This window comes from Pseudomonas sp. OG7 (genome assembly GCF_014192825.1).
In the GTDB taxonomy this organism is placed as follows: domain Bacteria; phylum Pseudomonadota; class Gammaproteobacteria; order Pseudomonadales; family Pseudomonadaceae; genus Aquipseudomonas; species Aquipseudomonas monteilii.
In genome coordinates this window covers 399,039-454,835 of sequence record NZ_JACHYK010000003.1, presented here as the reverse complement: position 1 = coordinate 454,835, position 55,797 = coordinate 399,039, and the positions used below count along the sequence as shown (strand labels likewise).

Sequence of the window (55,797 nt, the reverse complement as noted above, 5' to 3'; positions counted from 1 at the left end):
GATGCAGGTGCAGCGCCAGGCGGACGCCTTGAGTGCGCAGCGCACCACCGATGTGGAAAAGCTCGACGATAAGCTGAAGGTGATTGGCCCGGTCCAGCCGGACGAGGCCGCCACCCTGACCCAGCAGCGCAAAGCCCTGGAGGCTGAAAAAAAGGCGCTGGTAGCCCAGCAGGATCAGGCCACCAAGCTGACTCAGTCAGCACGCGACCTGTCCACGCAAATCGTCAACCTGCGCCGCAGTCAGTTCAACTCGCAGATCACCAGCCGTGCGGCCTCGCCACTGAGCCCGGCATTCTGGCAGAGCATCATCCGCCCCACCCAGGACGACGTGGCACGCCTGCGTGATTTGCGCGGCGAGGCAGCTGATGCCATCAGCAGTGCCTTCAGCGCCGATAACCGCTGGCTGTTCATTACCAGTCTGGTCGCGGCGATCCTGGTCTGGACTCTGGTGCGGCGCGTGCTTGAGCGGTTGCTGGCCAGCGCCATGGTGGGCTGGTTGCCTGAGGGGCGCCTGCGTCGCAGTGCCTTGGCCCTGGGCGTCAGCCTGGCAACCCTGGGCACCATCGCCGGTTCTGTTTCGTTGCTGCGCTGGGGGCTGGAGAGCAGCGCCGAGCTGGGCAGCGATATCGCCAGCCTGACCAACCACATTCTCGCCCTGGTGGTGTTCAGTGCCTTCATCACTGGCCTGGGCCGCGCCATGCTAATGCTGCAGCGCCCGTCCTGGCGGCTGCCGCCGATCCACGACGAAGTGGCCAGTGCACTGGGTTGGTTCCCCAAGGTGCTGGCATTGGCACTGATGGTCATGATGACCATGGAACGCATGAACAGCGTGATTGGCGCCAGCCTGGCGCTGACGGTGGCCGTCAACGGGTTGACTGCGCTGGTAGTGGCGCTCATTTTTGCCGGCGCGTTGCTGCGTTACCGCCGCACCCTGCGCAAGCATGACCTGGAGCGCCCCACGGGCCTGGCCGGGCTGATCCCGTTCGTGATGGTCATCTGGTTGTCGTTGATCCTGCTGGCGCTGCTTGCCGGTTACCTGACGCTTGCCTACTTCCTCACCGCCAAGTTGCTGTGGGTCAGCCTGGTCGTCACCTGTGCCTACTTGCTGACCACGTTCTTTGGCGACCTGTGCGAAACCCTGTTGTCGCCGCGTCAGCCCGGTGGCCTGGCTCTGGCTTCTACCCTGGGCCTGGCGCCGCGCCATCAGGCACAGGCCAGCACCATCCTGGCCGGCATCGGCCGCACCATCGTGCTGTTCCTGGCGCTGTTGCTGGTATTGATGCCATCGGGCACCAGCCCCAGCGAACTGTTGCTGAGCCTGGGCGACTGGGACGGCACCGGCGGCAAGCTGCTCGGCAACCTGAACATCGTGCCGCAGGACATTCTGCTGGCCCTGGCGATTTTCTTCGGTGGCCTGTTCGCCATTCGCGTGGTCAAGCGCTGGCTGAGCGATCGCCTGCTGCCGGAAACCGACATGGACGCCGGCATGCGCGCCTCGCTGGTGACCCTGGTGGGTTACCTGGGCTTCCTGTTCCTGGCCATGCTGGTGATGTCGACCTTGCGCATCAACCTCACCAGCCTGACCTGGGTGGTCAGTGCCCTGTCGGTCGGTATCGGTTTCGGTTTGCAGCAAATCGTGCAGAACTTCATCTCCGGCCTGATCCTGCTGACCGAGCGCCCTGTGAAAGTGGGCGACTGGGTGAGCCTGGCAGGTGTCGAGGGTGATATCCGCCGCATCAACGTGCGCGCCACCGAGATCCAGATGTCGGACCGTTCGACGGTAATCGTGCCCAACTCGCAGTTCATTTCGCAGAACGTGCGCAACGTGACCATGGGCAATGCATTGGGTGTGGTCGGCATTACCCTGACGCTGCCACTGGAAACCGATGCCAACCGTGTGCGCGAGCTGCTGCTGGCGGCGTACCACGAGCATGAGGCGATTCTGGATGCGCCGGCCACTTCGGTGTCGTTCAAGGACCTGACCAGCAGCGGAATGGTGATTGGCGTGAGCGGTTATGTAGCCGGGCCGCGACAGGTATCGGGTACCCGCAGTGACCTGCTGTTCACCATTCTCGGGCGGTTGCGCGACGAAGGCATTCCCCTGTCATCGCCACAGAGCATGGTGCTGGTGCAAGAGGGCGCTCGCCCCGCTGACGAGTCGGTGTAAAGAGCGGGGGCGCCAAGCGCCCCCGACCTCAATGCTGCTTGGCCTGCCTGATCCGCAGCAAAATCACCAGCAACACCAACAACACTGGCGGCGCCATGGCCAATAACCCATCCCGCGCCGTCAGCCCCAACCCCAGCACATTCAGCCCGCCATACAGCAGCTTGAACAGATTCAGCAGGTAGTAGGTGATGGCGATGATCGACAGCCCCTCCACCGCCCGCTGGATCTTTACCTGGGCATCAGCCCGGGCATTGAGGCTGTGCAGAATGCCGGCGTTCTGTTCTTCCATCTCCACTTGCACCCGCGCCTGCAGCAAGTCGCCCAGGTTCGCCACGTTCTTCGCCATTTGTTCCAGCCGCTGCTCGGTGGCCGCGCAGTAGCGCACGGTCGGCTTGAAACGACGTTCGATGAACACCCCCAAACGCTGGCAGTCCCCCACATGGCTCTCCCGCAGTTCGCCCAGGCGTTCGAACACCAGTTGTGCATAGGCTTGGGTGGCGCCGAAGCGGTGGCGGGTTTTTACCGTGCGGCTTACAACCTGGCGTGACAGGTGGGCAATGGCTTCCAGCAGTCCTTTGGCGTCATGCCCTTCACCCCCGGCACTGCGCTCGGATAGGGTGACCAGGGTTTTGTCGAAGGCATCCAGCTCCTGGCTCAGGGCCTTGGCCGTGGTAAGGGTCAGCGAGGCCATCATGCGGTACGTCTCGATCTCCAGCAGGCGGCGGATCATGCGGCCCTGGCGGTAGGCATTGAGGCGGCGGTTGATGAACAGGAAGCGGTTGGTGCCGTCCTCGGTCAGGCGGAAGTCACTCCATACCACCGCATCGCCACCACCGACGCACGAGCCGCAGGGGTCTTTGAAACCGTATTGGGGCAGATCCAGGCCTTGCTCGTCGCGTACCAGCACCTGCACGGCGTTGATCACCTGTGCCGCCTGCGGGGCGATGGCCTCGGCCAGCACGGGTGGCAGGGCTTGCCAATCGGTGTCGGCAGCCGTGCAGGGCACTACCAGTGTCAGGGTGAAGAACTCGGTGTGCCGTTCCCACTTGAACGGGTGGCCGTCCAGGCGGGTGATGCCTTGGGCTGCCGTTGTGTCCAGGGCAGCCGGGCAGCAGCGTTGCAGCAGGGCCGCACAGGCAGCATCACCGCCGAGCAGGGCCAGGTGGAAGACATGCGCCGGGCCGTCGAAATACAGCGACGGGCGGGCGTGCAGTTCGTTGTGCAAGGCGGTGCGTTGAGGGTGCATGGGTGGTCCGGCCTGGTGTTGTGATTGTGGGGGTACCAGGAAGTGGGACTTTGCGGGGGGAGGGGAAAGTCACGCGGGGGAGGGTTCGTATCGCGAAAAGGGCCGCAACGCGGCCCCTTGCGATATCAGCCGAGGCACCGCGTCACATGCTTGACCGACTGGTAGGCCGACAACCCCCACGGCCCCAGCTCACGGCCGATCCCGCTACCTTTGGTGCCGCCCCACGAGGTTTCGACGAACACGGCCTGCACCGAGTTGATCCATACATGGCCAACTTCCAGCGCATCGGCCACGCGCTCGGCACGTTCCAGGTCCGCGGAGCAGACGGTGGCTACCAGCCCGAAGCGGCTGTCGTTGGCCTCGGCAATCGCCTGTTCCTCGCTGGCAAACCGCCGTGCACACAGCACCGGGCCAAAGATCTCCTCGCTCCACAGGCGGCTGTCTTTTGGCACATCGGCATACAGCGTCGGGCTGACGAACCAGCCGTCCCGGTCCAGCGCCTTGCCACCGGCCAGGCACTGCAAACCCTCCTCGCGTGCGGTGGCAAAGTAGCTGGCCACCTTCAGCCATTGTGCCTGGCTGGTCAGCGGGCCCATGTCGACTTCTTCGGTCAACGGGTTACCCACCCGCAAGTTTTCCAGTGTCGCTTGCAGGCGCGGCAGCAGCGCATCGGCGATACCGTCCTGCACCAGCAGGCGCGAAGTGGCCGAGCACATTTGCCCGGCGTTCCAGGTGATGCCGGCGACGATCCACTCCACTGCCTGGTCCACATCGCAATCATCGAACACCACGATCGCCGACTTGCCGCCCAGCTCCAGCGTGACTGGCCGGCACTGCGCCGAAGCGCTGCGCATCACCTGGCTGCCGACGCTGTTGCTGCCAGTGAACGACAGCTTGTCCAGGCCGTTGTGGTTGCTCAACGCAGCGCCAGTCTCGGCCTTGCCGTTGACGATGTTCAACACGCCAGCCGGCAGGCCCAGGGCATCGGCGATCTGGCCGTAGGCCTGCTCGATCAGCGGGGTGACTTCCGACGGTTTGAGCACAACGGTGCAGCCAGCGGCCAAGGCCGGGGCGAGCTTCCAGGCGCTGGTCACCAGCGGGAAGTTCCACGGCACGATCAGGCCGACTACACCCACCGGCTCCAGGCGGGTACGGGCAGTGAAGCCTGGCACGGCCAGCGGTACATCGCGGTTTTTCGAGGGCAGCTGCTCTGCCAGTTCGGCGTAGTAAGTGAAGGTGGCGATGGCGTCGTCCAGGTCGATTTCGGCCTCATGGCGCGGCTTGCCGTTGTTGCGCATCTGCAAGGTGATCAGCGCTTCGCGGCGCTGCCCGAGCTGTTCGGCAAAACCGCGCAGGAAGGCTGCACGCTCGTTGGCGCCGGTGCTTTTCCAGGCGGGCAGGGCGCTACGGGCGGCGGCCACGGCCTGGTCGACCTGGGCAACGCTGGCAGCCATGAATTCAGCGAACGGTTGCCCCAGCGCAGGGTCGTTGACGCTGATGCAGTCGCTGCCCTGGCCTTCGACCCAGCGGCCGGCGATATAGTGGGAAGTGGTCATGGTCGGTTTCCAGTCAGGCCATTTCGGCAGTGGTCACGGGCGTGTGCGTGGTGCTTTTGCAACGCACCCAACGCGGGCCTTGAGGGCCATACACGCCAGCAGGTTCAGGGAAAAGGTTGAGCAGCAGCAGGTACAGCACGCCAGCCAGCCCCAGGGTGACCGGCAGGCTCAGGTCGATGCCCCCGGCCAGGTCGCCCAGCGGGCCGACGAACTGCCCCGGCAGGTTGACGAAGCACAGGCCGACCGCTGCGCTGGGGATCCACGCCCCCATGCCGCGCCAGTTCCAGCCATGCAGGAACCAGTAGTGGCCACCGCGCTGGCCGCGGGTGAACACCTGCAGGTCATCGGCGTGGTAGAAGCCGCGGCGGGTAATCAGGCCGAGGATCATGATCACCATCCACGGGCTGGTGCAGGTGATGATGAGCACCGCAAAGGTCGACACGCTCTGCACCAGGTTGAAGGTGAAACGGCCGACGAAAATGAAGCCGATCGCCAGTACACCGATCAGCAACGTGGCGCCGGCGCGGCTGAGCAAGCGCGGGAACACGCTGGACATGTCCAGACCGGTGCCATACAGCGCCGTGGTGCCGGTGGACATGCCGCCGATCACCGCAATCAGGCATACCGGCAGGAAGAACCAGGTTGGGGCCACGGCCAGCAGGCCACCTACATAATTGTTGGCGGCGATGTAGTCCGGTGCCTGGGTTGCAACCAGGGTGGCCGTGCACAGGCCGAACAGGAACGGAATCAGTGTGGCGCCCTGGGCGGCAATCACGGCCAGCATGATGCGCGCCTTGGGCGTTTCACGCGGGATGTAGCGTGACCAGTCGCCCAGGAAGGCGCCGAACGACACCGGGTTGCTCATGGCCAGGATCGCTGCACCGACGAAGGCTGCCCAGAAGCCCGCCTGGCCCAGGTTGACGCTGCCGGCGTAACCGGCATCGAACGGCCCGGCAAAGGCGACGATACCCAGCAGGAACAGCAGGCTCGACGCCCACACGGCAATTTTGTTGACCCACAGCATGAAGCGGAAGCCGAAGATGCACACCACCAGCACCAGCACCGCGAACAGGCCGTAGGCCAGGCCCAGGGTAAGGTCGGTTTCCGGCAGGCCGGCCAGGCGCTTGGCCCCGCCGATCAAAGCATCGCCCGAGCTCCACACCGACAGCGAGAAGAACGCCACCGCCGTCAGCAGCGACAGGAACGAGCCGACGATACGCCCATGCACGCCAAAGTGTGCGCCTGAAGACACCGCGTTGTTGGTGCCGTTCAGTGCCCCGAACAGGCCCATGGGTGCAAGGATCAGCGCGCCCACGGTAACGCCGAGCAGAATCGCCCACACACCTGCCTGGAACGACAGCCCGAACAGCACCGGGAAGCTGCCCAGCACGGCGGTAGCGAAGGTATTGGCGCCGCCGAAGATCAGGCGGAACAGGTCCAGCGGGGAGGCGTCGCGTTGATCGTCGGGGATCTGTTCGACGCCGTTGGTCTCGATACCGGTCGAGTGGCTCATGGTGATGCTCCAGCGCGGTTGTTGTAGCCTGCGCAGTGCGCGGGCCTTCTTGTGGGTGCGATGGCAGGGCGGCAGGGCCGCGTAAAAGGTGATCAGGCCGGCGATACGACCGACAGGTGTTCGTGGCAGGCCAGCCACTGTTCGCCGTGGCGGCGGAACACGATGGTTTCGCGCTCGCTCAACTGGTGTTCTTCACCGGCGATGCGGATATGGGTGGCCACATCGTGCATGAAGATCGCCACATCACCTTGCACGCTCACCTGAGCATTGCCCGACTCGCAGGCGAGCACGGCAAAACCCTCGGCCTGCCACTGGGCCCAGAGGTCTTCGTAGGCACGGCGCGACAGCAGCGGTTGCGGCAAGGTGTGGAAGAGGAAGGTGGCGTCTTCGCTGAAGCAGGCGAAATAGCGGGCGGTGTCGTTGCTGGCAAACGCGGCGACGAGGTCGGCGGCCGCCTGCCGTACCTGGAGAGTCTGGTCCACGGGAGTGGCCTCACGGTTTTTGTGATTATGGTGAAGCGATTCTGGTGGCGGTTGGCGAGGGGAAAAATCGCTGGCGGCAAATAATCAGTTCAGGAATTTGTGAAGTGATGGCAGAGCTTCCTTTTGAAGCTGAAGGGAGCGGCCAGGCAAACCCGACCGACGGCCTCTGCAGCCCTGCATCCTTGCCTACGCTGATACTCCCAACCCGCTGAAGCAAGGAGATCCGCCATGGCCTTCGAATACAAGCGTCTGGACAAGAACAACGCTGCGGTGCTGCTGGTCGACCACCAGACCGGCCTGCTCTCGCTGGTAAGGGATATCGACCCCGACCGCTTCAAGAACAACGTGCTGGCTCTGTCCGACCTGGCCAAATACTTCAAGCTGCCGACCATCCTCACCACCAGCTTCGAGACTGGCCCCAACGGCCCGCTGGTGCCGGAACTGAAAGAGCAGTTCCCCGACGCCCCCTACATTGCACGCCCCGGCAACATCAACGCCTGGGACAACGAAGACTTCGTCAAGGCGGTAAAAGCCACTGGCAAGAAGCAGCTGCTGATTGCCGGTGTGGTCACCGAAGTGTGCGTGGCCTTCCCGGCACTGTCGGCACTGGAGGAGGGCTTCGAGGTGTTCGTCGTCACTGACGCCTCTGGCACCTTCAACGAACTCACCCGCGACTCCGCCTGGCGGCGCATGGAGGCTGCCGGTGCACAGTTGATGACCTGGTTCGGCGTGGCCTGTGAGCTGCACCGTGATTGGCGCAATGACATTGAAGGGCTGGGGACCCTGTTCTCCAACCATATTCCGGATTACCGCAACCTGATGACCAGCTACAACAAGTTGGCCAAGTAGGTTTTTTTGGGGGGGCTGCACCGCAGCCCCCTCTCAGCCGGCAAGCGAAGCGGCAAACCGTCATGAATCGACCATACTGACTCTTCATTCCCCTTAAGGAGAGTGTCATGTCGAAGCCGTCCAGGAAGAAACCCACCCAGGAAACGCCAGAAAAACTGGGCGGCAAGGCCTACGAAAAAGCGCTCAAACACCTGCATGTAGAGCTGGTGAAGCTACAGGAGTGGGTGGTCGCCAAGGGCCTGAAGGTGTGCATCGTCTTCGAAGGCCGTGACGGTGCCGGCAAGGGTGGCACCATCAAGGCCATCACCGAGCGCGTCAGCCCACGGGTGTTCCGCGTGGTGGCACTGCCCGCACCGACCGAGCGAGAGAAAACCCAGATGTACCTGCAGCGCTACCTGGGCCACCTGCCCGCTGCGGGCGAAGTGGTGATCTTCGACCGCAGCTGGTACAACCGCGCCGGGGTCGAGCGGGTCATGGGCTTCTGCTCTGACGAGCAAGTGGACAAGTTTCTGACCGGTGTGCCCGTGTTCGAAAAGGTCATGGTCGAGTCGGGGATCATCCTCATCAAGTACTGGCTTGAAGTCAGCGCCGAAGAGCAGACCCGGCGCCTGCAGGACCGCATCAATGACGGCCGCAAGCTGTGGAAGCTGTCGCCGATGGACCTCAAGTCGTACACCCGCTGGGATGATTACACCCAGGCGCGTGACGACATGTTCCAGGCGTCGGATACCGCCTGGGCACCGTGGTTCGTGGCCCATTCCAACGACAAGCGGCGCGCCCGGCTGAACATCATCAGCCATCTGCTTGGCCGCATTCCCTACAAGGACATCACCCGCGACCAGCTGGTGAAGTTGCCCAAACGCGGCAAGATCGGCAAGTACAAGGCTGTGGCCTATCCGTTCAAGGTCGTTGAAGAACGCTTCTGACCCCCTCCCTGCGGGGAGCTGCGAAGGTACGAGCTCATGCCACATGACGGCAGCCTGTTGCAGGCGACGGTGGTGTTCCTGTTGGCCGTGGTGCTTCTGGTTCCGCTGGCACAGCGCCTGAAAATGGGGGCGGTACCGGGTTACCTGCTGGCGGGTATCCTGATTGGTCCTTCGGTGTTCGGCCTGCTCGACAACCCGGACAACGTGGCGCGGCTGTCGGAAATGGGCGTGGTCATGCTGCTGTTCGTGATTGGCCTTGAGCTCTCACCCCGGCGTCTGTGGACCATGCGCCGGGCGCTGTTTGGCGTCGGCAGCTTGCAGGTAGGGCTGACTGCGGTGCTGCTTGGGCTGCTGGCGTACTGGCTGTTCGACCAATCGAAACCCGCTGCCATCGTGCTGGGCCTTGGCCTGGCGCTGTCGTCCACCGCCTTTGGCTTGCAGGTACTGGCCGAGCGCAAGGACCTGGGCAAGCCGCACGGTCGCCTGGCGGTGGCCATCCTGCTGTTTCAGGACATTGCCGCTATTCCCTTGATTGCCGTGGTGCCGCTGCTCGGGGGCGATGTCAGCACCGCCGACGAAGGGGCCTGGCCGCTGCTGGCAGTGGCTGTCGGCATAGGCGTGCTGATTGTCTTTGGTCGCTATCTGTTGACCCCGGTATTCAAGTGGACGGTGGGTTCGGGCTTGCCCGAGCTGTCGACGGCCACGGCCTTGCTGGTAGTGCTGGGCACCGCCTGGCTGATGGAGCACGTGGGCGTGTCGATGGCACTGGGTGCATTTCTGGCCGGCGTGCTGATGGCCGAGTCGCCATTTCGCCACGAACTGGAAACCCAGATCGAGCCGCTCAAAGGCCTGCTGCTGGGGCTGTTCTTCGTTGGCGTGGGCATGAGTGCCGACCTGCGCCTGCTGTTTGGCATGCCACTGATGGTGTTAGGCCTGACCGTGTTGCTGGTCGCCATCAAGCTGCCCTTGCTGTATGGCCTCGGGCGTACGGTTGGCGGGCTCAACAAGGCCCAGGCGTTGTGCCTGGGCGTGGTGCTGGCCTCGGGTGGCGAGTTTGCCTTCGTGGTGTTCAAGCTGGCGCTGGAGCATCAGGTGCTGACTCGGCAAGTGCATGACGTGCTGGTGCTGGCCATTACCTTGTCGATGGCGGTGGTACCGCTGGTGATGATGGCCTTGGCGCGGCAGTTACGAGACGCCAGCCCCGTACAGGCAACCCCGGAAACGAGTGACTGAACCGTGGCACATGACGAACTGAATGTTCGGAGGTGAAGCATGCAACCGGGTATCAAGCTGGACAGCGCCCTGTCGCGGGGTTTGCTCGATGTGCTGATCAAAGCCGGCCTGGTGGCTGCCTTGGTGATCTTTGCCTTTCAGGTGTTCCAGCCATTTCTGGAGCTGATGCTGTGGGCGGTTATCCTGGCGGTCACCCTGTACCCGTTGCATTGTCGCCTCCAGCGCCGTACCGGCCTCAAGCAGGGGTATGCGGCGACGCTGGTGGTGGTGCTGGTACTGGTGGTGCTGCTGGTGCCGATCTACCTGGTGGTGATGTCCATCGGCGAATCGGTGGACAGCCTGGTGACGTTGCTCAAAAGCGGAGCCTGGAGCGTGCCGACCCCACCTGACGCCGTGGCGGCCTGGCCACTGATCGGGCCGAAGGTGCATGCCCTTTGGTTGGCGGCCTCCGAAAACATGGCCAGTGTGCTGAACCAGTGGATGCCCCAGCTCAAGGGCGCCGGGCGCACGGTGCTGGGTGCTGCGGCCAGTGCCGGGGGGGCCTTTTTGCTGTTCATCGGTGCGATCATCATCTCCGGGGTGATCATGGCCTATGGTGACCGTGGTGAAATCGCGGCACAGCGTATCGCCATGCGGGTATCGGGTGAGGAGCGGGGCAAGCCATTGGCCAAGTTGTGCACCGCGACCATTCGTGCGGTGGCCCAGGGTGTGATCGGCATTGCGTTCATCCAGATGTTGCTGATCGGCGTCGGCTTCGTGGTCAAAGGGGTGCCAGGGGCCGGCATGCTGGCCATCGTCATCCTCATGCTGGGGATTGCCCAGGCGCCCGCTACCCTTGTCACGGTGCCGGTGATCATCTATGTGTTCAACGTCGAAGGCTTTACCGCCGCGACCATCGTGTTTGCCATCTACACCTTCGTTGCCGGGCTGGCCGACAACGTGCTCAAGCCGCTGCTGCTGGGGCGAGGGGTGGATGTGCCGATGCCGGTGGTGCTGATCGGGGCGCTGGGCGGCATGGTGGTCAAAGGGATCATCGGCTTGTTCATCGGCCCGGTGATCCTTGGCGTCACCTACGTGTTGTTCTGGCAATGGGTTGCACTGCAGGTGCCGGAGCAACCGGCACCACCTGCTGCCTGAGCCAGGGGCTGCCATGCCCACGTACGGCTATGGTCTGGGGCTGCTGCTAGTGCTGGCCGGCTGCACCCAGGTTGGCCCGGATTTCGAAAAGCCCCAGGCCCCTTGGCTGGCCGGCTGGAGCACGCCTTTGCTGGAGCAGGCAGGACGCAGCGCTGCGGCGCCCGACCTGCGCCGCTGGTGGACGGTGTTCGCCGACCCGATGCTGGACGCGCTGATTGCCGAGGCCGATGCCAACAACACCAACCTTCGCGTGGCGGGCCTGCGCATCGCCGAAGCCCGTGCCCAGCTGGCCATCGTGCAGACCGGGCGTTATCCACAGTTGCAACAGTTGAGCGCGCAGAGCCTGTACCTGAAACAAGACCAGTCCGGCGCTGCAGCAGCGCGCGACTCGGTGTTCTGGCAATCCAGCGTGGGCTTCGACATCGGTTGGGAGATTGACTTCTGGGGGCGCTTCAGCCGCGCCATCGAAAGCGCAGATGCGGCCTACTTCGTTTCCCAGGCCAATTACGCCGATGCCATGCTGCTGTTGCGTGCACAAGTGGCCGACACCTACTTCGCCCTGCGGACCGCCGAGGCACGGCTGGATATCGCGCGCGAGAACGCCGAGCGCCAGGCGCGTAGCCTGGAGATCACCGAGCGGTTGTTCCGCCACGGCGAAAATGACGAACTCGACTGGCAGCAGGCGCGCACCCAATACCTGGCGACCCTGGCCACCATCCCCGAGTTCGAAAACCAGCTCAACGCGCTGCGCAACGTGCTGTGCTCGCTGCTGGGCCGCCCGCCAGGACCGCTACCGCAGCTGGAGGCCGGCCATGGCCAGCTGCCATTGCCAGACCGCGCGGTGCTTCAGGACGTACCGGCCTACCTTTTGCAGCGCCGCCCGGACATCCGCGCCGCCGAGCAGGCGGTGGCGGCGCAGTCGGCGCTGGTTGGGGTTGCCGAGGCCGATCTTTATCCACAGCTGAGCCTGCTGGGCAGCATTGGCTGGACCTTTTTATCCGCCAGTCATCTGCCCGACACCTTCGACCTGGCTGCTGGCCCTAGCCTGATCTGGAACCCGTTCGACTATGGCCGGCGCAAGAATGCCGTGCGCGTAGAGGATGCCCGCTTGCAGCAACTGATCGAGCTGTACCAGCAAAACGTGCGCGAAGCGGCCCGCGAAGCCGACGATGCCGCCAGCGGGCTTGTCCGCTCGCTGCAGAGCGCAACCATTCGCGACCAGGCCTCGCAGGCTGCACAGCGTTCGCTGAACCTGGCCAGCTCGCAGTACCGCGAAGGCTTTGCCGACTTCCAGCGCGTGCTCGATGCCCAGCAATTGCTGTTGCAGCAACAGGACGGTTACCTGGTCAGCCGTGGCAATGCAGTCAGCAGCCTGGTGACCTTGTACAAGGCCTTGGGCGGTGGCTGGGATGCCCGCCGCGCACCGATCGACCCGGCCACCCGTCAGCACATGCAGCACCGCACCGACTGGGGCGAGCTGCTCGACGAGCCAGCCCCCACCGCACACGCACAAGGTGAAAACCAATGAGCGACAGCACGCCTACGCCCCCCCCGCCGGCCCCTGACCGCGGCATGCGCTGGGTGCTGCTGCTGATAGCCGTGAGCCTGCTCTGGTACTTGCTGGCCGACCGCTTCACGCCGTACACCCAGCAGGCCCGCCTGCAGGCGTACGTGGTTCCGGTGGCCGCCGAAGTGGCCGGGCAGATCAAGCGTGTCGCAGTCGGCAACAACCAGGAGGTGCGCCAGGGCGATGTGCTGTTCGAGCTCGATCAGGAACAGTACCGCATTGCCTTGGCCCGCGCCGAAGCCGACCTCGAAACCGTGCGCCGTCAGATCGGCGCCAGTACCGCCGGCATCGACTCGGCCCAGGCCGCGCTCGTGGCCGCCGAGGCCAACGCACGCAAGGCCCGGCAGGACGCCGAGCGCCTCAAGCGCCTGATTGATGAGGACCCCGGCACAGTATCGGTACGTCGCCTGGAAGGCGCCCAGGCTACCCGCGACCAGGCCATCAGCCAGGTGGCGGCGGCCCGTGCGGAGGTGGAGCGGGCCCGTGAGCAGCAGGGCGGGGCGCAGGAGGACAACGCCCAGCTGCGCAGTGCTGCGGCCAATGTCGAAAAGGCACGGCTTGACCTGGCGCGCACGGTGGTGCGCGCTGATGCGAATGGCCTGATCACCGACCTGCGCACTGACGTTGGGCATTATGTCGGGGCTGGCAGCCCGATGATGACGCTGATCAGTATCCACGACGTGTGGATAAGTGCCGACATGACCGAGAACAACCTCGGCCGCCTGCGCCCCGACACCCCGGTGCTGGTGGTGCTTGATGCGCTGCCCGGTACCGTGTTGAAGGGGCGTGTTCGCAGCATTGGCTACGGCGTGAGCGTGGGCCAGGGCACCCCGCCGGGTACTTTGCCGACCGTTCAGAACAGCCGCGAGTGGCTGCGTTCGGCACAGCGCTTCCCGGTGATTGTCGAGCTTGAGCGCGACCAACTTCAGGACAAGACCGTGCTGCGGGTTGGTGGCCAGGCCGAGGTCATGGCCTTGCCCGGCGAAGGCAACCCGCTGAACCTGCTGGGCAGGTTGTTCATGTGGCTGATGAGCTGGCTGTCGTATGCCTATTGAATTGCGCCGCCTGCGGGCCCTGCGCCTGGCCTGGGGCGTGGCGCTGTGCCTGGTGGTCAGCTTCGGCATCGGCCTACCCGTGCCGATCCTGGCACCGGTGTTCGCCGTGCTGTTGCTGGCCATGCGTAGCCAGCCATTGCCGTTGCGCGCGGCACCCGCCTTGGCGGTACTGGTGCTGCTCGCGTGTGGCAGCGGGTTATTGCTGATTCCACTGTTGCGTCACGCCCCGGTCAGCGGAGTGTTGCTGGTGGGCGTGGGCGTTTTTCTCACGTTGCGCTATGCCTTGATGGGCGGCAACGGCCTGCTGGCCAACTTGCTGATAGTCGGCCTGACCATGATTGCTGCTGCGGGTACCAGCGACTTCACCTTGGCCCTCTCGGTGGTCGAAGCGCTGGCCAAAGGCATGTTGCTTGCGGTGCTGGGCACGGCCTTGGCCCATGTGCTGTTTCCCGAACCTGCCAATGCGCCGGCACAGCCGGTACCGCCGCTGCCGGGGCGCGCGCATGTCAGCTGGGTAGCGTTGCGCGCCACGTTGATTGTGATGCCGGCTTTCCTGCTGGCGCTGATTGCCCCGGACCAGTACATGCCGCTGATCATGAAGGCAGTGAGTGTGGGGCAACAGGCCGGCGAAACCCGCGCGCGGCACGCCAGCCGTGAGCTGGTTGGCTCAACGTTGCTCGCCGGGTTGCTGGCGATACTGATGTGGGGCGCGTTGAGCCTGTTCGTGCACCTGTGGATGTTTTTTTTGTGGGTGCTGCTGTTCGCGCTCTGGCAGGCGCGCCGGCTGTATCAGGTGGTGCAGAACCGGCAGAGCCCGGCGTACTGGGTGAGCTGCCTGACGACCCTGTTGATCCTGCTGGGGCAGTCGGTGCAGGACAGTGCTGGCGGGCAGGATGTGTACAAGGCGTTTGCGGTGCGCATGGCACTGTTTCTGGCGGTGTCGGTGTATGCCAGTGCCATGCTGATCTGGATTGATCGGCGCCGGGTTCGGGCTGCCTAGGGTTGCCAGTCAACTCCGCTCTCATCCAGATAGGCATCCACCGCCGCGCCCACCGTTGGATGAAAGGCATTCTCCCCCATATGGTGGAACAATCCGAACCGCCGCATCTTGTCCTTCACCGGATCCTTCATCTCGGCAAACTGCAACTCCACCCCCCGTGCTTCCAGTGCCCGGTCCAGCTCGGCCAGCATGTCGGCCGAAGTGATGTCGATACTGGTCACTGGCTCCGCCGCGATGATCAACCGCTGCACCGGTGTAGGCGACGCGTCCACTGCCGCCATCACTGTGCTCTGGAACTGCTCGGCGTTGGCGAAGAACAGCGGCGCGTCCCAGCGCAGCAGCACCAACCCTGGAATGCGTCGGGCCTTTGGATAACGCTGCACATCATGGTAGCCCCGCGTGCCATCCACCCGGCCCAGTACCGCATGGTGCGGCCGCCAACCGTCCCACAGAAACTCGATCACTGCGATGGCCACGGCGATGCAGATACCTGGAATAGCGCCAAATACGGCTACGCCGACAAAGCAGGTGAACGACAGCCAGAACTCCCACTGCTGCATGTGGAATATACGTTTGAGGTCGGTGAACTCGAACAGGCCCAGTGCGGCAGCAATCACCACGGCGGCCAAGGCACTGTTGGGCAGGTGCTGCATCAGATTGGGCGCCACCAGCAGCAACAGGGTTACCGCCAGCGCGCCGATAATACCGGTGAGTTGGGTTTGCGAGCCTGCCGCTTCGGCCACTGGCGTGCGCGATGAACTGCTGCTGATCGGAATACCCTGGAACAGCCCCGAAGCCAGGTTGGCTATACCCAGGCCGAACATTTCCTGGTTCGGGTTGACCGGCATTTTCAGGCGGGCGGCATAGGAGCGCGACAGCACACTGGTGTCGGCGAACGACACCAGCGCTACCGCGATGCCACCGAGCAGCACCTCCACCAGGTCGATGTCGCTGACCCAGGGGAAGACAAAACCGGGGAGCCCTTGGGGCAACTCGCCGAGCACCTTCACGCCTTGCTGGTCGAGCCCCAGCAGGCTCACCGCCAGCGTGGCCAGCACCATGGCAATGAGGATGCCCGGTACCCGCTTGAAGGGCTTGAGCAAAAGGATCAGCACCAGGCTGCCACCACCGACCATGAAGCTTGGCCAATGCCCTTGGCCGGCAAGCAAGGCCTGAATCAGGTTCCAGATATCTCGCAGCGGTCCTTGGCTGTCCACCGACAGGCCGAACAGCTTGGGCAGTTGGCTGATCAACACCGTGAGGGCGATTCCGTTCATGTACCCATAGCGGATCGGCTTGGACAGCAACTCGGTGATGAAGCCCAGGCGCAGCAGCCCGGCAATTACACAGAACGCCCCGGCGACCAGCGCCATCATGCTGGCGATGGCGATTGCCCGCTGCGGGTCACTGGCGGCGTACTGCACCACCACCGCCAGGATCGGCGCGGCCAGTGCCGAGTCCGGGCCCAGTACGAGGATGCGGCTGGGGCCGAACAGGGCATAGGCCAGCAAGGGGATAATGGTGGCATACAGGCCATAGATGCCGGGTACGCCGGACGCTTCGGCGTACGCAATGCCCACGGGTACCAGCATGGTGGTGAGCACCAGGCCGGCGGCGATGTCCTTGGCCAGCCAGGCTGGCTTGTAGTGGAGCAGGGTGACCAGGCCAGGTAACCAGCGTTGCCAGTCGAAGCGAGTGGGTTCGGGCATGATGCAGGCTCTGGGGGAGGAGGGGACTCAATCACAGCTTAGATGTTGGGATGGGGGGCTGCGCAGCAGCCCCTTCAATCTCAATCCATCTATGCAGTCGTCACCACTGGCGCGCATTCAACCGGGAAGTTCACCGAGTTGGCAATAAAACACTCATGGTGCGCATCCTCATGCAAACGCAAGGCAAGCTCCCGGTCCGAGTTTGCACTGATGGTCACGTGCGGGCGCAATAGCACTTGAGTGAAGCGACCCTTCGCCTGTGTATCGCCCTCCACCATGCGCCCCAGTGGTTTGTCGACGTACTCCAGCACATTTACACCATTCACCGCACACAGGTGCAGGTACCAGAGCTTGTGGCAGGCCGACAGCGATGCTACCAGCATGTCTTCCGGGTTCCAGCGCTGTGGGTCACCGCGAAAGGCGGGGTCTGCCGATCCGGCCAAGGCAGCCTTGCCGGGGGCCTCAACGTTGAAGTCGCGTGCATAGGCGGTATAGCTGGAAGTACCGTCACCCTTGTTGCCGGTCCAGGTCACTTGCACTTCGTACTGGTGTTCTTTCATCTGTCCTCCTTGAACCCATGAGCCCATCGCGGGCAACGCCGACTATAGCGCTTCCTGTACTGTCGATGGCGGGCAGGGCCTCCAGCACCTCAATGCCCGCCTGCACATGACCGAGGACCTGAGCCTGGTGCTGGGGGGGCCGGGCAAAACAAAACCCCTTGAAGCGTAAGCCTCAAGGGGTTTGTGGTTACAGCAGGCTACCGCTTAGACGTTGAAGCGGAAGTGCATCACGTCGCCGTCTTTGACGATGTAATCCTTGCCTTCCAAACGCCATTTACCGGCTTCCTTGGCACCGCTCTCACCCTTGAACTGGATGAAGTCGTCATAGGCCACCACTTCAGCGCGGATGAAGCCTTTTTCGAAGTCGGTGTGGATCACGCCAGCGGCTTGTGGTGCGGTGGCACCCACGCGTACGGTCCAGGCACGTACTTCCTGCACGCCGGCAGTGAAGTAGGTTTGCAGGTTCAGCAGCTCGTAACCGGCGCGGATCACACGGTTCAGGCCAGGCTCTTCCAGGCCCAAGGCCTCGAGGAACATGTCCTTCTCTTCACCGTCGTCCAGCTCGGCGATTTCCGCTTCGATCTTGTTGCACACCGGCACCACCACCGCGCCTTCTTCCTCGGCAATGGCCTTGACCACGTCCAGGTGCGGGTTGTTGTCGAAACCGTCTTCCGCCACGTTGGCGATGTACATCACCGGCTTGCTGGTCAGCAGGTGGAAGCCGCGGATGACCGCCTTGTCTTCGGCGCTCATGTTCTTCATCAGGCTGCGCGCTGGCTTGCCTTCGGTGAAGTGCGGGATCAACTGCTCCAGGATAGCCTTCTGCGCCAGGGCTTCCTTGTCGCCGCCCTTGGCGTTGCGGGCAACCTTCTGCAGTTGCTTCTCGCAGCTGTCGAGGTCGGCGAAGATCAGTTCGAGGTCGATGATCTCGATGTCACGCTTGGGGTCGACGCTGTTGGAAACGTGGATCACGTTTTCGTCTTCGAAGCAGCGCACCACGTGGGCAATGGCGTCGGTCTCGCGGATGTTGGCGAGGAACTTGTTGCCCAGGCCTTCGCCTTTCGACGCACCCGCCACCAGGCCGGCGATGTCGACGAATTCCATGGTGGTGGGCAGGATGCGGTTTGGCTTGACGATTTCAGCCAGCGCATTCAGGCGCGCATCGGGCATCGGCACGATGCCGCTGTTTGGCTCGATGGTGCAGAAAGGGAAGTTCTCCGCCGCGATGCCAGACTTGGTCAGGGCGTTGAACAGGGTGGACTTGCCGACGTTGGGCAGGCCGACGATGCCGCAATTGAAACCCATGGGTATTCCCCTCTCTAAAGGAAATCAGGCCTTCTGGCTGTGCAGCTCGCGCATCGCCTTGGCGAAGTCGCCGGCAAGCACGTCCGGCAGCACGCCGAGGGCAAAATCGATGCTGGCGTCGAGCTTCTCCTGCTCGGCGCGCGGCGCGCGGCCCAGGACGAAGTTGGAGACCAGTTTGGCGTCGCCCGGGTGGCCGATGCCAAGCCGCAGGCGGTGGAAGTCGTTCTGGTTGCCGAGCTGCGCGATGATGTCGCGCAGGCCGTTATGCCCACCATGGCCGCCGCCGCGCTTGAGCTTGGCAACGCCCGGAGGCAGGTCGAGTTCGTCGTGTGCCACCAGGATCGCTTCCGGCTTGATGCGGAAGAAATTGGCCAAGGCCGCCACGGACTGGCCGCTACGGTTCATGTAGGTGGTGGGGATCAACAAACGAACGTCGTTGCCCTGATGGCTGAACTTAGCCGTCAGGCCGAAATATTTCTTGTCAGCGGTCAGCGAAACACGCTGTGCGCTGGCAATGCGTTCAACGAAAAGAGCCCCTGCGTTATGCCGGGTCTGTTCGTATTCGGGGCCGGGGTTACCCAGGCCGACGATCAACTGGATGGCGGTCACGTCAGGGGCTCTTCCTTGGAGTTGGTGGGTTACAGGGCGCGCGGCACTGTAACCCGATCAACGCCGGCGTGCGAGTAGATTACTCGGCAGCGCCTTCTGCTTCTGGAGCAACGCGTGGAGCGTGAACGTTGGCAACAGCTTTGTCATCACCGTGGGCCAGAGCAACGAACTCTACGCCTTTCGGAGCTTTCAGATCCGACAGGTGGATGATGGTGCCGACTTCGGCGTTGGCCAGGTCAACTTCGATGAACTCAGGCAGGTCTTTGGCTTCGCAGGAAACTTCGATCTCGGAAACAACGTGGGAGATCTCGCCGCCTTTCTTGACCGGTGCTTCTTCGTTGATGAAGTGCACTGGAACAACAGCGGTCAGTTTCTGGCCAGCAACAACGCGAACGAAGTCGGCGTGCATGATGAACTGCTTGGCTGGGTGGCGCTGCATGGCCTTGATGATGACGTTTTGCTTAACGCCGTCAACGTTCAGCTCGATAACGTGGCTGAAGGCAGCTTCGTTTTCGAACAGCTTGGTGATTTCCTTGGCCAGGATGGTCAGGGATTGAGCTTCTTTATCGCCACCGTAGACAACGGCCGGGATGCTCAGCGAGTGACGCAGGCGGCGGCTCGCACCTTTCCCCAGGTCAGTACGCGCTTGGGCGTTCAGGATGAAATCAGTCATTTTACTTCTCCAAAATAGCCCCCCGAGGGCGTTTGCGACCAGCGCCAACGGGGATGGCAAAAAAGCCCCGCCCCAACACATGTTGGGGCGGGGCGCTTCATATCAACACGCGTTCCGCTTAGCGGAACATCGCGCTGATCGATTCTTCGTTGCTGATGCGGCGTACCGCTTCAGCGACAACCGGTGCGATATCCAGCTGGCGGATACGGTCACAGGCTTGAGCAGCGGCGGACAGCGGAACGGTGTTGGTCACCACCAGCTCGTCCAGTACCGACTTCTCGATGTTCTCGATCGCGCGGCCCGACAGGACAGGGTGCGTGCAGTAGGCGTAAACCTTGGCAGCGCCGTGTTCTTTCAGGGCTTTGGCCGCGTGGCACAGGGTGCCGGCGGTGTCGACCATGTCGTCTACCAGGATGCAGGTGCGCCCTTCGACGTCGCCGATGATGTGCATAACCTCGGAGTGGTTAGCCTTTTCACGGCGTTTGTCGATGATACCCAGGTCGACACCCAGGGACTTGGCGACTGCACGTGCACGCACGACACCACCGATGTCCGGGGAGACGATCATCAGGTTCTCGAAACGCTGGTCTTCGATGTCGTCGACCAGTACGGGCGAGCCGTAGATGTTGTCGACCGGGATATCGAAGAAGCCTTGGATCTGGTCAGCGTGCAGGTCGACGGTGAGAACACGGTCGATACCCACGACAGTGAGCATGTCAGCGACGACTTTGGCGCTGATGGCTACACGTGCCGAACGCGGACGGCGGTCCTGGCGGGCATATCCGAAGTAAGGAATCACGGCGGTGATTCGGGATGCTGAGGAGCGGCGGAAGGCATCGGCCATCACTACCAGTTCCATCAGGTTATCGTTGGTCGGGGCACAGGTCGGCTGAATAATGAAAACGTCTTTACCGCGAACATTTTCATTGATCTCAGTGCTGATCTCACCGTCGGAGAATTTACCGACAGAGACGTCACCGAGAGGGATATGCAGCTGACGTACGACACGCCGAGCCAGATCGGGGTTAGCGTTCCCCGTAAAGACCATCATCTTGGACACGCGCAGTACCTGAAGGCTGAGGGTATACCTGGATGAGTATAAGGAAAATGGCAGGGGCGGCTGGATTCGAACCAACGCATGGCAGGATCAAAACCTGCTGCCTTACCGCTTGGCGACGCCCCTGTATCTGTTGCTGCGAACGCTTATGCGCTCGGCTTCTTGACCAGACTTTGCAGCTTGCGATGCAACATCGAAACATTGCTTCCTTTCGCCACAAACCCTGTTTGGGTCGCTGAAAGAAGGGCCAGAACTTTATCAGCTTCGGCTTTGCTTGGGAAGGCCCCAAACACACAACTTCCAGTGCCGGTTAGTCGAGCCTCAGTGAATTTTCCCAGTGAATTCAATGCGTTGCGAACTTCTGGGTAATTCTGCTCTACCACCGGTTGGCAGTCATTTCGACTGTTTCCCTTGGGAACGGGGCGCATCTTAAGGGGGAGTGAATCACGTGTCAACTGTGGATGCGAAAAAATTTCTACTGTGCTGACAGACACTTGCGGCACCAGCACGACATACCAAGGTTCTTCCGGGTCTACCGGGGTGAGTTGTTCGCCCACGCCCTGGGCGAACGCCGCATGGCCGCGCACGAATACCGGTACGTCGGCGCCCAGGCTCAGGCCCAGTGCGGCCAGGCGGTCTTCGTCCCAGTCCAGCTGCCAGAGGTGGGCCAGGGCCAGCAGGGTGGTGGCGGCATCCGAGCTGCCACCACCGATGCCGCCACCCATGGGCAGCACTTTGGTCAGCCAGATGTCGGCGCCGAGCGTGGTGCCGGATTGCTCCTGCAACTTGCGGGCGGCGCGCACGATCAGGTTGCTGTCGTGCGGTACGGCTTCAATCTCGGTGTGCAGGCGGATCACGCCATCGTCACGCAGGGCGAAACTCAGTTCGTCGCCATGGTCGAGAAACTGGAACACGGTTTCCAGCTCGTGGTAACCATCTGGGCGGCGGCCGATGATGTGCAGCCACAAGTTGAGCTTGGCCGGGGCGGGCAGGGTGAGTTGCATGTGATCAGTGCCCCAGCTGGCGTGGCTGCCAGTCCTTGACCACCAGGGTCACGTCCAGGTCCTTGCCGTGCAGTTTCAGGCGCTCGGGCAGCCAGTAACCGTTCTGCTCGGTGTAGCTCAGGTACTGCACCTGCCAGCCGTCCTGGTCGAGGCTGGCCAGACGGCTGTCACCGTCCAGGGTCAGCTTGCTCTTGCTGTCGGGGGCGGGCAGGCCGCGTACCCACCAGACCAGGTGGGACACCGGCAGTTGCCAGCCAAGCTGCTCTTCCAGCAAAGCTTCGGGACTCGTGGCCTCGTAACGGCCCTGGTTGGCCACTTCCAGTACCACACCACCCGGGCGGCCGGTCAGGCGTGCGGCACCACGGCCCAGCGGGCCGGCAAGGCGAATGTCGTAGTAGTCCTGGCGCTGCAGCCAGAACAGCGTGCCGCTGCCGGAGTCGCGCGGGGCGCGGATGCCGACCTTGCCGTTGATCTGCCAGCCATCGAGGCTGCTCAGTTGTTCTTTATGGGCGCGCCACTGTTGTGGGTTGCCGTGGCCCTGCAGGGCCTCGCGGCTACCGAAACCGGCACAACCGGCCAGCAGGGCGATCAGGGTGAAGGAGATGCAATGGCGCAGGAACATGGCGTTAAAGGGTCTCGGATCCGGTCAGGCGCAGGAGGGTCTTGCGCAGGATGGGGCTGTCGGCCTGGGCTTCGAAGCCTTTGGCCCACACCTGGCGGGCTTCGCGGCGCTTGCCGTTGGCCCACAGCACTTCACCCAGGTGGGCGGCCACTTCATGGTCGGGGAAGTTGGCAAAGGCCTGACGCAGGTAGGTTTCGGCCTCGTCGAGGTTGCCCAGGCGATAGTTGACCCAACCCAGGCTGTCGAGCACTGCCGGGTCGTCCGGGGTCAACTGGTGGGCTTTGTCGATCAGCGCCTTGGCTTCGCTGTAGCGGGTAGTGCGGTCGGCCAGGGTGTAACCCAGGGCGTTCAGGGCCATGGCATTTTCTGGCTCGCGGGTGATGATGGCGCGCAGGTCTTTTTCCATCTGTGCCAGATCGTCGCTTTTTTCGGCCAGCATGGCGCGGGTGTACAGCAGGTTGAGGTCGTCTGGGTACCGTTGGATGGCTTGTTGAAGCACCTGGTTGGCCTGGGCGTCCTTGTTGTTGTTGCTGTAGCTTTCCGACTCGATCAGGTACAGCTGGATGGCGAGGTCCGGCTGGGCTTCGCGGGCTTCGGCGAGCAGGCGCGAAGCGTCGGTGCCTCGGCCGTTGGCAATCAGGATATCGGCCTGGCGCAGTTGCGCGGGTAGGTAATCGGGGCCAGGGCCGACCAGCGCGTATTCGCGCAGAGCGCCTGCGGGATCGTGGCGCTCTTCCCGGATGCGGCCCAGGTTCAGGTGCGCGGCGTCGACGTTGCTGTCACGCTCGATCAGTTCCTGCAGGTAGCCTTCGGCTTCATCCCAGTCTTTGTTCTCCAGGCACACCAGCGCCAGGGAGTAACGAAGTTCGTCATCGTCAGGGTACTGCTGGACCAGGCTGAGGAACTCGCCCTTGGCATCGGCGATGCGGTCTTGCTCGACCAGGGTGCGGGCGTAGGTCAGGCGCAGGCGCTTGTCATCCGGGTTGTCGCGGATAGCGCTGCGCAGCAGTGGCAGGGCTTCCGGGCCACGGTCCAGAGTCTGCAGCAATCGGGCGCGCAGTAGGATCGGGGCGATTTCGCCGTTCTGCGCCGGGTGCGACTCAAGCAGCTCCAGTGCCTCTTCGGCCTTGCCGTCCTGATTCAGCAGTAGCGCTTTGCCGAACACCAGCTGGCCGTTGTTCGGGTATTTCACCAGCAGGCGCTCGAAGCTTTGCAGCAGGCCATCGCGGGTGCTCTGGTCGGTTTCGGCGGCAGACAGGGCGAGGAAGTCGAAGTGGGTGTCGCCTTGGCCCTGCAGCACCTTTTCCATATAGGCCATGGCGTCGTCATAGCGGCCGGCGCGGGCCAGCTGGATGGCGGCGGCGCGTTGGGCGTCGAGGTTTTGCGGGTCGTTGCGGGCCCAGACCAGGGCGTTTTCCAGCGATGGCTCGTCGGCGCCGAGGTACTCGGCGATGCGATAGGCACGTTCGGAAACCCCAGGGTCCTGGGTTTTGGCGGCCTGGTCGGTGTAATTGGCCAGGGCGATGTCGAAGCGGTTGCGCTGGCCGGCCAGCTCTGCGACCAGCAGGCTATAGAGTGTGTCCTGCTTGAACGAGCCATACACCACGGGCTTTTGGGCCTCGCTCTTTGCGGCCTCGGCGACGGGAGGCTCGGCCTTTTGCGGGGCCAGGCTCTGGCAGCCCTGAAGCAGGGCGAAGGCAAGCAGCAATGCGTATGGTTTGTTCATAGAAGGCTTTAGAAGGACTCACCGGCGGTCGGAGCATGATGACACAAGCGCGGTGGCAAACCCACCTGCGAAGGTATGAAGCTGCGCTTCGCTTATGCAGACCGCGCAGCGCCTGCGTGGTTCGCCGCAGAGCCTGCCAACACGATCCAGTGCTCTTGCTCTTGCTTCAGCTTTTGCTTCTAAGCGCGCGATAGTTCAGGCGCTGCAGATTGCGACTTCAGGAGGCCGAGCGGAGGGATTGCGGAGGGAGGTGACGGGCATGGATGCCCGTCAAGCGCTGAGGCCCCATGGATGGGGCCTGCAGCGCGTACTCCCGGGAGCAAGCCCGTAGCGAGGGAACCCCGGAGCGCAGCGTAGGGGCCGGATGATGGGAGCGGACGGTTTTTGGTTCCTTTTTGCCACGACAAAAAGGGACCCGCCGTAAGGGCGGAAAGGTGACTGAGCGCCACCTTCGAGAATGAATGTTTACTGTGTTGTTGATGCCCACGCCTAAAAGCGAAAAGCGAAAAGCTTAAGCGATGGTTTTTATATAGCGATAAGTTCGTATGCGGTGGCGACGCATACTCACCTTTTCGCCCTTACGGCGAGTCACTTTTTGCCAAACGCGGCAAAAAGTAACCAAAAAACGCTGCGCTCCCATCATCCGGCCCCTACGCTGCGCTCCGGGGTTCCCTCACTCCGGCCTTGCTCCCGGGAGGACCGCGCTGCAGGCCCCATCCTGGGGCCCAGCGCTTGACGGGCATCCATGCCCGTCACCTCCCTCCGCAAGGCCTGCGTTCGGCCTCCTGAAGTCGCGAAGATCAAGATCAAGATCAAAAGCCAGATCAAAAGCCAGATCAAAAGCCAGATCAAAAGCGGGGGAGGGCTGAAATTACCGCTGATGCTGGCCTGGACGCGGCGATAGCCGCAGCGTTATCAGCGCAATAGCGAACGGTGGTTGTCCAAAAACCTGCGAAAGAGGACAATTATCGGCTTCCCGTCACAACCAGCGACCTTGCATGGCCTTTCTTGCACTTGGTATCAACCATAAGACTGCCTCGGTAGACGTACGCGAGCGCGTGGCGTTTACCCCAGAGCAGCTGGTAGACGCCCTGCAGCAGCTCTGCCGACTGACATCCAGCCGCGAAGCGGCGATCCTGTCGACCTGCAACCGCAGCGAGCTGTATATAGAGCAGGACCACCTGTCCGCCGACGCCGTGTTGCAATGGCTGGCCGACTATCACCGCCTCAGCCTCGACGAGCTGCGCGCCAGCGCCTACGTGCACGAAGAGCACGATGCCGTGAGGCATATGATGCGCGTGGCCTCAGGCCTGGACTCGCTGGTACTCGGTGAGCCGCAGATTCTCGGCCAGATGAAGTCGGCCTACGCCGTGGCGCGTGAAGCAGGTACCGTCGGCCCGCTGCTCGGGCGCCTGTTCCAGGCCACCTTCAGCGCCGCCAAGCAGGTGCGTACCGACACTGCAATCGGCGAAAACCCGGTTTCGGTGGCGTTTGCCGCGGTCAGCCTGGCCAAACAGATCTTCGCCGACCTGGGTCGCAGCCAGGCCTTGCTGATCGGTGCCGGCGAAACCATCACCCTGGTCGCCCGCCACCTGCACGAGCAGGGCGTACGTCGTATCGTCGTGGCCAACCGCACCCTGGAGCGCGCCAGCACGCTGGCCGAGCAGTTCGGTGCGCATGCCGTGCTGCTGGCCGACATCCCCCAGGAGCTGGCCAACAGCGACATCGTCATCAGTTCCACCGCCAGCCAGTTGCCGATCCTGGGCAAAGGCGCGGTCGAGAGTGCGCTCAAGCAGCGCCGGCACAAGCCGATCTTCATGGTCGACATCGCCGTGCCGCGCGACATCGAAACTGAAGTCGGCGAACTGGACGATGTCTACCTGTACACTGTCGATGACCTGCACGATGTGGTGGCGGAAAACCTCAAGAGCCGCCAGGGCGCGGCCCAGGCCGCCGAAGAGCTGGTGTCGGTGGGCGCCGAAGACTTCATGCTGCGCCTGCGTGAACTGGCTGCGGTGGATGTGCTCAAGGCCTATCGCCAGCAAAGCGAGCGCCTGCGCGACGAAGAACTGCAAAAAGCCCAGCGCCTGCTGGCGAACGGCGGCAACCCCGAAGACGTGCTGGCCCAACTGGCCCGGGGCCTGACCAACAAACTCCTGCATGCGCCCAGCGTGCAGTTGAAAAAGCTCTCGGCCGAGGGCCGCCTCGATGCGCTGGCCATGGCCCAGGAACTCTTTGCCCTCAACGAGGGCTCCACGGACAAATCCCCGCAATGAAAGCGTCGCTGCTGAATAAACTGGAAATCCTCCAGGACCGCTTCGAAGAACTCACCGCCCTGCTCGGTGACGCCGAAGTCATTTCCGACCAGACACGCTTTCGCGCGTATTCCCGTGAGTACGCCGAGGTGGAGCCGGTCTACGCTGCTTATAAAGAGTGGCGCAAAGTGCAGGACGACCTCGAAGGCGCCCAGGCGCTGCTCAAGGACAGTGACCCGGACCTGCGCGAAATGGCCGTGGAAGAAGTGCGTGAAGCCAAGGAGCAACTGTTGACGCTGGAGGCGCAGCTGCAACGCATGCTGCTGCCCAAAGACCCTAACGATGGTCGCAACGTGTTCCTCGAAATCCGCGCCGGCACCGGTGGCGACGAGGCGGCGATCTTCTCTGGCGACTTGTTCCGCATGTACTCGCGCTACGCCGAAAAGCGCGGCTGGCGCCTGGAAATTCTGTCCGAGAACGAAGGCGAGCACGGCGGCTACAAGGAAATCATCGCCCGTGTCGAGGGTGAGAACGTTTACGGCAAGCTCAAGTTCGAGTCGGGCGCTCACCGCGTCCAGCGCGTACCCGAGACCGAATCCCAGGGCCGTGTGCACACCTCCGCATGCACGGTGGCGGTGCTACCCGAGCCGGACGAACAGGCCGCCATCGAAATCAACCCGGCCGACCTGCGCGTGGACACCTACCGTGCCTCCGGCGCCGGTGGCCAGCACGTGAACAAGACCGACTCGGCCATCCGCATCACTCACTTGCCTACCGGCATCGTGGTCGAATGCCAGGAAGAGCGTTCGCAGCACAAGAACCGGGCTCGCGCCATGTCCTGGCTGTCGGCCAAGCTCAACGACATGCAGACCAGCGCAGCACAGAATGCCATCGCCAGCGAACGCAAGCTGCTGGTGGGCTCTGGCGACCGCTCCGAGCGCATCCGCACGTACAATTATCCACAGGGCCGGGTGACCGACCACCGCATCAACCTGACCCTGTATTCGCTGGACGACATCCTCAGTGGTGGCGTAGAGGCGGTGATCGAACCGCTACTGGCCGAATACCAGGCCGATCAACTGGCCGCCCTGGGGGACTGATGACCATCATCGCCAGCCTGCTGCGCAACGCGCAGTTGCCCGAATCGCCCACCGAACGGCTGGATGCCGAATTGCTGCTGGCGGCTGCCATCGGCAAGTCGCGTAGTTACTTGCACACCTGGCCCGAGCGTATCGTCAGCAGCGAAGATGCCGAGACTTACGCGGGTTACCTGCAGCGCCGCCGTGGCGGCGAGCCGGTGGCTTACATTCTCGGGCAGCAGGGCTTCTGGACAATCGACCTGGAAGTGGCGCCGCATACCCTGATCCCGCGGCCAGACACCGAGCTGTTGGTCGAGACGGCCCTCGAACTGCAACCCGCCTCGCCAGCCAAGGTGCTGGACCTGGGCACCGGTACGGGCGCGATTGCCCTGGCCTTGGCCAGTGATCGCCCGGCCTGGCAGGTGACTGCGGTTGACCGGGTAGAGGAAGCCGCTGCCCTGGCTGAGCGCAACCGCCAGCGCCTGGGCCTGGCTAATGCCCAGGTGCGGGTAAGCCACTGGTTCGACAGCCTGGTCGGCGAGCGTTTTGACCTGATTGTCAGTAACCCGCCTTACATCGCAGCTGCAGATCCTCACCTGGTGGCCGGTGACGTGCGCTTCGAGCCCAGCAGTGCGCTGGTCGCTGGCGTCGATGGCCTGGACGACCTGCGCGTGATTGCTGCCCAAGCCCCTGCGCACCTGTTGCCGGGGGGCTGGTTGTTGCTGGAGCATGGCTACGATCAGGCAGCAGCGGTACGCGCCTTGCTGGCGGAACACGGTTTTATCGAGGTTGCCAGCCGCACGGACCTGGGCGGCCGTGAACGCATTACCCTGGGGCGCCTGCCATGCTGAGTGATGAGGAACTGTTGCGTTACAGCCGGCAGGTACTGCTGGCCCAGATCGACATCGATGGCCAGTTGCGGCTCAAGCAGAGCAAGGCGCTGATCGTCGGGCTCGGTGGCCTTGGCTCGCCAGTTGCCCTGTACCTGGCCGCCGCCGGGGTGGGTGAGCTGCACCTGGCCGACTTCGACACCGTCGACCTCACCAACCTGCAACGCCAGGTCATCCACGACAGTGCCAGTGTCGGCATGAGCAAGGTCGACTCGGCCTTGCAGCGCCTGGAGGCGATCAACCCGGAAATCAGCCTGGTTGCCCACCGCCAAGCACTGGACGAGGACTCGCTCGCTGCCGCCGTGGCGGCGGTCGACCTGGTACTGGATTGCTCCGACAACTTCGGTACCCGCGAGGCGGTAAACGCCGCGTGTGTCGCGGCTGGCAAGCCACTGGTCAGCGGCGCGGCGATCCGCCTGGAAGGGCAGTTGTCGGTGTTCGACCCGCGACGTGACTACAGCCCTTGCTACCACTGCCTGTACGGGCATGGCAGCGAAGCCGAGCTGACGTGCAGCGAAGCCGGTGTGATCGGCCCACTGGTGGGGCTGGTAGGCAGCTTGCAGGCGCTGGAAGCGATGAAGCTGCTGGCCGGGTTCGGCGAGCCGCTGGTCGGCCGCCTGCTGTTGATCGATGCTCTCGGCACGCGCATCCGCGAATTGCGGGTCAAGCGCGACCCGGCCTGTGCAGTCTGCGGCAAGCGCGATGGCTGAGCGTTCGGCGCCAATCGGCGTAATGGACTCCGGGGTTGGCGGCTTGTCGGTGCTCGCCGAGATCCAGCGGCTGCTGCCCAACGAGACGCTGCTGTACGTGGGCGATTGCGGCCACATACCCTACGGCGAGAAGTCGCCAGATTATATCCGTGAGCGTCTCCGGCGCATTGCTGCGTTCTTCCATGAACAGGGCGCCAAGGCCATGGTACTGGCCTGCAATACCGCCACGGTGGCGGCGGTGGCCGACCTGCGCGAGTTGTACCCGACCTGGCCGCTGGTGGGCATGGAGCCGGCGGTGAAGCCCGCTGCCGCCGCCACGCGCTCGGGCGTGGTCGGTGTGCTGGCCACCACCGGTACCCTGCAAAGCGCCAAGTTCGCCGCCTTGCTCGACCGTTTTGCCAATGACGTACAGGTCATCACCCAACCTTGCCCGGGGTTGGTCGAGTTGATCGAGGCCGGCGACCTGGCCAGCCCGGCAGTGCGCCAGTTGTTGCAAGGTTATGTACAGCCGTTGCTGGCCGCTGGCTGCGACACGCTGATCCTGGGCTGCACCCATTACCCCTTCCTGCGCCCGTTGCTGGCCGGCATGGTGCCAGCCGATGTGGCCATCATCGACACCGGCGCCGCGGTGGCGCGCCAGTTGCAGCGGCTGCTGGGCGCGAATGACCTGCTGGCCGATGGGCCGGCCCGGGATACCCGCTTCTGGACCAGCGCCGACCCGCAAACCCTCAGAAATATCCTACCGATGCTGTGGCATGAGTCTGGCGATGTGCAAAGCTTTGCGTTGTGAAAAAAACGTGAAAATTAGCTGAACTATCGTTCCACTGCCGCGCTCTACCGCTTTGCCTGAGATGAGGCAGGCTTTAATAACAGCATCAGGAAGAAGGATGTTTCTCATGAAGAAACTGCTCGGCTTGGCGGCGGCTGCCGCTTTTACTCTGGGGCAAGCACTATCGGCGCAGGCAGCCGATGTTTCCTTTTCGGTAGGTCAGACCGGTGACTCGACAATGGTCTACCGGCTTGGACTGCAATCAAACTGGGATGCCAGTTGGTGGCAGACCAGCGTTGGCCGCCTGACCGGCTATTGGGATGGGGCCTACACCTATTGGGATGGCGATGAGACGGCGAGCAACCACAGCCTTTCGTTCGCGCCAGTGTTCGTTTATGAGTTTGCCGGGGCGTCGGTCAAGCCCTACATCGAAGCCGGGATCGGTGTGGCAGCGTTTTCCAGCACCGAGCTGGAAAGCAACGAGCTGGGCTCGGCATTCCAGTTCGAAGACCGCATCGGCTTTGGCTTGCGCTTTGCTGGCGGGCATGAGATCGGCGTGCGGGCCATTCACTACTCCAACGCGGGTATCAAAGAGCCCAACGATGGAGTAGAGAGCTACAGCCTGCATTACCGCATGGCGCTGTAGCCGGCACGTTAGCCGTCTAGCTACGTGGCAGCGGCCATAGACTGCTCAGATCAAGTGTTTCCAGCACCAGCTCTGGCTCTCTCTGTGGCCACCGCCGCAGCAGTTCTTCAGCCGCACGCCGCGGCGTCCATTCCTCCGGTATGGCTTGCGCCGGCGTCACGGGTGTCTTCAGCGATTGGGGGCTGACCACCGTAACGTCTATCCCTTGGCCTTTCAGCGTCTTGCGCTGTTCACGCATCCATTGCGGCATATTGTTCCAGCCAGCGCTCACCTGGGTTGGTGCATACAGCTGCAGCGCCGAATAGCGGTTGAAAACGGCCATCACCTGCGGTGATTCACCTTTCAACAGCAAAGGCAGCGCATTGGCAAGGCTATGTTCACCCGCCAGCTGGTTGCTGGTGACAATCGCCTCGAACACATCGCTGCCCGCCAGTGGGGCATCCAGGTAGTCGGTGGTACCGGCGTTGATGACCAGACCATCCAGCGAGCACCAGGCATGGCATATCTGCTGGCACGCATCGGCCGCTTGCCCATCGGCATGCAACTGCCAGGGCAGGCGCAAGAAGCGCCGCCCATGCTGTGCCGCCAAGGCGTTCAATTCATCGCTTTCCTTAGCACTGGCGGCAACGCAATGGCCCTGTTCGAGCAAGCGTTCCACCAAAGCCAGACCTAATCCGTTGCTGGCGCCTGTAACCCAAAAACTGCGTGAGTCAGTCAAGACGTTGTGCCCTCTAATTCTGCCGACGTGGTAGCCCCTTGAAGGCTTCCAGTGCACGCTGGCGACTGCTGCTGAGATTCACCATGGGACAGTGATACAAATTATTATCAAAAAGATCTCGGTGTTTCACGGGCTCATGGATGGTTTTATCGTCGAGGTCACGTAATTCCGGCAGCCAGTGCCGAATGAACCGCCCCTGTGGGTCGAAACGTTGCGACTGCGAAATCGGGTTGAAGATGCGGAAATAGGGCACTGCATCGGTGCCGGTAGACGCGCTCCACTGCCAGCCGCCGTTGTTCGCGGCCAGGTCACCGTCTATCAGGTGGCGCATGAAGTAGCGCTCGCCCTTGCGCCAGTCGATCAGCAGGTTCTTGCTGAGGAACATGGCCACCACCATGCGCAGGCGGTTATGCATCCACCCAGTATGCAACAACTGGCGCATGGCGGCGTCGATGATCGGGAAACCCGTACGGCCCTGTTCCCAGGCTTCCAGATCTGCCGGTGCATCGCGCCAAGGCAACGCTTCGGTTTGCGCGCGGAAGGCGCGGTGGCGAGAGACCTGTGGGAAACCGGTCAGGATGTGCTTGTAGAACTCGCGCCACAGCAGCTCGTTGATCCAGGTTTGCACGCCGGCGCTGCCGCTGTCGAACTCGCCCCGGTTGCTGGCCAGGGCACCGTGCAGGCACTGGCGCGGCGAGATCACCCCCGCGGCCAGGTAGGCCGAAAGCTGGCTGGTGCCGGGTTTGGCTGGCAGGTCACGCAGTTGCTGGTAGTCATCAATGGTTTCATCGAGAAAGCGAGACAATCGCCCCTGCGCTTCGGCCTCACCCGCTGGCCAATGTGCTTGCAGGGCGCGCTCGGGCTTTTCAAAACCCTCCACATGCTGCGGAATCGGGTCGCTCTGGATCTGCAGGGGCGCTTGCTGTTTAACCCGGTGAGCCATGGCTGGCAGGCTGCGGTGCAGGTGCTCCAGACAGGTTTTTTTGAACTGGCTGAAAACCTGGAAGTAGTCGCCGCTGCGAGTGAGGACCGTGCCCGGGCGGAAGAACAGCTGGTCGAGGTGGCTGTGTGCCTGAATGCCCGACTTTTCCAGCAGGGCTCGAGTGGCATCGTCACGGCGCTGTTCGTTGATGCCGTACTCTTCATTCCAGTGAACGCTTGCCACCCGATGCTGGCGGCATACCTCAAGCACGGCCTGTGGTGCCTGATCCCAAGTGTCGATGCTGCGGATCAACAGGGGGATATTCAGGCCTTCCAGCGACTGGCGCACGTCGCGCAGGTTGCGCAGCCAGAAGTCGACTTTGCAGGCAGCGTCGTCATGGGCCAGCCACTGAGCGGGGCTGACCAGCCACAGGGCGATGGTTGGGCCACGTTCACTGGCGGCGCTGAGCGCAGTGTTGTCATTGATGCGCAGGTCACTGCGCAGCCAGGTCAAATGCATGGTGCAGGCGTCTCTTCAGGCTGGCGGTCATGGGCTTGGAGCAAGCGTAAAGCCGCTTGAGGGGTGTCGAACAGGGCGAGGTCTGGCAACTCGAGGGCACGCAGCTGCGCTTCATGCAGTACCAGCGTCGCACCGCCGGCCAAGGTTTTCACGGGCAGGTTGTGCAGGGTGCGTTGCAGTGCTTTGCCATCAACGCGTGGCCCCAGGTGCAGAAGCACGGCACGCGGGGCAAGCGTGCTTACGGCACGTTGCAGGTGCGGGCCGGTGACCGGGTGCTCCAGCACTTCTACCGGGAAACCGTTGCTGGTGAACAACCAGGCGCATAGCCATAAACCGGGGCTGAAAGCACGTTCACCGTCTTCCACCAGCAATACGGGCGGGCCCTGCAGCAACTGGTTGTCGTGGTACACGCGGGCGCCGAGCTTGCTGCGTAGCCAGCTGTGGAAAAACACCTGCTCCAGTTGCGCGTTGAAGTAATTGCGCCAGCGCAGGTCGAGCAGGTCGAGCAGTGGCAGCAGCAATTGTTCGCACAGGGTAACGGCGGGGTACAGCGCCATTGCCTGGTTGAGTTGGTGGTCAAGGGCACGCTGTGACAGGTTGGCGATAGCCTCGATCAGCTGGAGCTGCCGGGCCTGCCAGTCGCCTTTGGGCGCAGTGCTGGAGGGTTTGTCGAGCAGCTCGCGGACCTGCCCGACCGAGGCCCCCCGCTGCAGCCAGGCAAGGATGGCTTCGACCCGTTCGACCTGTTCCAGCGGGTACAGGCGGTGCCCTTTCGCGGTGCGCTGTGGCTTGAGCAGGCCATATCGGCGTTCCCAGGCGCGCAGGGTGACCGGGTTGACGCCGGTGCGACGGGCCAGCTCACCGATGGGCAACAAGGTTTCAGACGGCATTGCGCAGGCCCAGGTTTTCGGGGTGCGGCTGCAGGTACGCTTGCTGCTGCAGGTAGGGGTCAGGGTGGTTGCGTAAATGGTGCTTGAGCAGGGTCAGTGGCACCACCAGCGGTACCACGCCTTTTTGATACTGGCCGATGACCGTCTGCAGTTCGGCTTTGTCCTGTTGTGTCAGGCTGTCTTTGAAATAGCCGCAGAGATGCTGCAGCACGTTGCTGTGGGTTCCGCGGCTGGCGCAGCGACGCAGGGCCTGCATCAGTTGGCTGAAGTAGCGCGGGCCGATGTTTTGCGGGTCGTCATCGCGGCTCATGCTACCCAGCAGGCGCCCGAGGGTGCGGTAGGCCTGGGGGTTGTTGGCCATCACCAGGTATTTGTAACGCGAATGGAAGCGCACCAGCGCGCCACGGCTAAGGCCTTCGGCCAGCAGGCGCTGCCAGTCGGCGTAGGCATACACGCGGCTGATGAAGTTCTCTCGCAGCACGGCGTCGTGCAGGCGGCCTTCTTCTTCCACGGGTAGGTCCGGGCGTTTCACACAGAACGCCTGGGCGTAGACGCCGCGTCCTCGCTGGAGGGCCGGGTGGCCGTTGTCCTGGTAGACCTTGACCCGTTCCAGCCCGCAAGACGGTGATTTCTGCATGAAGATGTAGCCGCAAATGTCGTCGAGCTCGTCGGCCATTTGTTCGCCGTACGTGCGCAGCGGGCCGGTCAGGTCCATGCCGGGGTTACGGGTGCCGACCACTTCGGGATGTTCGGGGTTGCCTACCAGGCGGATAGGGTCACGCGGGACGCCAAGGCCGATGGCCACTTCCGGGCACACCGGCTGCCAGTCGAAATGTTGTTCCAGCTGCGTCAGGCACAGGTCGGAGGCCTTGTGGCCGCCGTTATAGCGCACGCTTTGGCCCGTCAGGCAGGCGCTGATGGCGATACGCGGCTTGCTGTGGGTGAAAGGGTCGTGCATGGCTGTCTCCAGTAAACCTGTACATGACAAAAAACTTGTACAGGTTTATTCCAGCACAGCCCTGAAGTTATGCAAACCATTATTTTTGTATAGCGCTACATCATTCCAGGTGTTCGAGCAGTCGCCGTGCCGCTTCCTGGCCGCTGAGCCAGGCGCCCTCGACGCGCCCGGAAAGGCACCAGTCGCCGCACGCGTACAAGCCTTGGTCGGCATCGGCCAGCGCGCCCCATTCGTGGTTGCTGCTGGGGCGTGCATAGAGCCAGCGGTGGGCCAGGGCGAAGGTAGGTGCGGGCACCACGCAGCCGACCAGCTCGGCGAACTCGCCCCACAACTGTTCGATCACTTCTTCCTTGGGCAGGTCGAGGTGTTGCCGGCTCCAGTCAGACGTGGCGTGCAGCACCCAGGTGTCGAGTTGTTCGTCACGGCCGGGTTTGCTGCGGTTGCGGGCCAGCCAGTCGAGCGGGTTGTCTTGCACGAAACAGCCTTGCATCGGCGTATCCAGCGGCGCCTGGAAGGCGAGGGCGACGGCCCAGGTGGGCTCCATCTGCACACCAGCGGCCACGGCAGCCAGTTTTGGGGTGGCAGCCAGCAGCGGCGTGGCCTGCGGTGCCGGTACCGCGATCACCACGCGGCTGTAGGGGCCATGGCTGCAGCCTTCGGTGTCCTGCAGGTGCCAGTACTGTTTGCCGCGGAACACCTCGGTGATGCGACAGCCGAAGTTCACCGTCACATCCTTGAGCAAGCCACGGGTGATGGCGCTCATGCGGGGCACGCCCACCCAGCGCGTCTGCTCGTCGGGAGAGGGGGTGAGTTCGCCGTCACGGTAGTTGTACAGCTGCGGCTTCCACTGCTCGGCCCAGCCAGCGGTGACCCACTGTTGTACCTGCTCGACGAAACGCCGGTCACGGGCGGTGAAATACTGCGCGCCGAGGTCGAGTGCGCCGGCTTCGCTGCGCTTGCTTGCCATGCGACCGCCACTGCCGTGGCCTTTGTCGAACAAATGCACGGATTGCCCCGCCTTCTGCAAGGCCTGGGCAGCTGACAAGCCGGCGATACCGGCCCCGATGATGGCGATAGGTACTGTCATGATGGCCTCTTCAAACCTTGCTGTAAGCAGACTACGCTGTCAGGCAAACCTGTACAATCCAGAATTTCTGTATAAGGTTATTCCGCTTTGGCGGACAGGTTGGCCTATGTTTATCCGAGAGCGTCGGGTCAAAAAAGTGCCTTGATGTTAAAAATAGACCACCGCCGCATTCTGCGAGGACACAGCCATGCATATATTGCTGACAGGCGGCACCGGGTTGATAGGCAGGCACCTCTGCCAGCACTGGCTTGGCCAAGGCCATCGCCTGACGGTGTGGAGCCGGCGCCCTGAGCAAGTGCCGAAAATGTGTGGCACTGGTGTACGTGGCATTGCCCGTCTGGAGCAACTGGAAGCGGACGATCACCTGGATGCGGTGATCAACCTCGCCGGCGCGCCGATTGCGGACCGGCCTTGGACGGCGGCCCGGCGTAACCTGCTGTGGGCCAGCCGCGTTACCCTGACCGAGCAGTTGCTGAGCTGGCTGGGTACCCGCGAGCAGCGACCAGACGTGCTGATCTCCGGCTCTGCGGTTGGCTGGTACGGTGATGGTGGTGAGCGCGAGCTGACCGAGGCATCACCGCCGGTGCGCGAAGATTTTGCCAGCCAGTTATGCATTGCCTGGGAGGAAACGGCCCTGCGTTCCCAGGCACAGGGCATCCGCGTGGTGCTGGTGCGAACCGGGCTGGTGCTGGCCAGCGATGGCGGCTTTTTGTCGCGGCTGCGCCTGCCCTTCAAGCTGGGGCTGGGCGGGCCTTTGGGCGATGGTCGGCAGTGGATGCCGTGGGTCCATATAGACGACCAGGTCGCCCTGATTGATTTTCTTTTGCGGCACAAGGATGCCAGCGGTCCCTATAATGCCTGCGCCCCGGAACCGGTGCGCAACCGCGAGTTCGCCAGGTGTCTGGGGCGCACCTTGCATCGGCCGGCGTTGCTGCCGGTGCCGGCGCTGCTACTCAAGGCTGGCCTGGGTGAGCTGTCGACCTTGCTGCTGGGTGGCCAGCGGGCACGCCCGGTACGCTTGTTGGCGGCTGGCTTCACCTTCCGCTTCAACGATCTGCAATCGGCCCTGGACAACTTGTCCAGCCGCCTCTGACATAGGATGCTGCATGACCGATCACGCCCTGCTGCTGGTCAACCTGGGTTCCCCGGCCTCCACCTCGGTGGCCGATGTACGCCGTTACCTCAACCAGTTCCTCATGGACCCGTACGTGATCGACCTGCCCTGGCCGGTGCGGCGGCTACTGGTGTCGCTGATCCTGATCAAGCGCCCGGAGCAGTCGGCGCATGCCTATGGCTCGATCTGGTGGGAGGAGGGCTCGCCGCTGGTGGTGCTGACCCGTCGTCTGCAGGCTGCCATGGTCGAACACTGGCCCCACGGCCCGGTGGAAATTGCCATGCGCTATGGCCAGCCTGCCCTACCAGACGTGCTGGAGCGCCTGGCGGCCCAGGGTGTACGCAAGGTGACCTTGGCACCGCTTTATCCACAGTTCGCCGACAGTACGGTGACCACTGTGGTCGAGCTGGCCAGGCAGACGGTCAACGAACGTCGGTTGCCGTTGCAGATGCGTGTGCTGCAACCGTTCTACGAGCATCCGGACTATATCGAGGCGCTGGCCGCCAGCGCGCGTCCGTACCTGGAGCAGGATTACGACCACCTGTTGCTGAGCTTCCACGGCTTGCCGGAGCGGCACCTGAAGAAGCTGGACCCGACCGGCAAACACGATTTCCAGGCAGCCGACTGCTGCAAGGATGCCAGCGCCGAGATGCGTGCGGTGTGCTACCGCGGGCAGTGCCTGGCCACGGCCAAGGCCTTTGCGCAGAAGATGGGCATACCGGATGGCAAGTGGTCGGTGTCGTTCCAGTCGCGGCTGGGGCGGGCCAAGTGGATCGAGCCCTATACCGAGGCGCGGCTGGATGAGCTGGGCAAGGCAGGGGTGAAGAAATTGTTGGTGATGTGCCCGGCGTTCGTGGCCGATTGCATCGAGACGCTGGAAGAGATCGGCATGCGTGGGAGCGAGCAGTTTGTCGAGGCCGGCGGGCGGGAGCTGGTGCTGGTGCCGTGCCTGAATGATCACCCTGAGTGGGTAAGGGTGTTGGCGGGGATGTGCGAAAAAGCCTGATCCGATGGTTGCCTGAACCGGCCTCTTCGCGGGCAACCCCGCGAAGAGGCCAGATCAGGTTAAAGCCGGATCACGGCAACTGATCATCCAGCTTCTTGTGCTTCCAGCCATCATTGCCCGGCAAGATCAGGTTCAGGGCAATCGCCACGATGGCGCACAGGGCGATGCCTTTCAGGCCCCAGTCATCCGGGCCGTCACCGCTGCCGATCAGCACGCCGCCGATACCGAACACCAAGGTGACCGACACGATCACCAGGTTGCGGGCTTCGGCCAGGTCGATCTTGTGGCGGATCATGGTGTTCATGCCCACTGCCGCGATCGAGCCGAACAGCAGGCACAGAATGCCGCCCATCACCGGTACCGGGATGCTTTGCAGCAGCGCGCCGAACTTGCCGATGAACGCCAGGGTGATGGCGAAGACCGCCGCCCAGGTCATGATCTTCGGGTTGTAGTTCTTGGTCAGCATCACCGCGCCAGTCACTTCGGCGTAGGTGGTGTTGGGCGGGCCGCCGAACAGGCCGGCTGCGGTAGTGGCCAGGCCGTCACCCAGCAAGGTGCGGTGCAGGCCAGGCTTTTTCAGGTAGTCACGACCGGTCACGCTACCGACCGCGATTACCCCACCGATATGCTCGATCGCCGGTGCCAGGGCAACAGGGACGATGAACAGGATGGCCTGCCAGTTGAACGCCGGTGCGGTGAAGTTGGGGATCTCCAGCCACGGTGCAGCGGCGATCTTGGCGGTATCGACCACGCCAAAGGCGAACGACAGGGCAAAGCCTACCAGCACGCCCGCAATGATCGGCACCAGGCGGAAGATGCCTTTACCGAACACGGCGACGATCAGCGTAGTGAGCAGCGCCGGCATCGAGATCATCATGGCGGTCTTGTACGGCAGCAGCACGCTGCCATCACCGGCCTTGCCCATTGCCATGTTGGCAGCGATCGGTGCCATGGCCAGGCCGATGGAGATGATCACCGGGCCGATCACCACCGGCGGCAGCATGCGGTCGATGAACCCGGTGCCTTTGATTTTCACCATCAGGCCCATGAAGGTGTACACGAAGCCTGCGGCCATCACGCCGCCCATGGTCTCGGCCAGGCCGAACTGGCCCTTGGCGAGGATGATCGGGGTGATGAAGGCAAAGCTGGAGGCCAGGAACACCGGTACCTGGCGGCCGGTGACCAGCTGGAACAGCAGGGTGCCGATGCCGGCGGTGAACAGCGCGACGTTCGGGTCGAGGCCGGTGATCAATGGCATCAGCACCAGCGCGCCGAATGCCACGAAGAGCATCTGCGCGCCCGAAACGACCTGGCGCCAGAGCGGGTCGTTGAAGCCGTCCTGCATGGTCAGGCGTCCTTTTGCTTGGTGCCGAAGATCTTGTCACCGGCATCGCCCAGGCCCGGCACGATGTAGCCGTGTTCGTTCAGACGCTGGTCGATCGAGGCGGTGTAGATCTGCACATCCGGGTGGGCTTTTTCCACCACTTCGATGCCTTCTGGCGCGGCAACCAGCACCATGGCGCGAATCTCTTTGCAGCCGGCCTTTTTCAGCAGGTCGATGGTGGCGACCATCGAGCCGCCGGTGGCCAGCATCGGGTCGATGATCAGGGCCAGGCGCTGGTTGATATCCGGCGCGAGTTTTTCCAGGTAGGTGTGGGCTTCCAGGGTTTCTTCGTTGCGGGCAACGCCGACGGCGCTCACCTTGGCGCCCGGGATCAGGCTGAGCACGCCGTCGAGCATGCCGATGCCGGCGCGCAGGATAGGCACCACGGTGATTTTCTTGCCGGCGATTTTTTCAACTTGAACCTTGCCACACCAGCCGTCGATCTCGTAGGTTTCCAGTGGCAGGTCCTGGGTGGCTTCGTAGGTCAGGAGCGCGCCGACTTCCTGGGCGAGTTCGCGAAAATTCTTGGTGCTGATATCGGCACGGCGCATCAGGCCGAGCTTGTGGCGGATCAGCGGATGGCGGATCTCACGAGTGGGCATAGGGGGGGCTCCGAAAGGCGGGCAAAAAAACCGCGCTAGATTAATCTATTCAGCCTGTGCTGTCGTCTGGTCATTCTGGACGTTAGTCCATAAATGCTTGATCTGTGACGAGCGGATGCGTACCTTTGCCCGCTTTTCCAAAATGCACCCCCCGGAGAGCGCCATGTCCGCCGATCTCGAGCATATCCGTCAAGTCATGCGTGAAGCTGACTGCCTGTACAACGAAGCCGAAGTCGAAGCGGCCATCGCCAACGTCGGCGAGCAGATCTGCAAAGACCTGCACGACAAGAACCCGGTGGTGTTCTGCGTGATGAACGGCGGCCTGATCTTCGCCGGCAAACTGCTCACCCACCTGCAGTTCCCGCTGGAAGCGTCGTACCTGCACGCCACCCGCTACCGCAACCAGACCAGCGGCGGTGAGCTGTTCTGGAAGGCCAAACCGGAAGTGTCGTTCATCGACCGTGATGTGCTGATCGTCGATGACATCCTCGACGAAGGCCACACCCTCAGCGCCATCATCGAGTTCTGCAAGCATGCCGGCGCGCGTTCGGTGCACACGGCGGTACTGATCGACAAGGACCACGACCGCAAGGCCAGCCCGGACCTCAAGGCCAACTACGTGGGCCTGCCGTGCGTCGACCGCTACATCTTCGGCTACGGCATGGACTACAAAGGCTACTGGCGCAACGCCAACGGCATCTTCGCCGTCAAGGGGCTGTGACCATGCGCCAGCCTGCGTTCATCGACCAATCGCTGTTCGCCGGGCTGGCCGAAAAGGCGGCCGCCAACCCGCGCGGGCGGCAGCATCACAACTTCCATGAGATGGTAGAGCCTTGCCACCGCATGGCGGTGGGGCTGCAGCCGAATACCTATATCCCGCCGCACCGGCACCTGAGCGACGACAAGGCTGAGGCCCTGATCGTGCTCAAGGGCCGCCTGGGCCTGCTGATCTTCGATGAGCAGGGCGTGGTAACCGCCAAGCGGGTGCTGCAGGCGGGCGGCGACTGCCTGGGAGTGGACCTGCCACCAGGCACGTACCATGGGTTGGTGGTGCTGGAGCCCGACAGCATGCTGTTCGAATGCAAGGCCGGGCCTTACCGACCCGTGGGCGAGGGCGAGCATGCGCACTGGGCGCCGCGTGAAGGCGATGAGGGTGTCGCCGAGTACCAGGCCTGGATGCGCGCGCAGTTCGATTGATAGTGCCTGCACACGGCATGCTAGAGTGCTCCTTCATACAAGGAGCCTCACATGCGTGCGATTCTTCCCCTCCTGCTGGCAGTCAGCCTGCCACTTGCCGCCGCACCGCTGCACAGTCAGTTCCTGCCACCTGACGACCTGTCTTTACGCCAGGAGGCGCCGACCGGCCAGCAATTGCTGCAAGTGACCGACTACTCCGTGGTGGTGGGTGCCCAGCGCCAGTCCGATCAGCAGCCGATCCCGATCACGTCGTCGTTGCAGGTGCGCCTGAAAGGCAAGCCGCTGAGCAAGGGCGCGACCATTGCCCAGGTGCTGCTGACGTTCGACGGTGAGGCGGCCAAGAGCCTGAAGAAGCCCGTGTATGACGAAAAAACCCGCACCCTGAGCCTGAATTACCCGGTCAGCGACTATCGGGTGATCATGGATCTGCTGCGCAACGAAACGCTGTATGTGCAGTTTCTGACCTATAACAACGGCCATATCTGGGCCGACCTGCACACCGGTACCGTACGTACGCGTTGAGGCACGCGGCCTGCGAGGGGTACACTGCCGGCCTTCGAAATTCCGTGATGGTCCAGTTGGAGTCGGCAATGCGTAAAGACAAGAAACAGGTAATCGGTGACGAAATCAGCGACGACTACATCAAGTCGTTCCTTCAGTTCGAGCCGGCCGATGGCGTGACCTCGCCGTCGCTGCACAAGCTGGTCAAGGCCTACCGTGGCCTGCGCGTCGATGACTTCGAGCGCTTTGTCGGCTTCTTCGTCGAAGCGGGCCTGGACCTGGATGGCAAGGACGAGCACGGCAAGACCTTCGTCGAGCAGATAGCCGACCAGCGCAATGCGCCGGAGTACATCGAGATCATCGATAAAGCCCGCGGCTGATAACGGCCCAGGCACAAAAAAACGCCCCGAGGGGCGTTTTTTCGTTTCAGGCCGGCATTAAGCGTAATGCTTGGCTGCCGGGCTGCTTTCCACCAGGTCCAGCGCCACGTCGTTGTCGGCACTGATCTTGTGGTACAGAGCGGCATCGGTCGCCAGCGTCTTCTCACGCGCCGGGAAGATTTCCTTGAGCTTGGCAGCCCAGGCACCTTTGGCCTGCTCGGGGAAGCAGCGCTCGATCAGTTCCAGCATGATCGACACGGTAACCGAAGCACCTGGCGATGCGCCGAGCAGTGCGGCCAGGCTGCCGTCCTGGGCCGAGACCAGCTCGGTACCGAACTGCAGCACGCCGCCTTTTTTCGGGTCTTTCTTGATGATCTGCACACGCTGACCGGCCACTTCCAGGCGCCAGTCTTCGGCCTTGGCCTGCGGGTAGAAGCGACGCAGGGCTTCCAGGCGCTGCTCCATCGACTGCATCACTTCGCTGACCAGGTACTTGGTCAGGTCCATGTTGTCGCGGGCCACGGCCAGCATCGGGCCGATGTTGCCCATGCGTACCGACAGCGGCAGGTCCATCAGCGAACCGTGCTTGAGGAACTTGGTGGTGAAGCCAGCGTACGGGCCGAACAGCAGCGAAGTCTTGCCGTCCACAACACGGGTGTCCAGGTGCGGCACCGACATCGGCGGGGCGCCTACGGCGGCCTGGCTGTAGACCTTGGCCTGGTGCTGTTTGACGATTTCCGGGTTGTCGCAACGCAGCCACTGGCCGCTGACCGGGAAGCCGCCGAAGCCTTTGCCTTCCGGGATGCCCGACAGTTGGAGCAGCGGCAGGGCCGCGCCACCGGCGCCGAGGAAGACGAAGCGGGCGTCGACTTCACGGCTGCCGCCGCTGTTGACGTCCTTGATGCTCACGGTCCAGCCGCTGCCGTTACGGCGCAGGCCGACAACCTTCTTGCTGTACTTGACCTGTGCGTCCTGCGAGTCGCCCAGCAGCTTGAGCAGCTTGTTGGTCAGGGCGCCGAAGTTGACGTCGGTGCCCTTGGCCACGCGGGTAGCGGCGATGTGCTGGTCGGCCGGGCGGCCAGGCATCATCAGCGGCATCCAGTCGTTCATCACGGCCTTGTCTTCGGTGTATTCCATGTCGGCGAAGGCATGGTGCTGCTTGAGCAGCTCGAAGCGCTTCTTGAGGAAGGAAACACCCTTGTCACCTTCGACGTAGCTCAGGTGCGGGACAGGGTTGATGAACGCACGTGCCGAGCCGAAGTTGCCCTTCTTGCTCAGGTAAGCCCAGAACTGGCGCGAAACCTCGAACTGGGTGTTGATGTGCACGGCCTTCTTGATGTCGATGCTGCCATCGGCGGCCTGGGGCGTGTAGTTAAGCTCGCACAGACCGGCGTGGCCGGTGCCTGCGTTGTTCCAGGGGTTGGAGCTTTCCGCGGCTCCGGAGTCCATCGCCTCGACGACCTCAAGCTTCAGGGTCGGGTCGAGCTCCTTGAGCAGTACGGCCAGGGTGGCACTCATGATGCCCGCGCCTACCAGTACCACATCAACCGATTCGTTCTGCGCCATTTAACGCGTCTCCACAATCTACAGCTACCTAATTGACAGCATAGGACCTGGGTTCGCCAGGGTCGCCATGTCCGACTTTTCGCAGTTCTTGCAACTTCCGCGGACACCGCCAATCAGTCTTCGGGTTCGGGTATTGAACGCCGTTTGCCACAGGTGCGGCAATTCGACTTATGGTCAAGGTGTCGTGCGTGCGTTATGGAACGGTTCAGACACTCATACGGGATGAGCGCATTTGCCGCCTGTTCAGGGCTGTTCGGGACACATCTGCCGCTTTTGCACATGCCAGACTGTTCATTTGCTCGCCACACTCTTGTGAAGTTGTGAAAACCGTTTTTTCACGCTCTTTTGGAGACGTGAACCTCAAAGGGGGACTGCGCGATGGCAACCCGCAGGTTCATGCAGTGTGAAGGGCCGGAAAAGCAGGCACGACAGCCGATGCAAGACCTGAGTGGAAGGCTCTCTGTGGGCGAAGCGGTGAAGTTGCCGGGGTCAATCGGCGAGTGCGGGGCCCGATCAGGAGACGTCCTTATAATCGGGGGGAGATTATAGCGATGTCGCGGGCAGAAATGTCGCCATTCGTGGTTTTTATTGCAGCGTTTGTCAGGCCGCGAGGATGCGCTGGTGCCAGCGGCGGCTTGCGCGGGCGCAAACCCGGGCGTCGGCAGGCAGTTCGTGGCCCAGCCAGGCCAACCGGGTTTCACCAATCTGGACCCAGTCGCTGCCGTTGGGTGCCTGGCTGCATTGCTTGAAGGCCACGCATTTGCCGTGGGCATCGAGGCGGGCATAGGCATGGTGGCGCGGGCGTTGGAAGAGCAGCGTCCAGAGCGAGGCCATGACGAGGAGTCCTTTGCGTGAGGGCTTGGCGCGAGGATAAGGGCGAGGCCATGAAACGATTGTGACAAGCGGGCCGGACCGATGACTGGTCGATGCGTGCCTAGGTATACTGTGCGCCTTAGCCGCATTTTCTGGAGAAACGCGCATGTTGCAACGTCTGTTGTTCGGTTTGATCGCCGTGGCCAGCCTCAGCCTGGTCGGTTGTGCCCACAGCCCGCAACAACTCAACCCGCAACCCACGCTCAAGGCCCAGCTCACGCCGGTCGGCCATGGCCAGCCGGTGGTGGTCCGGGTGGTTGACGGCCGGGCTTCGCAGTCCCTGGGTACCCGTGGTGGCATGTACCCCGAAACCAGCACCATCAGCGTCAGCGGTAACGACGTGGTGCCCAAGCTGCAAGCCCAGGCCGAAGCTGCCGTGCGCCTGCTCGGCTTCACCCCGACGCCAAATGCCTATAACACACCGCAGCTGACCGTGACCCTGGCCGAGCTGAAATACCAGTCGCCCAAAGACAACCTGTACGTGACCGAAGCCACCATCGGCGCCACCTTCCGTGCCGACGTGCGCAACGGCGGCCGCAGCTACAGCGGCCGTTACGGTGCTTCGCTGGACCAGCGTTTCGGCATGGCGCCGAACCAGGACACCAACACCCAACTGGTGGGTGATGTGCTGAGCGATGCGTTGACCCGTATGTTCAAAGACCCGACCATCGGGCAGGTACTGGGGCAGTAAGCCTTCAGCAATAAAAAGAAACCGCTGCCTGGGTGCCAGGCAGCGGTTTTTTTGTCTGTACAGGTTCAAGCCGCTTCTATGTGGAAATCCAGCAGGCTGAAGCCGGTTCCGGCATCCACTTCGGGCAAGTCTTCGTGCACATGCCCACCTAGCGCACAGTAGACGAGCCATTGGCGGTCCTGCACGTTGATGGCAAAACCATCGATCAGCGCCTGTTGTTCATCGCTCTGGGCGACGAGGTAAAGGCGGTCCTGGTTTTCGGCGTGCAACATGAACAAGCTCCGGGTCATGAAAGGCCGATAGGGTGGCCTGTTCTGATGACGAGCTAATGACAGATGAAATTTAATGACACTTTGTCGTCCAAGGCGGGTGCGCGGGTGCGACTTGGGTAAAATGCGGGCCTTTGTTGCTGCTCACACCGAGGTCGCCTGATGTCCTTGCAAGTGCTCTGGGGGTTTCTGTCCGCCCACCCCGCCAAGTGGATCAACCTGCTGGCGCTGCTGCTGACGTGTCCAGGTGGGTTGCTGCTGCACAGTGCTCGGCGGCGTGATGCCGAGACCCGTGAATACATGGCGGTGGACGAGGGCGTGGTGGATGCGTTCGACCTCCGAGTGCCGCGCTACTTCTATATTCTCGGTTTTTCGTGTCTGGCGATGGCGTTGCTGCTGTCCTGGCTCAGTACCTGGGTTTGACTGAATGGGGCCGCAAAGCGGCCCCGACAATCTGTCAGGCTACAGGTGCCTGTTGCCGCACCTGGTACTGGTTACGCACCGGCGTCGCATACTGCAACACCAGGTAAGGCCGCTGCTCTTCAGGGCAGGCATCCAGGCGGCGCTGCCATTCTTCCTTGGCCTTGGCCAACTCATCGGCCGGGAACACTTTCTCGGCACTCGGCACCTGCAGGGCCTCGTCCTTGCCCTCCCACATCGCATACGCCAGGTAATGCACCGGGAATAGTCGGTAGCCACCCAGGATCTGCCGGTCGATTTCCGCCGCCAGCTGCTTGGTATCCTCGTGGTATTCGGTCACCGGTGGGGCGAAATTGATATGCACCCGGCCCTTGTAGCCGGTAATGCCCTTGGCGATGCTGTTGTCATCCTCGCCCGGCGCTTTCTTGTAGGTGCCGGTGGTGGCGCGGATGTAAAGCTCGCGGGCCTTGGCCTGGTCGCAGGGGTCGTATTCGTAGCTGATCGACACGGGCGTCAGGTTAAGGCTCTGGATCACCGCGCCGAACGGCTCGTCCTTGCGGCTCATGTGGAACATCTTGAGGATCGCCGAGTCGGTACGGTCGTCACCGTCCTTGGCCCGCCCTTCGGCCTGGGCGATCCAGATCGAGGTGGCATCGTTGCGGATCGAGTGGTTGATGTAGGCCGAGAGCAACTGGTAAGCCGCCAGCTTCTCGCGGCGCCCGCTGATCGAACGGTGCACGATGAAGCTTTTGTTCAGGCGCATCATGTCGCTGACAAAGGGCTTTTGCAGCAGGTTGTCACCAATGGCGATGCGCGGCGTGGGCAGGCCGGCATGGTACACCGCGTAGTTGACGAAGGCGGGGTCCATGACGATGTCACGGTGGTTGGCCAGGAACAGGTAGGCAGTGCCGGCCTTGAGCTGCTCTACGCCGGAATAGGTGACGCCGTCGGTGGCACGGTCGATAGTCTGGTCGACGTAGTACTCGACTTTGTCCTGCAAGGTGGAAACGCAGGTGACGCCGGCGAATTCCTTGCGCAGGCGGCGGGCAATCAGCGGTTTGAGCAACCAGCCGAGAGCACCGGCCGCACGCGGGAAGCGGAAGTGGGTGAGGATATCGAGGAATGCCGGGTCGCTGAGCAGGCGTGCCAGAACGGCAGGGACCTCAGCGTCGTCGTACGGTCGGATGGCATCGAATTCGCCCATCATGCTCTCTTGTTGGAAACGGCTAGGGTAATAAGGTAAGGGCGGGCTCCGAAAAACGGCTCGGACACACACTGGCCCTGTAAACAGACCGGCAATTATACGCATAAGTCACCCCGGAGGCCGCGATGCTGGAAACTGCGATCTACGATTGCCCTTATTGTGGCGAAGAAGTCGAAACCACGGTGGACCTGTCCGGCGGCGATCAGGAGTACATCGAGGACTGCCAGGTATGCTGCAAGCCTATCCGCTTCGTACTGCAGGTTCATGGCGAGGAGTGGATGCTGGATGTCTTCGGTGAGAACGACTGATGCGGCGGATCTATGAACCTGAAAGCCTGCTCGAAGCCGAAATGCTGATCGGGATGCTGGCCAGTGAGGGTGTCGATGTTCAACTGGTGGGCCGTGACCTGATGGGCGGTGTGGGCGAGTTGCCGATGCAAGGCTTGTTGGGGCTTGCGGTAGCGGATGAGCAGGCCGAGTACGCACGGCGGCTGATCGATGCGTACAATGATGCCCAGCCACTGGTTGGCGACGAACCGGAGAGTTTCCCCGGTACCTTGATCTGCTAGGTTCTGAATTCGCCCATGTGTGGACGTTACGCCCTGTTTCGCTGGCCCCAGGCGCTGGCCAGCCTGCCTGGTTTTCCCGAAGGCCAGCCGGCCCAATGGAACATTGCTCCCGGTGCCACGGTGCTGATCCAGCGCCAGCTCGACGGCCAGCAGCAACTGGCCAAGGCGCGCTGGGGGCTGACCCCGGCCTGGCTTACCGACCTGTCCCGCACCCCCGCCCATGCCCGCGCCGAAACGCTGGCCGAGCAACCCATGTTCCGCGAGGCGTTTCGCCAGCGCCGCTGCCTGATGCCGGCCAACGGCTTTTACGAATGGCGTGGCAGCGTGCGTAAACGCCCGTACTGGTTGACCCCGGGGGAGGGCTCGTCGCTGTACTTTGCTGCGGTGTGGGAGGCCTATCCCGTGCAGGATCAGGTGTGGCTTAGCTGTGCGGTGGTGACCCAGGCGGCCATGAACCAGCGTCGACCGCTGATACTGGATGAGGCAGGGCAGGCAGCCTGGCTCGACCCGGACACGCCGGTTACCCGCTTGCACGAGTTGCTGGCCAGCCCTGCGGCACAGCTGCGTGAGCGGGCCCTGGCCAATTTCGTCAATGACCCGAAGCTGGATGCGCCGGAGTGCCTGACTCCAGCCTGATGCGCTGGTCGATAAAATCTTCCCTGCGGCTATGGCAGCCACAGGCGAGTCGGCCTAGGATACGCCGCATGTGGATAGGGAGTGTTTTCATGCGTAAGTCTTTTGTTGTCAGCCTGTTGAGTGCTGGAATCCTGCTGGCCGGCTGCCAGGCGGTGAACACCACCAGCGGTGGTGCTGTCGGCGTGCAGCGCCAGCAGTACATGTTCAGCATGCTTTCGACCGATGAGGTCAACCAGATGTACGCCCAGTCGTACCAGCAGACCTTGGGCGAAGCGTCGAGCAAGGGTGTGCTCGACAAGTCCAGCGCCGATGCCAAACGCGTGCAGGTCATCGCCAACCGCCTGATCGCCCAGGCGCCCAAGTTCCGCCCGGATGCCGCGCAGTGGAACTGGGAAGTCAACGTGATAAAAAGCGACGAACTGAACGCCAACTGCGGCCCGGGCGGCAAGATCATCGTCTACACCGGGCTGATCGATCAGCTCAAGCTCACCGATGCAGAAATTGCCGCCGTGGTGGGGCATGAAATTGCTCACGCCCTGCGTGAGCACAGCCGCGAGGCGATGTCCAAGGCCTATGGCGTGCAAATGGCCCGTCAGGGTGCCGGTGCCCTCTTGGGCCTGGGCGAGGGCAGCATGGCCATGGCCGATGCCGTGGTGAACTACTCCATGACCTTGCCCAACAGCCGGGCCAACGAGAACGAAGCCGACCTGATCGGCCTGGAACTGTCGGCCCGCGCCGGTTACGACCCGAATGCTGCGATCACCTTGTGGAACAAGATGAGCAAGGCTTCCGAAGGCGCGCCACCAGAGTTCATGAGCACTCACCCGGCTTCTGAAAGCCGTATCGCTTCGCTGCAGGCGGCGATTCCGAAGGTGATGCCGCTGTATCAGGCTGCGGCCAAGCAGTAAGACCGCAAGGGGGCTGCTTTGCAGCCCTTTCGCGGCACAAGGCCGCTCCTACAACGGTACGCCATCCCCTGTAGGAGCGGCCTTGTGCCCCTCTTTTTTTCAGTTAGCCGATCCAGCCACTGGCCTTCATCGCCGAGTACACGGCCACGATCGCCAGCACGAAGAACGCCGTGGCCGCCAGGCGACGAATCAGCGTCAGGGGCAGCTTGTCTGCCGCGAAGTTACCCGCCAGAACCACCGGCACGTTGGCAATCAGCATGCCCAGCGTGGTCCCGATAATGACCATGATCAGGTGCGGATACTGCGCAGCCAGCATCACGGTTGCAACCTGGGTCTTGTCACCGATTTCGGCCAGGAAGAACGCGATCAGCGTGGTCAGGAACGGCCCGAAGCGACGTGCGTGGTTTTCGTCTTCATCCATCTTGTCCGGTACCAGTGTCCACAGCGCGGTGGCGGTAAAGCTCGCGGCCAGGATCCAGTGCAGGGCCGAGTCGCTGAAGAAGCTGCCGAACCATGCGCCCACGGCACCGGCTGCAGCATGGTTGGCCAGGGTGGCGGCGATGATGCCGGCGATGATCGGCCAAGGCTTGCGGAAGCGGGCAGCAAGAATGAGAGCGAGCAGTTGCGTCTTGTCGCCGATTTCGGCCAAGGCAACGATAGCGGTGGGGACCAACAGAGATTCCAGCATCAGGATTCCTACGGGGGCGGGTCGACACGGCTATGACACGTACAGCCTCCCCGCCCCGGGTAAGGTGTGCGTGTCATAGGTCTTGTCAAACCCGGGATCCGTCTACGCGGATCTCTCCATGCAGGCTGGCATGGTGGGTCGCACGCGCCATGGTCTGTGGACCAAGTATGTTGACGCGTACCGGGCGAGCAGTGCGCTCGCGGGAGACTACTCCCCTAGGACGGTGCGGATTCTGCCTAGGCAAAACGCTTTCGGCAAGCGCTGTTTTTTATCCGTGGGTTGCCTGGTAGATACGGAAGCCGTCTGCCTCGTCGCGTACCTGGCAGTTGCCCAGTGCCCCTTCGATCAGCGGTTGGTAGCGCAGGAAGCTGTTGGCGACCAAGCGCATTTCGCCTCCTTTTCGCAGATGAGCGGCAGATTTTTTCAGCAAGTTCTCCGAGGCCTGGTAATTGGTGTGCACCCCGGTATGGAACGGTGGGTTGCTCAGAATCAGGCTCAGCTCGGCAGGTGCCGCATCAATGCCATCACCGCTGATCACCTCACCCTCCAGGCCGTTGGCAGCCAGTGTCAGACGACTGGCCTCAACCGCGAAGGCGTCCACATCCAGCAGCGTTACCCGGCTTTGTGGATAACGGCGCTTGACCGTGGCGCCCAATATCCCTGCGCCGCAGCCGAAGTCCAGCACATGGCCGCCTGGCAGGCCGTCGAGGTGCTTGAGCAGCAGGGCAGTACCGCGGTCGAGGCGGCCGTGGCTGAATACGCCCGGCAGGCTGACCACCTGCAAGGGGCCGTCTTCCAGCGCCAGCTCGAAGTGCTCGGCCAGGCTTGCCAGCGGCTTGGCATCGGGGGCGTGCTCGATGGTCACTTGCCACAGCTGGCAGTGGCGGGCGCTGTCGAGCTTGCGCGGTTTGCCAAAGGCTTGCAGTTGCTTGGCCGCACCTTCGATGCCGCCGCGTTTTTCGCCGACCAGGTACAGCTCACGGCCGGCCAGGCGCGATGCCAGGGCATTCAGCAGGTAGGCCGCCAGCTCACGGGACTTGGGCAGGAACAGCACGGCGCTGTCGAATGCCATTTCAGGCAGCTCTACCCCGTAATGGCTGCGGCCGGCGAAGCGGCTGTCGAGCATGGCCTGATCGCCGGCATGCCAAGTCCAGGCCTTGGCCTGTGGCAATTGGGCGAGCAGGCCGTCGGCGGGGGCGCCAGCGATCAGCAGCGGCCCCTGGAACAGCTCTGCCTGGCGGAGCAACACTTCACTGCGCGGGTCCATGAACGACGCCTCCTGGAAAAAAGTGGCGCAGTGTAGCAGAGGCGGGCGCCGGGCTCAGCAGACCACGCGGCGTGGCTGCCCGTCAAAGAAGGCCTGGGCGTTCTCGCTGAGCTGGCCGACGATACGCTGGCGCGACTCTACCGCACCCCAGGCGCTGTGCGGGGTGATGATCAGGCGCGGGATGCCCGGTTCGAGCAGCGGGTTGCCGTTGACCGGCGGCTCCACACTCAACACATCGGTTGCCGCGCCGCCCAAGTGGCCCTGGCGCAGGGCGTCGGCCAACGCCTGTTCGTCGATCAGGCCGCCACGGGCAGTGTTGACCACCAGCGCATTGGGCTTGAGCAGGGCCAGTTCGCGGGCACCGAGCATATGCCGGGTGTGCTCGTTCAGTGGGCAATGCAGCGTCAGGGCGTCCACTTGCGGCAGTAGTTCGTCCAGTGGCAGGCGGTCGTCACGTTCCGGCCGGCCGGGAATCTGCCCGCTCAGCACGCGCATGCCGAAGGCTTCGGCCAGCCGCGCCACCGCGCCGCCGAGCTCGCCGTGACCGAGCAGGCCGAGGGTTTTGCCCTCCAGCTCGACGATGGGGAAGTCCAGCAGGCAGAACTGGCTGGCCTTGGCCCATTGGCCGTCGGCTACGGCCTGGTTGTAGTCGCACAGGCGGGTGGCCAGGGCCAGCAGCAGGGCGAGGGTGTGCTGTGCGACGGACGGCGTGCCGTAACCCTGGCAGTTGCAGACGGTAATGCCTTGGGCGCGCGCCGCTGCCAGGTCGACATTGTTGGTGCCGGTGGCGGCCACCAGGATCAGCTTGAGCTGCGGGTTGGCGGCCAGGGTGGGGGCGTCGAGCATTACCTTGTTGCTAACCACGGCGACCGCGCCTTGCAGGCGCTCTGCCACCTGGTCGGGACGGGTGGCGGCGAACAGTTCGAATTCATCGAACTGCTGCTTCAGGGGCGAGAGGTCGAGGTCGCCAAGGTCCAGGGACTGGTGATCGAGAAACACGGCGCGACGCGGGCTGGGCATGGGGGGCTCCGGTGGCAGGGCGGGGTATTGGTGTTATGGCCATTCGCGGGTACGCCCGCGTCTACAGGCGCAGTGTCTAGCCCGGGGTTACCGCCCGTCAACGCCTGCCACTCATACCTTTGGCTCGCAAATCATTCCTTCGGCTGATTTAGCCGTCACATTGCCGCACTACAGTAGTTGTCAGACCTGTCCGGCTCGCTTTTCAGAAAAGGGATACCCATGTTGCAGACCCGCATCATCAAGCCCGCCGAGGGCGCCTACGCCTACCCACTGCTGATCAAGCGCCTGCTGATGTCCGGTAGCCGCTATGAAAAGACCCGTGAAATCGTCTATCGCGACCAGTTGCGGCTGACATATCCACAGCTCAACGAACGTATTGCACGCCTGGCCAATGTGCTGACTGAGGCCGGAGTAAAGGCCGGTGACACCGTGGCGGTGATGGACTGGGACAGCCACCGCTACCTGGAATGCATGTTCGCTATCCCGATGATCGGCGCCGTGGTGCACACCATCAACGTGCGGCTGTCGCCCGAGCAGATCCTCTACACCATGAACCACGCCGAAGACCGCGTGGTGCTGGTCAACAGTGATTTCGTCGGCCTCTACCAGGGTATTGCCGGGCAGCTGACCACCGTCGACAAGACCCTGCTGCTGACCGATGGCCCGAACAAGACCGCCGAGCTACCCGATCTGGTGGGCGAATACGAGCAATTGCTGGCCGCTGCCAGCCCGCACTACGATTTCCCCGACTTCGACGAAAATTCGGTGGCCACCACCTTCTACACCACTGGCACCACCGGCAACCCCAAGGGCGTGTATTTCACCCACCGGCAACTGGTGCTGCACACGCTGGCCGAGGCTTCGGTCACCGGCAGTATCGACAGCGTGCGCCTGCTGGGCAGCAACGACGTGTACATGCCCATCACCCCGATGTTCCATGTGCATGCCTGGGGCATCCCCTACGCCGCCACCATGCTCGGTATGAAGCAGGTGTACCCGGGACGCTACGAGCCAGACATGCTGGTCAAGCTGTGGCGCGAGGAGAAGGTCACGTTCTCTCATTGTGTGCCGACCATTCTGCAGATGCTGCTCAACTGCCCGACCTCGCAGGGCCAGGACTTCGGCGGCTGGAAGATCATCATCGGCGGCAGCGCGCTCAACCGCTCGTTGTACCAGGCAGCCCTGGCCCGGGGTATCCAGCTAACCGCAGCGTACGGCATGTCCGAGACCTGCCCGCTGATATCCGCCGCGCACCTGAACGACGAACTGCAGGCCGGTAGCGAAGACGAGCGCATCACCTACCGCATCAAGGCCGGCGTGCCGGTGCCACTGGTCGAAGCGGCGATTGTCGATGGCGACGGCAACTTCCTTCCGTCGGATGGCGAGACCCAGGGCGAGTTGGTGCTGCGTGCGCCGTGGCTGACCATGGGTTATTTCAAGGAGCCGGAGAAGAGCGAGGAGCTGTGGCAGGGCGGCTGGCTCCACACCGGTGACGTCGCCACCCTCGACGGCATGGGCTACATCGACATCCGTGACCGTATCAAGGATGTGATCAAGACCGGTGGCGAGTGGATTTCCTCACTCGATCTGGAAGACCTGATCAGCCGCCACCCGGCCGTACGTGAAGTGGCGGTGGTCGGAGTGGCCGACCCGCAGTGGGGCGAGCGCCCGTTTGCCCTGCTGGTGGTGCGCGACGGCCAGGCCATCGATGCCAAGGCGCTCAAGGAACACCTCAAACCGTTCGTCGAGCAAGGGCACATCAACAAGTGGGCGATTCCTAGCCAGATCGCCGTTGTTACTGAAGTTCCCAAGACCAGTGTCGGTAAGCTCGACAAGAAACGCATCCGCCAGGACATCGTCCAGTGGCAAGCCAGCAACAGCGCCTTCCTTTCCACCCTGTAACCGCCGTGCGGGTCGCGAACGCCAGAACGCGACCCGCACGCTAGAGGCCTTCACGCCTTGCCAAACGGCTGAAATGCGCCATCCTTTAGCACTGCCAGCCCGCAACCGGGACAACAGTGCAGCGAGTTGGCGGCATGGAGCGCAAATCACACTTTAGAGGGATCAAGCGCCTGTGCCTTGCTGGCTATAGTCGGGGCCAGGGGATTTTCAGGAATGGGGGAGGGCGACACGCGCAAGCCGTGTCGTCGCAGGTGCAAACCTGCAAACCGGTCGCTCGGGCCGTTCTTGAAAGGACTCACTGCCATAACAAAAAAGTACATGGAGTAGCGTCGATGAAATCTGCAAACCTGTTCTGGCGCCGGGCCAAGTTGCCCCTGGCCGTCAGCCTTGCTTCCACGCTCGCAAGTCCTGCTTTCGCTGTCAGCTTCAACATTGGTGAAATCGAAGGCCAGTTCGACTCCTCGCTCTCCATCGGCGCCAGCTGGTCGACGGCCAACCCCAACAAGAACCTGATCGGTGTCAACAACGGCGGCAAGGGCCTGTCGCAGACCTCCGACGATGGCCACCTGAACTTCAAGAAGGGCGAAACCTTCTCCAAGATCTTCAAGGGCATCCATGACCTGGAGCTCAAGTACGGCGATACCGGTGTGTTCGTGCGCGGCAAGTATTGGTATGACTTCGAACTCAAGGACGAAAGCCGCGAGTTCAAGGACATCAGCGACTCCAATCGCAAGGAAGGCGCCAAGTCGTCCGGCGCCCAGTTGCTCGACGCCTTCGTGTACCACAACTACTCCATCGCTGATCAGCCTGGCTCTGTGCGGCTTGGCAAGCAGGTGGTGAGCTGGGGCGAAAGTACCTTCATCGGCGGCGGCATCAACTCGATCAACCCCATCGACGTATCGGCGTTCCGCCGCCCAGGGGCCGAGATCAAGGAAGGCCTGATCCCGGTCAACATGTTCTACATCTCGCAAAGCCTGACCGACAACCTGTCGGCCGAAGCCTTCTACCAGATCGAGTGGGACCAGACGGTTGTCGACAACTGCGGCACCTTCTTCTCTCAGCCGGACATCATCGCCGACGGCTGTACCGACAACCTGCGTGTGCTCAACAGCAGCCGCACAGTGCCGGCTGCGGCCCAGCAGTTCCTCGCCACCCGTGGCGTAAACATCAATGAAGAAGGTGTGATGGTGGCGCGCGGCGCCGACCGCGACGCCCGGGACAGTGGCCAGTTCGGTGTGGCCATGCGCTACATGTTCGAACCGCTCGACACTGAATTTGGCGCCTATTTCATGAACTACCACAGCCGTGCGCCGATCTTCAGCGCCACCGGCGCCTCGCCTTCGGTATTTGCCGGGCTGAGCGCGCTGCCGGCGCAGCTGCGTGCATTGGCGCCGTTGATCGTCGCGGGTAACTCGAAGTATTTCGTCGAATACCCGGAAGATATCCGCCTGTATGGCCTGAGCTTCTCCACCACGTTGCCCACCGGCACCGCGTGGAGCGGCGAAATCAGCTACCGGCCGAATGCCCCGGTGCAGCTGAATACCACCGATATCCTGTTCGCGGGTGTGCGTCCGATTGGCGGTGCATTGACCAACGCCTCGCTGCTGACCGGTACGCCAGGGGAAGACCTGCACGGGTATCGCCGTAAGGAGATCACTCAATTCCAGACCACCCTGACGCACTTCTTCGACCAGGTGATGGGCGCCAGCCGGATGACCGTGGTGGGTGAAGTGGGTGTCACCCATGTCGGCGGGCTGGAGAACGCACACGACACGCGTTACGGTCGTGACCCGGTGTTCGGCCCTGGTCCATTGCCATCCACTGGTGGCGCAGACACCTGCCAGGCGCTCAATGCCAGCACCATCGCAGGCGCTGGTGCGGGGGCATCCACTGCCAACCTGAACCGCAACTGCGAGAACGACGGCTACACCACCAGCACTTCCTGGGGTTACCGCGCCCGCGTCATCTGGGACTACAACGACGTCTTCGCCGGGGTGAACCTGAAGCCGAGCGTGGCCTGGTCGCATGACGTGTCTGGCTACTCGCCAGGCCCTGGTGCGAACTTCGAGGAGGGCCGCAAGGCAGTCAGCCTGGGCCTGGACGCCGAGTACCAGAACACCTACACGGCGAGCCTGTCGTACACCAACTTCTTCGATGGCAAG

General features: G+C 62.9%; 56 protein-coding genes, 1 tRNA gene and 1 riboswitch (2 of these 58 running past the window's edge). Of the genes, 29 read left to right on the top strand and 28 right to left on the bottom strand.

What is annotated here, in order from left to right; genetic code table 11:
* On the top strand, positions 1-2,167 hold the 3' portion of the coding sequence (locus tag FHW75_RS10180; RefSeq protein WP_161751625.1) for a DUF3772 domain-containing protein. Its footprint begins 236 nt before the window's first position; only the last 2,167 of its 2,403 coding nucleotides appear in the window; its start codon lies off the left edge, out of view; the stop codon is at positions 2,165-2,167.
* 28 nt (positions 2,168-2,195) lie between these two features.
* Here FHW75_RS10180 and FHW75_RS10175 read toward each other — a convergent pair whose 3' ends face one another.
* The 4 genes from FHW75_RS10175 to FHW75_RS10160 form a co-directional block, all read right to left on the bottom strand.
* On the bottom strand, positions 2,196-3,413 hold the full coding sequence (locus tag FHW75_RS10175; protein ID WP_084297409.1) for a DUF3422 domain-containing protein: 1,218 nt from the start codon (positions 3,411-3,413) through the stop codon (positions 2,196-2,198).
* Between the two features lie 125 nt (positions 3,414-3,538).
* Positions 3,539-4,969, bottom strand: coding sequence for an aldehyde dehydrogenase family protein (locus FHW75_RS10170; protein WP_019098868.1), 1,431 nt, complete (start codon positions 4,967-4,969; stop codon positions 3,539-3,541).
* Between the two features lie 13 nt (positions 4,970-4,982).
* The gene (locus FHW75_RS10165) at positions 4,983-6,482 is read right to left on the bottom strand and encodes a cytosine permease (RefSeq protein WP_016713325.1); all 1,500 of its coding nucleotides are present in this window, start codon (positions 6,480-6,482) and stop codon (positions 4,983-4,985) included.
* A gap of 92 nt (positions 6,483-6,574) precedes the next feature.
* A complete protein-coding gene (locus tag FHW75_RS10160; protein ID WP_025754682.1) occupies positions 6,575-6,964 on the bottom strand; it encodes a nuclear transport factor 2 family protein in 390 nt (129 codons plus the stop codon).
* Between the two features lie 228 nt (positions 6,965-7,192).
* Here FHW75_RS10160 and ycaC point away from each other — a divergent pair, with 228 nt between their 5' ends.
* From ycaC to FHW75_RS10125, 7 genes are all read left to right on the top strand, one after another.
* On the top strand, positions 7,193-7,813 hold the full coding sequence (gene ycaC, locus FHW75_RS10155) for an isochorismate family cysteine hydrolase YcaC (RefSeq protein WP_019098866.1): 621 nt from the start codon (positions 7,193-7,195) through the stop codon (positions 7,811-7,813).
* A gap of 107 nt (positions 7,814-7,920) precedes the next feature.
* A complete protein-coding gene (gene ppk2 / locus FHW75_RS10150; RefSeq protein WP_019098865.1) occupies positions 7,921-8,739 on the top strand; it encodes a polyphosphate kinase 2 in 819 nt (272 codons plus the stop codon).
* A gap of 36 nt (positions 8,740-8,775) precedes the next feature.
* Entirely contained in the window at positions 8,776-9,972 is a 1,197-nt protein-coding gene (locus FHW75_RS10145; protein WP_019098864.1) for a monovalent cation:proton antiporter-2 (CPA2) family protein, read from the top strand.
* 39 nt (positions 9,973-10,011) lie between these two features.
* The gene (locus tag FHW75_RS10140) at positions 10,012-11,109 is read left to right on the top strand and encodes an AI-2E family transporter (protein WP_183673574.1); all 1,098 of its coding nucleotides are present in this window, start codon (positions 10,012-10,014) and stop codon (positions 11,107-11,109) included.
* Between the two features lie 13 nt (positions 11,110-11,122).
* Entirely contained in the window at positions 11,123-12,637 is a 1,515-nt protein-coding gene (locus FHW75_RS10135) for an efflux transporter outer membrane subunit (RefSeq protein ID WP_183673572.1), read from the top strand.
* Positions 12,634-13,731 (top strand): HlyD family secretion protein, encoded by a 1,098-nt coding sequence (locus FHW75_RS10130; RefSeq protein ID WP_183673570.1) that lies wholly within the window; start codon positions 12,634-12,636, stop codon positions 13,729-13,731. Before FHW75_RS10135 ends, FHW75_RS10130 begins: the two co-directional genes overlap by 4 nt.
* Positions 13,721-14,731, top strand: a complete 1,011-nt coding sequence (locus FHW75_RS10125) for a DUF2955 domain-containing protein (RefSeq protein ID WP_025754678.1) — start codon at positions 13,721-13,723, stop codon at positions 14,729-14,731. The genes FHW75_RS10130 and FHW75_RS10125 overlap by 11 nt, the downstream gene beginning before the upstream one ends.
* Here FHW75_RS10125 and FHW75_RS10120 read toward each other — a convergent pair.
* From FHW75_RS10120 to FHW75_RS10075, 10 genes are all read right to left on the bottom strand, one after another.
* Positions 14,728-16,440, bottom strand: coding sequence for a SulP family inorganic anion transporter (locus tag FHW75_RS10120; protein WP_183673568.1), 1,713 nt, complete (start codon positions 16,438-16,440; stop codon positions 14,728-14,730). The genes FHW75_RS10125 and FHW75_RS10120 overlap by 4 nt on opposite strands.
* Before the next feature lie 89 nt (positions 16,441-16,529).
* A complete protein-coding gene (locus FHW75_RS10115; protein WP_027609758.1) occupies positions 16,530-17,000 on the bottom strand; it encodes an OsmC family protein in 471 nt (156 codons plus the stop codon).
* Between the two features lie 204 nt (positions 17,001-17,204).
* Positions 17,205-18,305 (bottom strand): redox-regulated ATPase YchF, encoded by a 1,101-nt coding sequence (gene ychF / locus FHW75_RS10110; RefSeq protein WP_016713314.1) that lies wholly within the window; start codon positions 18,303-18,305, stop codon positions 17,205-17,207.
* A 24-nt stretch (positions 18,306-18,329) separates the two neighbouring features.
* On the bottom strand, positions 18,330-18,914 hold the full coding sequence (gene pth / locus FHW75_RS10105) for an aminoacyl-tRNA hydrolase (protein WP_012270476.1): 585 nt from the start codon (positions 18,912-18,914) through the stop codon (positions 18,330-18,332).
* 79 nt (positions 18,915-18,993) lie between these two features.
* Positions 18,994-19,587: a 50S ribosomal protein L25/general stress protein Ctc gene (locus tag FHW75_RS10100; protein WP_016713313.1), complete on the bottom strand. Its 594-nt coding sequence runs from the start codon at positions 19,585-19,587 to the stop codon at positions 18,994-18,996.
* A 118-nt stretch (positions 19,588-19,705) separates the two neighbouring features.
* Positions 19,706-20,647, bottom strand: a complete 942-nt coding sequence (locus FHW75_RS10095) for a ribose-phosphate pyrophosphokinase (protein WP_003247410.1) — start codon at positions 20,645-20,647, stop codon at positions 19,706-19,708.
* 48 nt (positions 20,648-20,695) lie between these two features.
* Positions 20,696-20,770 (bottom strand) — tRNA-Gln (locus FHW75_RS10090).
* 20 nt (positions 20,771-20,790) lie between these two features.
* Entirely contained in the window at positions 20,791-21,648 is an 858-nt protein-coding gene (gene ispE / locus FHW75_RS10085; RefSeq protein WP_019098860.1) for a 4-(cytidine 5'-diphospho)-2-C-methyl-D-erythritol kinase, read from the bottom strand.
* A 4-nt stretch (positions 21,649-21,652) separates the two neighbouring features.
* Positions 21,653-22,270: a lipoprotein insertase outer membrane protein LolB gene (gene lolB, locus FHW75_RS10080; RefSeq protein ID WP_019098859.1), complete on the bottom strand. Its 618-nt coding sequence runs from the start codon at positions 22,268-22,270 to the stop codon at positions 21,653-21,655.
* A gap of 4 nt (positions 22,271-22,274) precedes the next feature.
* Positions 22,275-23,996, bottom strand: coding sequence for a tetratricopeptide repeat protein (locus FHW75_RS10075; RefSeq protein ID WP_019098858.1), 1,722 nt, complete (start codon positions 23,994-23,996; stop codon positions 22,275-22,277).
* Between the two features lie 745 nt (positions 23,997-24,741).
* On the opposite strand from FHW75_RS10075, the gene FHW75_RS10070 reads away from it, so the two are divergent.
* From FHW75_RS10070 to FHW75_RS10040, 7 genes are all read left to right on the top strand, one after another.
* Positions 24,742-24,900: a hypothetical protein gene (locus FHW75_RS10070; protein WP_183673565.1), complete on the top strand. Its 159-nt coding sequence runs from the start codon at positions 24,742-24,744 to the stop codon at positions 24,898-24,900.
* 94 nt (positions 24,901-24,994) lie between these two features.
* On the top strand, positions 24,995-26,272 hold the full coding sequence (gene hemA / locus FHW75_RS10065; protein WP_019099810.1) for a glutamyl-tRNA reductase: 1,278 nt from the start codon (positions 24,995-24,997) through the stop codon (positions 26,270-26,272).
* A complete protein-coding gene (gene prfA / locus FHW75_RS10060; RefSeq protein ID WP_016713307.1) occupies positions 26,269-27,351 on the top strand; it encodes a peptide chain release factor 1 in 1,083 nt (360 codons plus the stop codon). Before hemA ends, prfA begins: the two co-directional genes overlap by 4 nt.
* Entirely contained in the window at positions 27,351-28,181 is an 831-nt protein-coding gene (gene prmC / locus FHW75_RS10055; RefSeq protein WP_084297404.1) for a peptide chain release factor N(5)-glutamine methyltransferase, read from the top strand. Before prfA ends, prmC begins: the two co-directional genes overlap by 1 nt.
* Positions 28,175-28,930 carry a molybdopterin-synthase adenylyltransferase MoeB gene (locus tag FHW75_RS10050; protein WP_016713305.1) on the top strand — a complete coding sequence of 252 codons (756 nt, stop codon included), beginning with the start codon at positions 28,175-28,177 and terminating at the stop codon, positions 28,928-28,930. The genes prmC and FHW75_RS10050 overlap by 7 nt, the downstream gene beginning before the upstream one ends.
* Entirely contained in the window at positions 28,923-29,720 is a 798-nt protein-coding gene (gene murI / locus FHW75_RS10045; protein ID WP_019099808.1) for a glutamate racemase, read from the top strand. Before FHW75_RS10050 ends, murI begins: the two co-directional genes overlap by 8 nt.
* A gap of 106 nt (positions 29,721-29,826) precedes the next feature.
* The gene (locus tag FHW75_RS10040; protein ID WP_025754819.1) at positions 29,827-30,345 is read left to right on the top strand and encodes an acyloxyacyl hydrolase; all 519 of its coding nucleotides are present in this window, start codon (positions 29,827-29,829) and stop codon (positions 30,343-30,345) included.
* Positions 30,346-30,361: 16 nt separating this feature from the next.
* Here the strand turns inward: FHW75_RS10040 and FHW75_RS10035 are convergent, their stop codons facing one another.
* From FHW75_RS10035 to FHW75_RS10015, 5 genes are all read right to left on the bottom strand, one after another.
* Complete coding sequence (locus tag FHW75_RS10035) at positions 30,362-31,063, bottom strand: SDR family oxidoreductase (RefSeq protein WP_084297403.1); 702 nt, start codon at positions 31,061-31,063, stop codon at positions 30,362-30,364.
* A gap of 13 nt (positions 31,064-31,076) precedes the next feature.
* Positions 31,077-32,504, bottom strand: a complete 1,428-nt coding sequence (gene phrB, locus FHW75_RS10030; RefSeq protein WP_027609757.1) for a deoxyribodipyrimidine photo-lyase — start codon at positions 32,502-32,504, stop codon at positions 31,077-31,079.
* Positions 32,495-33,394, bottom strand: coding sequence for a MerR family transcriptional regulator (locus FHW75_RS10025; protein WP_084297402.1), 900 nt, complete (start codon positions 33,392-33,394; stop codon positions 32,495-32,497). The genes phrB and FHW75_RS10025 overlap by 10 nt, the downstream gene beginning before the upstream one ends.
* Entirely contained in the window at positions 33,384-34,352 is a 969-nt protein-coding gene (locus FHW75_RS10020) for a DUF523 and DUF1722 domain-containing protein (RefSeq protein WP_019099803.1), read from the bottom strand. Before FHW75_RS10020 ends, FHW75_RS10025 begins: the two co-directional genes overlap by 11 nt.
* Before the next feature lie 100 nt (positions 34,353-34,452).
* Positions 34,453-35,439: an NAD(P)/FAD-dependent oxidoreductase gene (locus FHW75_RS10015; RefSeq protein ID WP_027609755.1), complete on the bottom strand. Its 987-nt coding sequence runs from the start codon at positions 35,437-35,439 to the stop codon at positions 34,453-34,455.
* A 187-nt stretch (positions 35,440-35,626) separates the two neighbouring features.
* Between FHW75_RS10015 and FHW75_RS10010 the strand changes: the two genes are divergently transcribed.
* Together FHW75_RS10010 and hemH are read left to right on the top strand one after the other, a co-directional pair.
* Entirely contained in the window at positions 35,627-36,532 is a 906-nt protein-coding gene (locus FHW75_RS10010; RefSeq protein ID WP_027609754.1) for a TIGR01777 family oxidoreductase, read from the top strand.
* A gap of 13 nt (positions 36,533-36,545) precedes the next feature.
* On the top strand, positions 36,546-37,559 hold the full coding sequence (gene hemH / locus FHW75_RS10005; protein WP_016713296.1) for a ferrochelatase: 1,014 nt from the start codon (positions 36,546-36,548) through the stop codon (positions 37,557-37,559).
* 70 nt (positions 37,560-37,629) lie between these two features.
* Here hemH and FHW75_RS10000 read toward each other — a convergent pair whose 3' ends face one another.
* Both FHW75_RS10000 and upp read right to left on the bottom strand, forming a co-directional pair.
* Positions 37,630-38,904, bottom strand: a complete 1,275-nt coding sequence (locus FHW75_RS10000; protein ID WP_016713295.1) for a uracil-xanthine permease family protein — start codon at positions 38,902-38,904, stop codon at positions 37,630-37,632.
* 2 nt (positions 38,905-38,906) lie between these two features.
* Complete coding sequence (gene upp, locus FHW75_RS09995) at positions 38,907-39,545, bottom strand: uracil phosphoribosyltransferase (protein WP_011532223.1); 639 nt, start codon at positions 39,543-39,545, stop codon at positions 38,907-38,909.
* A 163-nt stretch (positions 39,546-39,708) separates the two neighbouring features.
* Here upp and FHW75_RS09990 point away from each other — a divergent pair, with 163 nt between their 5' ends.
* The 4 genes from FHW75_RS09990 (at position 39,709) to FHW75_RS09975 (ending at position 41,623) form a co-directional block, all read left to right on the top strand.
* Positions 39,709-40,266, top strand: a complete 558-nt coding sequence (locus FHW75_RS09990; protein ID WP_019099801.1) for a hypoxanthine-guanine phosphoribosyltransferase — start codon at positions 39,709-39,711, stop codon at positions 40,264-40,266.
* A 2-nt stretch (positions 40,267-40,268) separates the two neighbouring features.
* Positions 40,269-40,742: a WbuC family cupin fold metalloprotein gene (locus FHW75_RS09985; protein WP_019099800.1), complete on the top strand. Its 474-nt coding sequence runs from the start codon at positions 40,269-40,271 to the stop codon at positions 40,740-40,742.
* 51 nt (positions 40,743-40,793) lie between these two features.
* Positions 40,794-41,264 (top strand): hypothetical protein, encoded by a 471-nt coding sequence (locus FHW75_RS09980; RefSeq protein WP_019099799.1) that lies wholly within the window; start codon positions 40,794-40,796, stop codon positions 41,262-41,264.
* 68 nt (positions 41,265-41,332) lie between these two features.
* Positions 41,333-41,623: a PA4642 family protein gene (locus FHW75_RS09975; protein WP_003247360.1), complete on the top strand. Its 291-nt coding sequence runs from the start codon at positions 41,333-41,335 to the stop codon at positions 41,621-41,623.
* A 57-nt stretch (positions 41,624-41,680) separates the two neighbouring features.
* On the opposite strand, the gene mqo is transcribed toward FHW75_RS09975, so the two are convergent.
* Entirely contained in the window at positions 41,681-43,189 is a 1,509-nt protein-coding gene (gene mqo / locus FHW75_RS09970) for a malate dehydrogenase (quinone) (protein WP_016713291.1), read from the bottom strand.
* Positions 43,190-43,789: 600 nt separating this feature from the next.
* Positions 43,790-44,023: a hypothetical protein gene (locus FHW75_RS09965; protein ID WP_016713290.1), complete on the bottom strand. Its 234-nt coding sequence runs from the start codon at positions 44,021-44,023 to the stop codon at positions 43,790-43,792.
* A 145-nt stretch (positions 44,024-44,168) separates the two neighbouring features.
* Here FHW75_RS09965 and FHW75_RS09960 point away from each other — a divergent pair, with 145 nt between their 5' ends.
* Complete coding sequence (locus FHW75_RS09960; protein ID WP_183673563.1) at positions 44,169-44,753, top strand: YajG family lipoprotein; 585 nt, start codon at positions 44,169-44,171, stop codon at positions 44,751-44,753.
* A 65-nt stretch (positions 44,754-44,818) separates the two neighbouring features.
* Here FHW75_RS09960 and FHW75_RS09955 read toward each other — a convergent pair whose 3' ends face one another.
* Entirely contained in the window at positions 44,819-45,025 is a 207-nt protein-coding gene (locus FHW75_RS09955) for a hypothetical protein (RefSeq protein ID WP_003247353.1), read from the bottom strand.
* Between the two features lie 159 nt (positions 45,026-45,184).
* Between FHW75_RS09955 and FHW75_RS09950 the strand changes: the two genes are divergently transcribed.
* Positions 45,185-45,445 carry a hypothetical protein gene (locus FHW75_RS09950; RefSeq protein WP_019099798.1) on the top strand — a complete coding sequence of 87 codons (261 nt, stop codon included), beginning with the start codon at positions 45,185-45,187 and terminating at the stop codon, positions 45,443-45,445.
* A gap of 34 nt (positions 45,446-45,479) precedes the next feature.
* Here FHW75_RS09950 and FHW75_RS09945 read toward each other — a convergent pair whose 3' ends face one another.
* Complete coding sequence (locus tag FHW75_RS09945) at positions 45,480-46,649, bottom strand: 1-acyl-sn-glycerol-3-phosphate acyltransferase (protein WP_161751628.1); 1,170 nt, start codon at positions 46,647-46,649, stop codon at positions 45,480-45,482.
* Positions 46,650-46,771: 122 nt separating this feature from the next.
* On the opposite strand from FHW75_RS09945, the gene FHW75_RS09940 reads away from it, so the two are divergent.
* The 4 genes from FHW75_RS09940 (at position 46,772) to FHW75_RS09925 (ending at position 48,758) form a co-directional block, all read left to right on the top strand.
* Entirely contained in the window at positions 46,772-46,954 is a 183-nt protein-coding gene (locus FHW75_RS09940; protein ID WP_012270508.1) for a CPXCG motif-containing cysteine-rich protein, read from the top strand.
* Positions 46,954-47,214, top strand: coding sequence for a putative signal transducing protein (locus FHW75_RS09935; RefSeq protein ID WP_016713286.1), 261 nt, complete (start codon positions 46,954-46,956; stop codon positions 47,212-47,214). The genes FHW75_RS09940 and FHW75_RS09935 overlap by 1 nt, the downstream gene beginning before the upstream one ends.
* A 15-nt stretch (positions 47,215-47,229) precedes the next feature.
* A complete protein-coding gene (locus tag FHW75_RS09930; protein ID WP_019099797.1) occupies positions 47,230-47,850 on the top strand; it encodes an SOS response-associated peptidase in 621 nt (206 codons plus the stop codon).
* Positions 47,851-47,939: 89 nt separating this feature from the next.
* On the top strand, positions 47,940-48,758 hold the full coding sequence (locus tag FHW75_RS09925; protein ID WP_019099796.1) for a M48 family metallopeptidase: 819 nt from the start codon (positions 47,940-47,942) through the stop codon (positions 48,756-48,758).
* 103 nt (positions 48,759-48,861) lie between these two features.
* Here FHW75_RS09925 and FHW75_RS09920 read toward each other — a convergent pair whose 3' ends face one another.
* The 3 genes from FHW75_RS09920 to FHW75_RS09910 form a co-directional block, all read right to left on the bottom strand.
* Positions 48,862-49,446: a TMEM165/GDT1 family protein gene (locus FHW75_RS09920; RefSeq protein ID WP_183673561.1), complete on the bottom strand. Its 585-nt coding sequence runs from the start codon at positions 49,444-49,446 to the stop codon at positions 48,862-48,864.
* A gap of 88 nt (positions 49,447-49,534) precedes the next feature.
* A riboswitch (yybP-ykoY riboswitch) is annotated at positions 49,535-49,674 on the bottom strand.
* 40 nt (positions 49,675-49,714) lie between these two features.
* Positions 49,715-50,713, bottom strand: a complete 999-nt coding sequence (locus tag FHW75_RS09915) for a class I SAM-dependent methyltransferase (RefSeq protein ID WP_183673559.1) — start codon at positions 50,711-50,713, stop codon at positions 49,715-49,717.
* 54 nt (positions 50,714-50,767) lie between these two features.
* On the bottom strand, positions 50,768-51,733 hold the full coding sequence (locus FHW75_RS09910; protein ID WP_027609752.1) for a 2-hydroxyacid dehydrogenase: 966 nt from the start codon (positions 51,731-51,733) through the stop codon (positions 50,768-50,770).
* Between the two features lie 219 nt (positions 51,734-51,952).
* Between FHW75_RS09910 and FHW75_RS09905 the strand changes: the two genes are divergently transcribed.
* Positions 51,953-53,635, top strand: a complete 1,683-nt coding sequence (locus tag FHW75_RS09905; protein ID WP_183673558.1) for a fatty acid--CoA ligase — start codon at positions 51,953-51,955, stop codon at positions 53,633-53,635.
* A 332-nt stretch (positions 53,636-53,967) separates the two neighbouring features.
* Positions 53,968-55,797: the 5' portion of a DUF1302 domain-containing protein gene (locus FHW75_RS09900; protein ID WP_016713279.1), read on the top strand. 57 nt of this gene lie beyond the right edge of the window; only the first 1,830 of its 1,887 coding nucleotides appear in the window; it begins with the start codon at positions 53,968-53,970; the stop codon falls past the right edge of the window.

Coding starts and splice junctions, on each gene's coding strand:
- FHW75_RS10175 (WP_084297409.1), bottom strand. CDS start 3,413: ATGCACCCTCAACGCACCGCCTTGCACAACGAACTGCACGCCCGCCCG.
- FHW75_RS10170 (WP_019098868.1), bottom strand. CDS start 4,969: ATGACCACTTCCCACTATATCGCCGGCCGCTGGGTCGAAGGCCAGGGC.
- FHW75_RS10165 (WP_016713325.1), bottom strand. CDS start 6,482: ATGAGCCACTCGACCGGTATCGAGACCAACGGCGTCGAACAGATCCCC.
- ycaC (WP_019098866.1), top strand. CDS start 7,193: ATGGCCTTCGAATACAAGCGTCTGGACAAGAACAACGCTGCGGTGCTG.
- ppk2 (WP_019098865.1), top strand. CDS start 7,921: ATGTCGAAGCCGTCCAGGAAGAAACCCACCCAGGAAACGCCAGAAAAA.
- FHW75_RS10145 (WP_019098864.1), top strand. CDS start 8,776: ATGCCACATGACGGCAGCCTGTTGCAGGCGACGGTGGTGTTCCTGTTG.
- FHW75_RS10140 (WP_183673574.1), top strand. CDS start 10,012: ATGCAACCGGGTATCAAGCTGGACAGCGCCCTGTCGCGGGGTTTGCTC.
- FHW75_RS10135 (WP_183673572.1), top strand. CDS start 11,123: ATGCCCACGTACGGCTATGGTCTGGGGCTGCTGCTAGTGCTGGCCGGC.
- FHW75_RS10130 (WP_183673570.1), top strand. CDS start 12,634: ATGAGCGACAGCACGCCTACGCCCCCCCCGCCGGCCCCTGACCGCGGC.
- FHW75_RS10125 (WP_025754678.1), top strand. CDS start 13,721: ATGCCTATTGAATTGCGCCGCCTGCGGGCCCTGCGCCTGGCCTGGGGC.
- FHW75_RS10120 (WP_183673568.1), bottom strand. CDS start 16,440: ATGCCCGAACCCACTCGCTTCGACTGGCAACGCTGGTTACCTGGCCTG.
- FHW75_RS10115 (WP_027609758.1), bottom strand. CDS start 17,000: ATGAAAGAACACCAGTACGAAGTGCAAGTGACCTGGACCGGCAACAAG.
- ychF (WP_016713314.1), bottom strand. CDS start 18,305: ATGGGTTTCAATTGCGGCATCGTCGGCCTGCCCAACGTCGGCAAGTCC.
- FHW75_RS10100 (WP_016713313.1), bottom strand. CDS start 19,587: ATGACTGATTTCATCCTGAACGCCCAAGCGCGTACTGACCTGGGGAAA.
- ispE (WP_019098860.1), bottom strand. CDS start 21,648: ATGCAACTCACCCTGCCCGCCCCGGCCAAGCTCAACTTGTGGCTGCAC.
- lolB (WP_019098859.1), bottom strand. CDS start 22,270: ATGTTCCTGCGCCATTGCATCTCCTTCACCCTGATCGCCCTGCTGGCC.
- FHW75_RS10075 (WP_019098858.1), bottom strand. CDS start 23,996: ATGAACAAACCATACGCATTGCTGCTTGCCTTCGCCCTGCTTCAGGGC.
- FHW75_RS10070 (WP_183673565.1), top strand. CDS start 24,742: ATGCCCGTCACCTCCCTCCGCAAGGCCTGCGTTCGGCCTCCTGAAGTC.
- hemA (WP_019099810.1), top strand. CDS start 24,995: ATGGCCTTTCTTGCACTTGGTATCAACCATAAGACTGCCTCGGTAGAC.
- prfA (WP_016713307.1), top strand. CDS start 26,269: ATGAAAGCGTCGCTGCTGAATAAACTGGAAATCCTCCAGGACCGCTTC.
- prmC (WP_084297404.1), top strand. CDS start 27,351: ATGACCATCATCGCCAGCCTGCTGCGCAACGCGCAGTTGCCCGAATCG.
- FHW75_RS10050 (WP_016713305.1), top strand. CDS start 28,175: ATGCTGAGTGATGAGGAACTGTTGCGTTACAGCCGGCAGGTACTGCTG.
- murI (WP_019099808.1), top strand. CDS start 28,923: ATGGCTGAGCGTTCGGCGCCAATCGGCGTAATGGACTCCGGGGTTGGC.
- FHW75_RS10040 (WP_025754819.1), top strand. CDS start 29,827: ATGAAGAAACTGCTCGGCTTGGCGGCGGCTGCCGCTTTTACTCTGGGG.
- phrB (WP_027609757.1), bottom strand. CDS start 32,504: ATGCATTTGACCTGGCTGCGCAGTGACCTGCGCATCAATGACAACACT.
- FHW75_RS10025 (WP_084297402.1), bottom strand. CDS start 33,394: ATGCCGTCTGAAACCTTGTTGCCCATCGGTGAGCTGGCCCGTCGCACC.
- FHW75_RS10020 (WP_019099803.1), bottom strand. CDS start 34,352: ATGCACGACCCTTTCACCCACAGCAAGCCGCGTATCGCCATCAGCGCC.
- FHW75_RS10015 (WP_027609755.1), bottom strand. CDS start 35,439: ATGACAGTACCTATCGCCATCATCGGGGCCGGTATCGCCGGCTTGTCA.
- FHW75_RS10010 (WP_027609754.1), top strand. CDS start 35,627: ATGCATATATTGCTGACAGGCGGCACCGGGTTGATAGGCAGGCACCTC.
- hemH (WP_016713296.1), top strand. CDS start 36,546: ATGACCGATCACGCCCTGCTGCTGGTCAACCTGGGTTCCCCGGCCTCC.
- FHW75_RS10000 (WP_016713295.1), bottom strand. CDS start 38,904: ATGCAGGACGGCTTCAACGACCCGCTCTGGCGCCAGGTCGTTTCGGGC.
- upp (WP_011532223.1), bottom strand. CDS start 39,545: ATGCCCACTCGTGAGATCCGCCATCCGCTGATCCGCCACAAGCTCGGC.
- FHW75_RS09990 (WP_019099801.1), top strand. CDS start 39,709: ATGTCCGCCGATCTCGAGCATATCCGTCAAGTCATGCGTGAAGCTGAC.
- FHW75_RS09985 (WP_019099800.1), top strand. CDS start 40,269: ATGCGCCAGCCTGCGTTCATCGACCAATCGCTGTTCGCCGGGCTGGCC.
- FHW75_RS09980 (WP_019099799.1), top strand. CDS start 40,794: ATGCGTGCGATTCTTCCCCTCCTGCTGGCAGTCAGCCTGCCACTTGCC.
- FHW75_RS09975 (WP_003247360.1), top strand. CDS start 41,333: ATGCGTAAAGACAAGAAACAGGTAATCGGTGACGAAATCAGCGACGAC.
- mqo (WP_016713291.1), bottom strand. CDS start 43,189: ATGGCGCAGAACGAATCGGTTGATGTGGTACTGGTAGGCGCGGGCATC.
- FHW75_RS09965 (WP_016713290.1), bottom strand. CDS start 44,023: ATGGCCTCGCTCTGGACGCTGCTCTTCCAACGCCCGCGCCACCATGCC.
- FHW75_RS09960 (WP_183673563.1), top strand. CDS start 44,169: ATGTTGCAACGTCTGTTGTTCGGTTTGATCGCCGTGGCCAGCCTCAGC.
- FHW75_RS09955 (WP_003247353.1), bottom strand. CDS start 45,025: ATGTTGCACGCCGAAAACCAGGACCGCCTTTACCTCGTCGCCCAGAGC.
- FHW75_RS09950 (WP_019099798.1), top strand. CDS start 45,185: ATGTCCTTGCAAGTGCTCTGGGGGTTTCTGTCCGCCCACCCCGCCAAG.
- FHW75_RS09945 (WP_161751628.1), bottom strand. CDS start 46,649: ATGATGGGCGAATTCGATGCCATCCGACCGTACGACGACGCTGAGGTC.
- FHW75_RS09940 (WP_012270508.1), top strand. CDS start 46,772: ATGCTGGAAACTGCGATCTACGATTGCCCTTATTGTGGCGAAGAAGTC.
- FHW75_RS09935 (WP_016713286.1), top strand. CDS start 46,954: ATGCGGCGGATCTATGAACCTGAAAGCCTGCTCGAAGCCGAAATGCTG.
- FHW75_RS09930 (WP_019099797.1), top strand. CDS start 47,230: ATGTGTGGACGTTACGCCCTGTTTCGCTGGCCCCAGGCGCTGGCCAGC.
- FHW75_RS09925 (WP_019099796.1), top strand. CDS start 47,940: ATGCGTAAGTCTTTTGTTGTCAGCCTGTTGAGTGCTGGAATCCTGCTG.
- FHW75_RS09920 (WP_183673561.1), bottom strand. CDS start 49,446: ATGCTGGAATCTCTGTTGGTCCCCACCGCTATCGTTGCCTTGGCCGAA.
- FHW75_RS09915 (WP_183673559.1), bottom strand. CDS start 50,713: ATGGACCCGCGCAGTGAAGTGTTGCTCCGCCAGGCAGAGCTGTTCCAG.
- FHW75_RS09910 (WP_027609752.1), bottom strand. CDS start 51,733: ATGCCCAGCCCGCGTCGCGCCGTGTTTCTCGATCACCAGTCCCTGGAC.
- FHW75_RS09905 (WP_183673558.1), top strand. CDS start 51,953: ATGTTGCAGACCCGCATCATCAAGCCCGCCGAGGGCGCCTACGCCTAC.